The 57671-nt window shown below is 67.5% G+C and carries 49 protein-coding genes and 6 pseudogenes (2 of these 55 only partly in view); 25 read left to right on the top strand and 30 right to left on the bottom strand.

Features of this window, described 5'->3' with window-relative positions; translation table 11 throughout:
• The 6 genes from QF035_RS52390 to QF035_RS52365 form a co-directional block, all read left to right on the top strand.
• Nucleotides 1-858, top strand: partial view of an AraC family transcriptional regulator gene (locus QF035_RS52390; RefSeq protein WP_307530010.1) — the 3' portion only. Its footprint begins 87 nt before the window's first position; only the last 858 of its 945 coding nucleotides appear in the window; its start codon lies beyond the left edge, outside the window; it ends in the stop codon at nt 856-858.
• A gap of 615 nt (nt 859-1473) precedes the next feature.
• Complete coding sequence (locus QF035_RS52385) at nt 1474-2562, top strand: LLM class flavin-dependent oxidoreductase (protein ID WP_307530008.1); 1089 nt, start codon at nt 1474-1476, stop codon at nt 2560-2562.
• Entirely contained in the window at nt 2559-3227 is a 669-nt protein-coding gene (locus QF035_RS52380; RefSeq protein ID WP_307530006.1) for an NADPH-dependent F420 reductase, read from the top strand. Before QF035_RS52385 ends, QF035_RS52380 begins: the two co-directional genes overlap by 4 nt.
• 76 nt (nt 3228-3303) lie before the next feature.
• Nucleotides 3304-3696 carry a GNAT family N-acetyltransferase gene (locus tag QF035_RS52375; RefSeq protein WP_307530004.1) on the top strand — a complete coding sequence of 131 codons (393 nt, stop codon included), beginning with the start codon at nt 3304-3306 and terminating at the stop codon, nt 3694-3696.
• A 124-nt stretch (nt 3697-3820) separates the two neighbouring features.
• Nucleotides 3821-5128 (top strand): glutaminase, encoded by a 1308-nt coding sequence (locus QF035_RS52370; RefSeq protein ID WP_307530002.1) that lies wholly within the window; start codon nt 3821-3823, stop codon nt 5126-5128.
• 136 nt (nt 5129-5264) lie between these two features.
• Nucleotides 5265-6107 carry an alpha/beta fold hydrolase gene (locus tag QF035_RS52365; RefSeq protein ID WP_307530000.1) on the top strand — a complete coding sequence of 281 codons (843 nt, stop codon included), beginning with the start codon at nt 5265-5267 and terminating at the stop codon, nt 6105-6107.
• A gap of 462 nt (nt 6108-6569) precedes the next feature.
• Here the strand turns inward: QF035_RS52365 and QF035_RS52355 are convergent, their stop codons facing one another.
• The 3 genes and pseudogenes from QF035_RS52355 to QF035_RS52350 form a co-directional block, all read right to left on the bottom strand.
• A complete protein-coding gene (locus tag QF035_RS52355) occupies nt 6570-6779 on the bottom strand; it encodes a hypothetical protein (RefSeq protein WP_307529998.1) in 210 nt (69 codons plus the stop codon).
• 175 nt (nt 6780-6954) lie between these two features.
• Nucleotides 6955-7161: pseudogene (locus QF035_RS56080) on the bottom strand (ABC transporter substrate-binding protein); the annotation flags it as partial.
• A gap of 120 nt (nt 7162-7281) precedes the next feature.
• A complete protein-coding gene (locus tag QF035_RS52350; RefSeq protein WP_307529996.1) occupies nt 7282-7938 on the bottom strand; it encodes a hydrolase in 657 nt (218 codons plus the stop codon).
• Between the two features lie 820 nt (nt 7939-8758).
• On the opposite strand from QF035_RS52350, the gene QF035_RS52345 reads away from it, so the two are divergent.
• Entirely contained in the window at nt 8759-9022 is a 264-nt protein-coding gene (locus tag QF035_RS52345; protein ID WP_307529994.1) for a hypothetical protein, read from the top strand.
• 53 nt (nt 9023-9075) lie between these two features.
• Here the strand turns inward: QF035_RS52345 and QF035_RS52340 are convergent, their stop codons facing one another.
• Entirely contained in the window at nt 9076-9828 is a 753-nt protein-coding gene (locus QF035_RS52340; RefSeq protein WP_307529992.1) for an SDR family NAD(P)-dependent oxidoreductase, read from the bottom strand.
• A 113-nt stretch (nt 9829-9941) separates the two neighbouring features.
• Between QF035_RS52340 and QF035_RS52335 the strand changes: the two genes are divergently transcribed.
• Nucleotides 9942-10901, top strand: coding sequence for an AraC family transcriptional regulator (locus tag QF035_RS52335; protein ID WP_307529990.1), 960 nt, complete (start codon nt 9942-9944; stop codon nt 10899-10901).
• Nucleotides 10902-11356: 455 nt separating this feature from the next.
• On the opposite strand, the gene QF035_RS52330 is transcribed toward QF035_RS52335, so the two are convergent.
• The 5 genes from QF035_RS52330 to QF035_RS52310 form a co-directional block, all read right to left on the bottom strand.
• A complete protein-coding gene (locus QF035_RS52330; protein WP_307529988.1) occupies nt 11357-13501 on the bottom strand; it encodes a hypothetical protein in 2145 nt (714 codons plus the stop codon).
• Nucleotides 13479-13847, bottom strand: coding sequence for a hypothetical protein (locus QF035_RS52325; RefSeq protein WP_307529986.1), 369 nt, complete (start codon nt 13845-13847; stop codon nt 13479-13481). The genes QF035_RS52330 and QF035_RS52325 overlap by 23 nt, the downstream gene beginning before the upstream one ends.
• Nucleotides 13844-15334, bottom strand: coding sequence for a PrsW family glutamic-type intramembrane protease (locus QF035_RS52320; RefSeq protein WP_307529984.1), 1491 nt, complete (start codon nt 15332-15334; stop codon nt 13844-13846). The genes QF035_RS52325 and QF035_RS52320 overlap by 4 nt, the downstream gene beginning before the upstream one ends.
• Nucleotides 15331-15585 carry a hypothetical protein gene (locus tag QF035_RS52315; RefSeq protein ID WP_307529982.1) on the bottom strand — a complete coding sequence of 85 codons (255 nt, stop codon included), beginning with the start codon at nt 15583-15585 and terminating at the stop codon, nt 15331-15333. The genes QF035_RS52320 and QF035_RS52315 overlap by 4 nt, the downstream gene beginning before the upstream one ends.
• A 98-nt stretch (nt 15586-15683) precedes the next feature.
• Nucleotides 15684-17996 (bottom strand): serine/threonine-protein kinase, encoded by a 2313-nt coding sequence (locus tag QF035_RS52310; RefSeq protein ID WP_307529980.1) that lies wholly within the window; start codon nt 17994-17996, stop codon nt 15684-15686.
• Nucleotides 17997-18310: 314 nt separating this feature from the next.
• On the opposite strand from QF035_RS52310, the pseudogene QF035_RS56330 reads away from it, so the two are divergent.
• Nucleotides 18311-18726, top strand: a pseudogene (locus QF035_RS56330) (winged helix-turn-helix domain-containing protein); the annotation flags it as partial.
• A 225-nt stretch (nt 18727-18951) separates the two neighbouring features.
• Here the strand turns inward: QF035_RS56330 and QF035_RS52300 are convergent.
• Nucleotides 18952-19272 carry a hypothetical protein gene (locus tag QF035_RS52300; RefSeq protein ID WP_307529976.1) on the bottom strand — a complete coding sequence of 107 codons (321 nt, stop codon included), beginning with the start codon at nt 19270-19272 and terminating at the stop codon, nt 18952-18954.
• An 868-nt stretch (nt 19273-20140) separates the two neighbouring features.
• A pseudogene (locus tag QF035_RS56075) lies at nt 20141-20362 on the bottom strand (hypothetical protein); the annotation flags it as partial.
• 583 nt (nt 20363-20945) lie between these two features.
• Here QF035_RS56075 and QF035_RS52295 point away from each other — a divergent pair.
• Together QF035_RS52295 and QF035_RS56325 are read left to right on the top strand one after the other, a co-directional pair.
• Nucleotides 20946-21356, top strand: a complete 411-nt coding sequence (locus QF035_RS52295) for a hypothetical protein (RefSeq protein ID WP_307529973.1) — start codon at nt 20946-20948, stop codon at nt 21354-21356.
• A 228-nt stretch (nt 21357-21584) separates the two neighbouring features.
• On the top strand, nt 21585-21842 hold the full coding sequence (locus QF035_RS56325) for a winged helix-turn-helix domain-containing protein (protein WP_444968443.1): 258 nt from the start codon (nt 21585-21587) through the stop codon (nt 21840-21842).
• Between the two features lie 379 nt (nt 21843-22221).
• On the opposite strand, the pseudogene QF035_RS52285 reads toward QF035_RS56325, so the two are convergent.
• Together QF035_RS52285 and QF035_RS52275 are read right to left on the bottom strand one after the other, a co-directional pair.
• Nucleotides 22222-23373: pseudogene (locus QF035_RS52285) on the bottom strand (IS701 family transposase); the annotation flags it as partial.
• Nucleotides 23374-23732: 359 nt separating this feature from the next.
• Entirely contained in the window at nt 23733-24941 is a 1209-nt protein-coding gene (locus tag QF035_RS52275) for an ISAs1 family transposase (RefSeq protein WP_307519909.1), read from the bottom strand.
• 7 nt (nt 24942-24948) lie between these two features.
• Here QF035_RS52275 and QF035_RS52270 point away from each other — a divergent pair, with 7 nt between their 5' ends.
• The 3 genes and pseudogenes from QF035_RS52270 (at nt 24949) to QF035_RS52260 (ending at nt 26834) form a co-directional block, all read left to right on the top strand.
• Nucleotides 24949-25497, top strand: coding sequence for a transposase (locus tag QF035_RS52270; RefSeq protein ID WP_307529971.1), 549 nt, complete (start codon nt 24949-24951; stop codon nt 25495-25497).
• A gap of 177 nt (nt 25498-25674) precedes the next feature.
• Nucleotides 25675-25857: pseudogene (locus QF035_RS52265) on the top strand (ISAs1 family transposase); the annotation flags it as partial.
• Between the two features lie 104 nt (nt 25858-25961).
• Nucleotides 25962-26834 (top strand): ISAs1 family transposase, encoded by an 873-nt coding sequence (locus tag QF035_RS52260; RefSeq protein WP_307529970.1) that lies wholly within the window; start codon nt 25962-25964, stop codon nt 26832-26834.
• Between the two features lie 209 nt (nt 26835-27043).
• Here QF035_RS52260 and QF035_RS52255 read toward each other — a convergent pair whose 3' ends face one another.
• On the bottom strand, nt 27044-30361 hold the full coding sequence (locus QF035_RS52255; RefSeq protein ID WP_307529969.1) for a S8 family peptidase: 3318 nt from the start codon (nt 30359-30361) through the stop codon (nt 27044-27046).
• Nucleotides 30362-30865: 504 nt separating this feature from the next.
• On the opposite strand from QF035_RS52255, the gene QF035_RS52250 reads away from it, so the two are divergent.
• The 7 genes from QF035_RS52250 (at nt 30866) to QF035_RS52220 (ending at nt 35995) form a co-directional block, all read left to right on the top strand.
• A complete protein-coding gene (locus QF035_RS52250; protein WP_307529968.1) occupies nt 30866-31546 on the top strand; it encodes a response regulator transcription factor in 681 nt (226 codons plus the stop codon).
• The gene (locus tag QF035_RS52245) at nt 31533-33044 is read left to right on the top strand and encodes a sensor histidine kinase (protein WP_307529967.1); all 1512 of its coding nucleotides are present in this window, start codon (nt 31533-31535) and stop codon (nt 33042-33044) included. Before QF035_RS52250 ends, QF035_RS52245 begins: the two co-directional genes overlap by 14 nt.
• Nucleotides 33045-33345: 301 nt before the next feature.
• Nucleotides 33346-33483, top strand: a complete 138-nt coding sequence (locus tag QF035_RS52240; RefSeq protein ID WP_307529965.1) for a hypothetical protein — start codon at nt 33346-33348, stop codon at nt 33481-33483.
• 170 nt (nt 33484-33653) lie between these two features.
• The gene (locus tag QF035_RS52235) at nt 33654-34052 is read left to right on the top strand and encodes a hypothetical protein (RefSeq protein WP_189845164.1); all 399 of its coding nucleotides are present in this window, start codon (nt 33654-33656) and stop codon (nt 34050-34052) included.
• Nucleotides 34049-34240, top strand: a complete 192-nt coding sequence (locus tag QF035_RS52230; RefSeq protein ID WP_307529962.1) for a helix-turn-helix transcriptional regulator — start codon at nt 34049-34051, stop codon at nt 34238-34240. The genes QF035_RS52235 and QF035_RS52230 overlap by 4 nt, the downstream gene beginning before the upstream one ends.
• Nucleotides 34241-34368: 128 nt before the next feature.
• Nucleotides 34369-34953, top strand: coding sequence for a DinB family protein (locus tag QF035_RS52225; protein ID WP_307529961.1), 585 nt, complete (start codon nt 34369-34371; stop codon nt 34951-34953).
• Between the two features lie 118 nt (nt 34954-35071).
• Nucleotides 35072-35995, top strand: a complete 924-nt coding sequence (locus tag QF035_RS52220; protein ID WP_307517465.1) for an IS5 family transposase — start codon at nt 35072-35074, stop codon at nt 35993-35995.
• Nucleotides 35996-36241: 246 nt separating this feature from the next.
• Here QF035_RS52220 and QF035_RS52215 read toward each other — a convergent pair whose 3' ends face one another.
• Nucleotides 36242-36928: a transposase gene (locus QF035_RS52215; RefSeq protein WP_307529959.1), complete on the bottom strand. Its 687-nt coding sequence runs from the start codon at nt 36926-36928 to the stop codon at nt 36242-36244.
• A gap of 117 nt (nt 36929-37045) precedes the next feature.
• A complete protein-coding gene (locus QF035_RS52210) occupies nt 37046-37732 on the bottom strand; it encodes a TetR/AcrR family transcriptional regulator (protein WP_307529957.1) in 687 nt (228 codons plus the stop codon).
• 109 nt (nt 37733-37841) lie between these two features.
• Between QF035_RS52210 and QF035_RS52205 the strand changes: the two genes are divergently transcribed.
• Together QF035_RS52205 and QF035_RS52200 are read left to right on the top strand one after the other, a co-directional pair.
• A complete protein-coding gene (locus QF035_RS52205; RefSeq protein ID WP_307529955.1) occupies nt 37842-38975 on the top strand; it encodes an FAD-dependent oxidoreductase in 1134 nt (377 codons plus the stop codon).
• A 428-nt stretch (nt 38976-39403) separates the two neighbouring features.
• Entirely contained in the window at nt 39404-40426 is a 1023-nt protein-coding gene (locus QF035_RS52200; protein ID WP_307529953.1) for an Lrp/AsnC family transcriptional regulator, read from the top strand.
• Between the two features lie 57 nt (nt 40427-40483).
• Here the strand turns inward: QF035_RS52200 and QF035_RS52195 are convergent, their stop codons facing one another.
• The 10 genes from QF035_RS52195 to QF035_RS52150 all read right to left on the bottom strand — a co-directional run bounded on the left by QF035_RS52195 (nt 40484) and on the right by QF035_RS52150 (nt 49168).
• A complete protein-coding gene (locus tag QF035_RS52195) occupies nt 40484-41491 on the bottom strand; it encodes a homoserine dehydrogenase (protein WP_307529951.1) in 1008 nt (335 codons plus the stop codon).
• Between the two features lie 32 nt (nt 41492-41523).
• Nucleotides 41524-42903 (bottom strand): aldehyde dehydrogenase family protein, encoded by a 1380-nt coding sequence (locus QF035_RS52190; RefSeq protein ID WP_307529949.1) that lies wholly within the window; start codon nt 42901-42903, stop codon nt 41524-41526.
• Nucleotides 42900-43334, bottom strand: coding sequence for a thiamine pyrophosphate-dependent enzyme (locus tag QF035_RS52185; protein WP_307529946.1), 435 nt, complete (start codon nt 43332-43334; stop codon nt 42900-42902). The genes QF035_RS52190 and QF035_RS52185 overlap by 4 nt, the downstream gene beginning before the upstream one ends.
• Before the next feature lie 151 nt (nt 43335-43485).
• The gene (locus QF035_RS52180; RefSeq protein ID WP_307529945.1) at nt 43486-44019 is read right to left on the bottom strand and encodes a thiamine pyrophosphate-binding protein; all 534 of its coding nucleotides are present in this window, start codon (nt 44017-44019) and stop codon (nt 43486-43488) included.
• Between the two features lie 13 nt (nt 44020-44032).
• Nucleotides 44033-44989 (bottom strand): threonine ammonia-lyase, encoded by a 957-nt coding sequence (locus tag QF035_RS52175; RefSeq protein ID WP_307529943.1) that lies wholly within the window; start codon nt 44987-44989, stop codon nt 44033-44035.
• Nucleotides 44990-45023: 34 nt separating this feature from the next.
• A complete protein-coding gene (locus QF035_RS52170) occupies nt 45024-45404 on the bottom strand; it encodes a RidA family protein (RefSeq protein ID WP_307529941.1) in 381 nt (126 codons plus the stop codon).
• Nucleotides 45401-46879 (bottom strand): MFS transporter, encoded by a 1479-nt coding sequence (locus tag QF035_RS52165; RefSeq protein ID WP_307529939.1) that lies wholly within the window; start codon nt 46877-46879, stop codon nt 45401-45403. The genes QF035_RS52170 and QF035_RS52165 overlap by 4 nt, the downstream gene beginning before the upstream one ends.
• A gap of 76 nt (nt 46880-46955) precedes the next feature.
• Nucleotides 46956-47960 carry a metal-dependent hydrolase family protein gene (locus tag QF035_RS52160; protein ID WP_307531988.1) on the bottom strand — a complete coding sequence of 335 codons (1005 nt, stop codon included), beginning with the start codon at nt 47958-47960 and terminating at the stop codon, nt 46956-46958.
• A gap of 12 nt (nt 47961-47972) precedes the next feature.
• Nucleotides 47973-48236: a hypothetical protein gene (locus QF035_RS52155; protein ID WP_307529937.1), complete on the bottom strand. Its 264-nt coding sequence runs from the start codon at nt 48234-48236 to the stop codon at nt 47973-47975.
• 296 nt (nt 48237-48532) lie between these two features.
• On the bottom strand, nt 48533-49168 hold the full coding sequence (locus QF035_RS52150) for a TetR/AcrR family transcriptional regulator (protein WP_307529935.1): 636 nt from the start codon (nt 49166-49168) through the stop codon (nt 48533-48535).
• Nucleotides 49169-49314: 146 nt separating this feature from the next.
• Between QF035_RS52150 and QF035_RS52145 the strand changes: the two genes are divergently transcribed.
• Entirely contained in the window at nt 49315-50169 is an 855-nt protein-coding gene (locus tag QF035_RS52145) for an enoyl-CoA hydratase/isomerase family protein (RefSeq protein ID WP_307529933.1), read from the top strand.
• A gap of 961 nt (nt 50170-51130) precedes the next feature.
• Here QF035_RS52145 and QF035_RS52140 read toward each other — a convergent pair.
• The 4 genes and pseudogenes from QF035_RS52140 to QF035_RS52125 form a co-directional block, all read right to left on the bottom strand.
• Nucleotides 51131-52251 (bottom strand): annotated as a pseudogene (locus QF035_RS52140) (PP2C family protein-serine/threonine phosphatase).
• Between the two features lie 112 nt (nt 52252-52363).
• The gene (locus QF035_RS52135) at nt 52364-53032 is read right to left on the bottom strand and encodes a response regulator transcription factor (RefSeq protein WP_307529932.1); all 669 of its coding nucleotides are present in this window, start codon (nt 53030-53032) and stop codon (nt 52364-52366) included.
• 16 nt (nt 53033-53048) lie between these two features.
• Complete coding sequence (locus tag QF035_RS52130) at nt 53049-54206, bottom strand: sensor histidine kinase (protein ID WP_307529930.1); 1158 nt, start codon at nt 54204-54206, stop codon at nt 53049-53051.
• Nucleotides 54207-54338: 132 nt separating this feature from the next.
• On the bottom strand, nt 54339-56678 hold the full coding sequence (locus tag QF035_RS52125) for an MMPL family transporter (RefSeq protein ID WP_307529928.1): 2340 nt from the start codon (nt 56676-56678) through the stop codon (nt 54339-54341).
• Between the two features lie 486 nt (nt 56679-57164).
• Here QF035_RS52125 and QF035_RS52120 point away from each other — a divergent pair, with 486 nt between their 5' ends.
• Nucleotides 57165-57671: the 5' portion of a carboxymuconolactone decarboxylase family protein gene (locus QF035_RS52120; protein ID WP_307529926.1), read on the top strand. 63 nt of this gene lie beyond the right edge of the window; the window shows 507 of its 570 coding nt (coding positions 1-507); it begins with the start codon at nt 57165-57167; its stop codon lies off the right edge, out of view.

Below are 57671 nucleotides of genomic sequence, written 5' to 3'. Positions count from 1 at the left end.
ACCCATGTTGGAGACGGGTTCCCCCTCCCCCGGTTCAGCGCGGCGACAACGACCGACTTCCGGCTGCGCTTCCGTGCCGCCAAGGTGCGCGACGTGGCGATCACCAGCGTGGACGGGGTGTCGGCAGCACAGACGGCGGACGGACCAAGTCATGACGCCGATCAGGTACGCCTGTGGCTGGTGCGCAGCGGAGCCTGGGCGCTGGGCAGCAGACGAAACACTGTGGAGCACACCGTGGTGGCGGGGCGTTTCCTGCTCCGGCATGCCGGGCGTATGCATCACTTCGCTCTCCCGCCCCACACGAGAGCGCAGTGCATCGTGTTGCCCGCTGCGCCCTTCTCCCTCTTACTCGGCGGCCGGGAAGTCGCCGGTCGCGCCGACGCCGCCGAGGTACGTCTCCTGGTAGCGCACGCCAACATGGTTGAGGAGACGCTGCCCGATCTGAGCCCGGCCGGTGTCCAGGCCGCACGGGACACACTGATCGAGCTGGCCACCGCGGTGACGCATCACGGCTTCGACGACGTGAACACCCGCCTTGCCCCGGCCCTCGCCCAGGCGGCGAAGAACCTCGCGGAGGAGCGGCTCGCCGACGTCGATCTCTCGTCGGCGATGCTGGCCCGGGAGCTGAACGTTTCTGTGCGTACTCTGCAGCGCGCGTTCGCAGCGGGTGGAGAATCGGTGACCGCATACATCCGGGAACGGCGCTTGGAGTCGGCCAGGAAGGCGCTGGTGGTGTCTCGGCTGACCGTCTCGGAAGTCGCCGCGCACTGGCAGTTCGCCGACGGCAGCCACTTCAGCCGCGCCTTCAAGCAGCGCTACGGACTGGCACCCAGCGAGTACGTCCGGAAGAACACCTGATCAGAGGCTGACCGCCGCTGGGTTCGCCGGGTTGTGACGACCGTCGGAGACCAGCTCGTGACCGTTGAGGTCATCTCATTCGATCTGTTCGAAAGCGGGTTACCGCTCCGCGACGAAGCCCACGGGCGCGCCCTGTGCCCGCTCCCGGCGCAGAGCATGGGTCACGTCTCGCCCGAGGTGGTGACCAGCGCACAACCGGCAGTTGGAGCCAACGCACAGAGGCTTCGCCGATTGTGGAGCGACTCATTGTCCAGTCAGGATGTCGACGATCACCGTTGGTCTGGAACACCGGCCGGCGAACGGCCCGAACAAGCACCGGTCGGCCCGGTTGTGGACCAGGCACCAGTTCGCTGACGTGCAGCTGCACCAGCCATGCCACGATCTGGTTGACACGACAACCAGGAGGGTGCCATGTTTACGTGTCAACTAGATCGGCGGAGGTGGTGCGGGTGAAAAAGGGGACTGCGACACGAGTCCTGCTGTTCGGGTTGAAAAGCGGAGGTCATACCTGCACCTCATGAGCGGGCGGGAGATCGAAGTCCCGGTCGGCCGGCACCGACGTCCCGCCCGGTCGTCACGAACCGTGCACTGCCACGCCCCGACACAACGAAAGCGTTGAACGAAGTGAACACGAGGGATGTCTCGCAAATCGAGTTCGGCATCGACAGCTTCGGAGACCGGCCCCGAAACGACCAGGGCATGATCGTCTCGCACGCGCAGGCGATCCGCGCCGCAGTGACCGAAGCGGTCCTTGCCGACCAGGTCGGCATCGACGTGGTCGCCTTGGGTGAGCACCACCGACCCGAGTACGCGATCTCCAGCCCTGAGACAGTACTGGCGGGCATCGCGACCGCCACCGAGCGCATCCGGCTCGCCTCGGGCGTGACAGTGCTGTCCTCGGACGACCCGGTGCGCGTGTTCCAGCGGTTCGCCACGGTCGACGCGCTCTCCAACGGCCGGGCCGAGGTGATCCTCGGACGTGGTTCCTTCACCGAGTCGTTCCCCCTGTTCGGGTACGACCTGAAGGACTACGAGGTGCTGTTCGAGGAGAAGATCGACCTTTTCCACCGTCTGCTGGACGAGGGGCCGGTCACCTGGGAAGGCACCACGCGCGCCGCCCTGCACAATGCGGACGTGTACCCGAAGACCGATTCAGGACGCCTCAACACCTGGGTAGGGGTTGGCGGGACACCGCAGTCCGTGCTCCGCACCGCTCAACACGGCTTCGGGCTCATGCTCGCCATCATCGGCGGCGCCCCCGATCGGTTCGCGCCCTACGTGGATCTGTACCGGCGTGCCAGCGAGGAGTTCGGCACGACCGCACAGCCGATCGGAATGCATTCGCCCGGCTTCGTCGCCTCCACCGACGAAGAAGCCAAGGAGCTCTTCTACCCTGGGTACAAGGAGATCCGCGACCGGATCGGGGGGCAGCGCGGCTGGCCGCCGCTCCGCCGGGAAGAATTCGACGCCGAGGTGGACCGCGGGTCGCTGTATGTCGGCTCGGTTGAGACGGTCGCGACCAAAATCGCCCATGCCGTCCGAGTACTGAACGCGGGCCGGTTCGACATGATTTACTCCGCCGCCGGCACCGTTTCAGCCTCCGCACGTCTACGTTCGGTCGAGTTGTACGGCACCCAAGTCATCCCTCGGGTCCGCGAGCTTCTGACCGAGCAGCCCGCGGCCACGGCGGGAGCGACACGATGACCCGCCCCGTCACCACTGTCGGGATTCTGGGAGCCGGGAAACTGGGCACCGTCGTGGCGCGCCTGGCGGTCGCCTCCGGCTGTCGAGTCCTGATCTCCGGGTCCGGTGACCCCTCCAAGATCGCGCTTACCGCCAAGATCCTCACCCCCGGAGCGACCGCCGTGTGGCCGGCCCAGGCCGCGGAGGCCGCCGACGTGGTGGTCCTCGCTCTCCCGCTCGGCAAACACCGCGACCTCCCGGTCCCGAAGCTGGGGGGAAAGCTGGTCATCGATGCGATGAACCACTGGTGGGAGGTCGATGGTCCCCGCGAAGCGATCCTCCCGCCCGACACCTCTTCGAGCGAAGTCGTTCAACGGTTCCTGACGGCCGCACGTGTCGTGAAAGCCCTCAACCACATGGGCTACCACGACCTCGAAGACGGAGCTCGTCCGTCCGGCAGCCTCGGACGCAAGGCCATCGCGATCGCCGGTGACTCGCCCGAGGATCTCGCCGTCGTGTCTGCGCTGGTCGACACTCTCGGATTCGACCCACTCACCATCGGCGATCTCGCGGCGGGCGTCCGGCTCGAGCCCGGAACCCCCGCCTTCGGAGCCAATGTCGACGCCGACCGGCTTCGCGTGCTTACCGCCGCCCCTGCTCCGACAAGACTCTTCGAGCACTCATAACAGAAAGACAGAAGCACCTCGGCCGGACCGGAGAACTGTGGCCACGCCGTGACGCTCTCTGAAGAAGGGCAGTCAGATGACTCAAGGGTTCACCCACAACACCAGTGCATCCGTGACGGTCGATCTCGATCTCGCCAGCCCGATCAGCGCCTACACAATTGTTCGCGCCGACGGAACACCCGTCGGCACAGCCGACTTCGTCGTCATACCTGGCGCAAGCGAAGAACGAATATTCTTCCATACCGAGGTGTGCCAGGATTTCGGTGGACGTGATCTGGTTGCGCTGCTCATAAGCAAGGCACTCACAGACAGCATTCGTGAAAACATCACCGTCGTGCCGCTGTGCCCGATGTTCGCTCGCCATCTGCAGGTGCAAGGCGACGAATTCATCGCGAACGGTGGTGCGTTTCGCCAGCCGACACCTGACGACATAGGAGTAATCACGCGCGCCGCGCTCGGCGAAACGTGAGGTAATCCCCCGGGGTTGCATCGGCAATGTGCCGCCGTGAAGCGCCGCCAGATGCAGCCTGGTACTAGGTCGGACGCAACGCGGTTCTCACAGCGTGAAGATTGCAGCTATGCATGGAGGACGAATGCGGCCAATCATTCCCGACTACCTGGCCGAGGCACTGAGAGATGTGGAGTCGGACACGTCCGGAGATCCGGCGGGATACATCCCTGAGCTCGCGACAGCGGACACCGAGCGCCTCGGTGCGGCCTTTGCCATGATTGACGGAGAGGTCTATGGTGCCGGTGACATCGATATCGAATTCACAATCCAATCGATCTCCAAGCCGTTCATATATGCGTTGGCCCTGTCTGATCGCGGATTCGACCCTGTGCTCGCCAAAGTCGGGGTCGAGCCGTCCGGAGAGGCGTTCAACGAGATCTCTCTCGAGAGCGATACGGGGCGCCCCCTCAATCCCATGATCAACGCCGGCGCGATCACCGTGCACTCACTGGCCGGCGCGGAGGACCTCAATCCGACAGAGCGTGTGGAGCGTGTGCTCCACGGCCTGTCGGCGTTCGCCGGTCGTCGGCTGAAGATGGATGAGGCGGTATGTGCGTCAGAGATGGAGCACGCGCACCGCAACCTCGCCATTGCACACATGCTCCGCAGTCACAACGTCCTCACCAAGGACCCAAGGGCCGTCGTGGACGGCTACACCCGCCAGTGTTCCGTACTCGTCACCACCCGAGATCTGGCCATGATGGCTGCGACGTTGGCCAACCGTGGGATAAACCCTCTCTCGGGTGAGCAGGTGGTGCCGGAACCGGTGGCGCGTCAGGTGCTGAGCGTCATGTTCAGCTGTGGAATGTATGACGCCGCTGGTGACTGGGCAACCCAGGTCGGTATTCCGGCAAAGAGCGGGGTGGCCGGGGGCCTGATCGGCGCGCTCCCCGGACAGATCGGCATTGGCACGTTCTCACCACGACTGGATAGTCACGGGAACAGCGTTCGCGGGGTGTCACTGTTCGAACGATTCTCTTCAGACATGGGTCTGCATGTGATGGAGGTCCCGGCCGCCGCGCGTGCCGTCGTGCGGTCCAACCATGTCGTTGGCAGCGGACCGAACGCGCTCCGGGTCCTGCAACTGCAAGGTGGCATCGGCTTTGCCGGAGCCGAGAGAGTAGTTCGGAAAGCCATGGACATCTCACCTTCGGAAGTCAGGGTGGCTGTGGACCTGACAAGGGTCTATTCGATCGACGACGTGGCACGGCGCGTGCTTCTGGAGGTCGCGCGCCGGCTGACGCTGAATGGTCACGAGGTCTACCTCGTCGACCCGGAATCGATCATGCCCGATCCCGATCCCGGCGTTGGCGGCCGAGTCACACTCGTGGACAATATGGATCACGCTGACCTACACGCCGCGATCACGGGAGGAGGTCAGGGCGGTTGAGCGCGCATGATGGAATTCGCACCCCACCGCAGACCGATGCGGAACGGCGAGACCTCTGACCGCCTCCGACAACACACAGTTTCCACATACAGATATGGGCCTGCGTTCGTTTCGTCGGCCAGAAGGGAAAGAGATCATGGGTTACATCACCGTCGGCACGGAGAACAGTACGCCGGTCGAGCTCTACTACGAGGATCAGGGTTCTGGGCAGCCGGTCGTCCTGATCCACGGCTACCCACTGAACGGGCACAGTTGGGAACGTCAGACGCGCGAGCTGTTGGCCCAGGGCTATCGGGTCATCACCTATGACCGTCGTGGCTTCGGCCAGTCGTCGAAGGTGAACTCCGGTTACGACTACGACACCTTCGCCGCTGACCTGAACACAGTCCTTGAGACCCTCGACCTGCAGGACGTCGTCCTCGTCGGTTTCTCGATGGGCACCGGGGAACTCGCCCGCTACGTGAGTCGCTACGGTCATGAGCGTGTCGCGAAGCTCGCCTTCCTCGCCTCGCTCGAGCCGTTTCTCGTCGCCCGCGACGACAATCCCGACGGGGTGCCGCAAGAGGTCTTCGACGGCATCGCCGCGACCGCAAAGGCGGATCGGTACGCCTGGTACAAGCAGTTCTACGCGGACTTCTACAACCTCGACGAAAACCTCGGCACCCGTATCAGCGAGGAGGTCGTGACCGGTAGCTGGAACGTCGCGATCCGCAGTGCTCCGGTGGCTGCGTACGCTGTGGTACCGGCATGGATCGAGGACTTCCGCGCCGACGTCGAGGCGGTCCGCGCGAGCGGCAAGCCCGCACTGATCCTGCACGGCACAAAGGACAACATCCTCCCGATCGACGCCACTGGGCGCCGATTCCACAAGGCACTCCCCGAGGCCGACTACGTCGAGGTCGAAGGAGCGCCGCACGGCCTGCTCTGGACCCACGCCGACGAGGTCAACATCGCGCTGCGCGACTTCCTCTCGAAGTGACGATGGATGACCGGCTGTTCCCCTGACGGCTTCTCATGACGCGGAACCGCCACATACGCCCCTCGAACGCGGGAGGGGTACGACATGCCGTGGAGCACTCGCCAGCTTGCTGAGCCGGCGGACACGACGGTGAACACCGTCCGCCACTGTCACCGTCTCGGTCTGCTCGATGAACCGGAGCGCCGGTACAACGGATACATACAGTACGAGGTGCAGCACCTGGTGAGGCCGGCGGTCCTATGCACTCGGTGCAACGTCGGTCGTCACGAAGGGTGGTGTGCCGCTGTCACCGGCCAGCGACGCCGAGGGCGCCACGGCGGTCGACGATGAGACCACACCCTGGCCTCCGGAGGCTTGGAGGGCCGCGTCGACTCCCCGCGGAAGATGGCCGACCCTCGGGCCGACGAACGGGCCGCCGGAATCCCCGGCGGCCCGTTCTCGAAAGGCTGCGATCGGCCTCCGTCACTCGGCGGTGAGAGCTTCCGTGTAAGGGAAGTTGAGGTTGCCGGAAGAAGATTCCGGTGGGGATACGATGATCTGCCTCGCCCCGTTCCGGAATTGACCGACCTCATGGCCGGAAACTTCCTGGAACTGGACCTGCAGGACACCCGGTTCCGGCGACTCGCCCTTGGCGCCGAACCTGACATCGCCCATGACGGTCGGGAAGGTCACCTGCCGCGCGTACGCCGAGAGGCTCGCGTCGTCGAGACCGTCCTTGGGCGACCACCTGCATCTGCGCATAGGCGAGTGGAGCCATGTAGTGCCCGTAGTTCACGAAACCGTTGATCAGCGGGCCGAGCCTCGTCCTCACCGCCGTGTTCTGGGGTCCGATCATGGCACCGTCGGCCGGCTTCGGCCGAACGTGATGAAAACGGATGGTGCGCGCCAGGCCTACCGAGTCGACCAACCAGGAACACAGGAACAACAGGTCACTGCCGCTTTGGGCGACCGCGTCACATACGGGAGCAAGATCCTCCGTCGACAGCGGATACGTGGCTTCGTGAACCACCTGTATGCCGTACTTCTCGGCATTCGACTTGGCGCCGAGAATCGGCTGTTGACGTCCTGGCGCCCGATTTCATGAGCGAGACGGGCCGACCGGCTGTTGTCCGCGAGGGGACCGGTTGACGACAGGCAGTACCCGATACGGATCGGTGCCGACGTAGCGGCGCTGTCATGCCTCGCTTCCGGTGGGCGTGGCCAGGAGTTGCATCTCCCAGGCGAAGGCCACACCGCTGGCACCGCCATGCTGCGCCTGGACCTCGGCCACGCCCTCCACGGTCTTCTCGCGGGCCCAGTCGCGCTGCCACTCGCCCAGCACGGCCATCCAGGTGATCGGGGCCACGCCCGCCTGGATCATGCGCTGCACCGCCATGTCGTGGGCCTCCTTCGAGACGCCGCCCGACGCGTCGGTGACGACGAAGACCTCGAAGCCCTCGCCCGCCGCCTGGATCGCCGGCATGGCCACACAGATCTCCGTCCAGAGGCCGGCAATGATCAGCTTCTTGCGTCCTGTCGCCTTGACGGCATCCACGACGCGCTCGTCCTGCCAGGTGTTGATGAAGGTCCTGTTGATCGGCTTCTGCTCCGGGAACACATCCTGCAGACCCTGGACAAGAAAGCCACCGCGCTCCTCCAGGACGGTTGTCAGAATGGTCGGAACGTCGAACACCTTGGCAGCCTTGGCGAGCCCGACAGCGTTGTTGATGACCATCGTCGGTTCGTGGCTGTGCAGGTTGGCGACCTGGAACGGCTGGTGGTCGATGAGGGCGAGGACGCTCTCCTCGGGCGTCAGCAGCGCGCCGAGTCCGGCCTTGTTCTCAGTACTCACGAGATTCCCCTTCTGGAACTTTGCGTCCGCGGGTCTCCGGCAGTGCACCGACATCTCGATGCCCCGCAGTGGCAGATACGGGCTGGCCGGACTGGCGACCCCAAACCATTTGGTTGACGCGTCACCTACGCTAAATGCTGATGATTGACACGTCAACTAACGTCGCCGTCGGGCGTTTGGGCGAGCCGGTCAGGCATGGCCATCGGCGTCCGTGAAGCGCAACTGGGCTGCCAGGCGGGGACACTGCGGACCATCAGCCGTATCCCAGTCGGTCGTCCTTGTGATCCTGACCGCGCACGACAACCACCAGCCGCGCTGGTATGCCACCCGGACTGCATGAGGCGCCGACCGCATCGCCAGCGTCCGCGCCCAGGCACCGGCAGTACGCGCGCCTGCGACGGATTCCATGCCCACCGAGGTCTGCGCAACGTGAAGTTCGCAGGTCACGGGTCTGGCGTGAGGGACGGGGGGATACTCATGCCGGCCGTCGGCGGGTGTCCACGGTGAGGATCGTCTGACATGCCGGCCGGAGTCGTTGTCGGGTTCCGCCGCGCCGAGGACCGTGCCGCTCTTACTGTCCGTCACCGGGTCGGTACAGGGAGATGCCGCGGTGAGGGCGTGGGCATCCAGGAGCTGGAGCGGATCACGGCTCGCCGGAGTGAACTGGACACGCTGGCCGAGGAGTTGGCCAGGCAGCTGCAGGAGGTCCAGGCCGGGCGAGAGGAGCTGCTGATCGCCGAGCGGGTCCTGAACCGGCTGGCCGAGCAGGACCGGGCCGCGGCGGAGGCCGCCGCGCACACCCGCCCCGACTCCCGCCCGGTTGGCGGGGCGGGCGGTCCTGCTGATCCCGCACCGCAGCGAGAATCCCGACGAGGCCGCTCCGCCCGCCGGCTGCCGCAAGATCCTGGCGATCGCGCGGGCCGCCGACGGCCCCGTCCAGGTAAGGGCGGTGGGCGAGGAACTGGGCCTTCAGGTGAAGGTGCGCGGCAAGCTGGAACGGCTGCGCGCGAAGATGACCAAGCTCGCCGACCGCTGCTGGCCGCGCAAGCGAGGCGACGGGCGGTTCACCGCACGCTCCTGGTAGTAGCGGCATAGAACCTGGAACGCTTCAGATGCCACCCACCGTATGGTGCCTGCTCAGATCTGGTTCGTGCCACCGTCGACGTAGATGTTCGCGCCGACGACGTAGCTGCTCTGTTCCGAGGCCAGGAAGGCCACGACTGCGGCGGCCTCCTCAGGCTGACCCATGCGGCCCTTGGCCACGGTCGCGGCGACATTCTCCTTGACGGCCCGGGCGGTCTCCTCGTCGCCGAAAGCGGCGGTGCCCCCGGGAGTCTCGATCCATGCCGGCGAGACCGCGTTGACCCGGATGCCACGGTCCTTGAGCTCGTTGGACCACGTCCGCGCGAAGGACCGGACGGCCGCCTTCGACGCCGCGTACGCGCCGAACGCCTCTACTCCACGGTCGCCGGCCGTCGAACCGACCAGGACGATCGAGGCTCCGTCGTTGAGCAGCGGCAACGCCTTCTGCACGGTGAACAGCGTGCCTCGGACGTTGACCGCGAAGGTCTGGTCGAAGTGCTCCTCGGTGGTCTGTTCCAGCGTCACGAACGCACCGACCGCCGCGTTTGCCACGAGCACGTCCAAACCCTCGCCTCGCGCCCGGACCGCCTCGTAGAGCCGGTCCAGGTCCTCCGGCTTCGAGATGTCGCCGACGACCGCGGTGGCCCGGTCTGCTCCGATGGTCTTGACGGCGGCCTCCAGTTCGGACTCGCGTCGGCCGGTGACGAACACGTACGCGCCCTCGTCCGCCAGCCGGACGGCGGTGGCCAGACCGATACCGGTGCTGCCTCCGGTGACCACCGACGTCTTGCCTTCCAGCTGTCCCATGTGAGTGTCTCCGTCACTGTCTCGATGCCGATCCGTTCGACATCGATACTGCGGGAGATCGGGGATACTATCCATAATGCAGAGTCCGGCGTTCTTTACGTATCGTCCAGGAGGTGTCGTCGGTGCTCGGGTTTCGGGATCCAGTGGCTGACGCGATCGGCCTGCTCCGGCCTCGCACGGTGATCGGGCCCAACCTCCGGGCCGTGGGTGAGTGGGCGTTGCGCTTCGACACGTTCTTGCACGTGCGGATCGGGGGTCTCGTGCGCGGCACGTGCTGGTTGATCCTCGAAGGGCACGAGCCGGTGCTCCTGCATGAGGGTGACACCTTTATGCTGGGCAACCCCCCGCCTTACGTGCTGGCCAGCACGCTCGACGCAAGCCCGCGCCCTGCGGAGCAGGTGTGGGCGGGTGCCCAAGACGGGTTCGTGCGGATCGGCCCGGAGTCCGAGGAGGACCTCTACCTCTGCGTCGGGCACATCGCGTTCGACGACAGTAACGCGGCCCTCCTGACCGATCTTCTGCCGCCGCTCGTGATCGTCCGCGTGGACGATCCTCATGGCGGGCGGCTCGCGCAGCTGATCGATCTCCTGGCCACCGAGGTCGGTGTCGCCGCCGTCGGCGGCCCGCTGGTGCAGAACCACCTCGCACAGATCCTGCTCGTGCACATGCTGCGTGCTCACGCCGGTCAGACAGACCGGCCCACCGGTTGGCTGGGCGCCCTGAACGAGGACGGCATCGGTGCCGCCCTGCGTGCCGTGCACGCGGACGTGGCCCACTCCTGGAGCCTCAAGGAGCTCGCCGAGATCAGCCACATGTCGCGTTCCACGTTCGCCCAGGCCTTCAAGAGCCACGTCGGGGTCCCGCCGTTGGAGTACCTGATCCAATGGCGCATGAGCCTCGCGCGCGACGCCCTCGCCCGCGACACTCTGACGATCTCCGAGCTCGCACGGGCCACGGGCTACCTGTCCGAGAGCGCGTTCAGCACCGCGTTCCGCCGCGTGGTCGGCTCATCGCCCGCACAGTTCCGGAACCAGGCACGGCAGCCACCGCGCTCGGCCGCGAACGGAAGCTGAAGGAGGCGTCCTGTGCTCAACTGCGCCGCTCACGCTGGCGACGAAGACACCAGCACACCGCCCGCCGACACCACTACCAGCGACGCGGTCACGCGTCATAAACGCGACTGTGGTACCAGCGGTGCCGCGGTGGGTGTCGACGGGGCGTAACCGGCGGGCTCCCGACGGCAGTTGAGTTTGGTGTGAAGAAATATCTTGCCGGCGGGAGATCGACGGCCCACCGGATCATGACGCCGACGGTCAAGGCCAGGAAAACGAAGGGGAGCTGACGTTCACCGGTGAAGACTTGGACACACGATGCCGGTACGCGGAGCGGACCCACGTCGTTGACGACGCCAGAAGGCATCGCGCCACAGCTGCGGCCGCCGCACTGCACACCTGGGGTGAAGTCCCCGAACGCCTGAGCCGGATGCCGGGCGGCTGGCACGGGTGCGGGCGGCTCCTCCGAGCTGAGCTCAGGAAGCGGGCCCACGCGGGCGTTTGCGGTTGCGGAAGCCGAAGACGAGCCCTCCCAGGGCGACCAGGATCACCACTGCGATGACGCCGGACCCTTCCTTCAGCCCGTCCACCTTGTCCGCGAATCCGTCCCAGAAACCCCGCGCCGGAGGGTCGGTCGAGCTGCCGATCCAGATGGAGCCGTCGGCCGCGGTCACCTGGCGGTCGACGGAGTCCCTGGCGGATGCGGCGAGTTGCGGGTAGCGCCTGGCCATCTCCGCCGCGCCGACTCTGGTCAGCGTGACGTGGGTGAGGTCAGCACCACCCACCGTGTACCGCTCGACGCGGGTGACCGTGCCGTCGCGGGTCTTGCGCGTGATGTCGAACTCCTTGTCGCGGTAGGAGTCGACGTAGGCGTCGAAGAGCTCCTTCGGGCGCCAGCCGTCGTCCAACTCGGCCGGACCCAGATCCGCGGACTCGATCACGTCGTCGAACGAGGTCCGGTGTCCCTGCTGGTGCCGCTCGCGCACCCACTCGGCGACGATCCGAGCCATGAACGCCCGGCGCAGGGGGGCGTACTCCCCTGCAGTGTTGACCGCCTTCACGATCTCGGGCAGGACGAGGGTGCGTTCGAGGTTCTCGTTGTGGGCGTCGGTGGCCGGATCAGCGTCGCACCCCTCCGCGTAAGGGTCCTCGATGTTCTCCGACTCCGTCTTCACGTCGAGCAGAGCCTTGAGGATGTACAGCGAGTCCCCGTCCGCGCGCACCTCGACCTGGCCCGGGACGATCCACGCGCGCGAGTCGAAGCAGCGGGAGCCGTCGGCCGCGGGCTTGAGCTCCCGCCAGTACCGGGCGCCCGTGGCCGTGTCCGGGTGCAGGATCTTCGCCTCCGTGCGCTTCATCTCCAGGTCGGCTTCGAGCAGGGCCCGGCCCGCGTTGGTCCGCCCCAGGGCGGGGTCGATGACGCGGTCCGGCTCCGTGGGGTTGAGGTTGACCCAGAACGCCTGCGGGTCGAGGGCGAGCCAGGTGCGCAGATCGGCGCCGAGGTTCTGCACGACACGCATGCCGAGTGCGGCGTCCTGCTGGTACTCGCCGGGGAGCGACTTGGCGGAGTACGCGTACCGCACCCCGCCCGAGCCGTCGGAGACGTACCGCATCTCCAGCGTGGAAAAGTCCACCCCGCCATAGGCGTCGGCGTCGGCCGGGGCTTCCAGCGCCTGCGCGAGACCGCCGGCTCCCTTGCCCGCCTCGCCGCAGCCGCCGGCGAGGCGGACGGTGAGGGCCAGTACGGGACCTCTGCCTCCGTTGCCCTGGGATTGAGCGCAGGTGGCCCCCGAACTGCCAGCGGCGGGCAGGGACCGGTTGGCCTTGGCCTTCTGCTCCTTCTCCTCCGCGTTGAGGATGGTGATCCCCTTGCTCGTGATGCCGTTCACCCGGTTCGCCGACGCCGATTGATCCTGTTTGGTCTCGTAGGGCGTTCCGGAGACAAACTTCTCCTCGGGGATTCCGCTGGTGCGCCGCAGGCAGGCCGGGCAGCGTCCACGGTCCGAGAATCCGGCGACGGCCTTCTTCAGGAGTCTTTTGATCGCCCCGTCCCTCATGCCGAGCTTGGAGAGGATGTGGGTCAGGCTGCGGTCGTAGATGACAATCTCGGAATGGTCGAACCCCGGGTCGTTGACCGCGACGAACTCCAGCACCGGACCGTTTCCCGAGATCCCGATCCGGTCGAAGAGGCTCTCGTTTCCCTCCGGTTTCAGCAGCCTGCCGTACCCGATGTAGCCATCCAGATACTTGGTGCCCTGCCCGAACTCACCGATGATCGCGTTCAGATGGGTGAGCTGAAACCCTGTCAGGTCGAACCAGATGACAGCGAGATTGCGGTTGCCGTCCGTCATGTTGAGGAGCTTGTGGGCCCGGAGTCCTGCCCGCCCGATCGGGTCGGCCAGGAGCTTGCGGGCGATGTCCGCGAACTCGCCTCCGACCTCGGGCTCCGGGGTGTTGGCGCCGGCCGGCGGGCAGTCGCACGCGTCCGCTCCCGGGGACGCCTGCGCCGACGGCACCAGCAGGCCGGTGCCGAGAACGGCGAGCGCCAGTAGGACGACAGCGGTCCTGTACGCCCGTACGAGAGGAGCCCGGAGAAGGCTACAGCGAGGTGTCCGCATCATGACCACCTGTTCGCCCGAGGTATCCGGAGAGGGGATCACCGTCGAGGGTTTCGGCCCTCACGCGTCCCCTGCGGAAGGCGATGACGCCACCCGCGGCGAGGGCCGATGCCGCCAGCAGGGCAAGGATTGCCGTGCCCGCCAGCGAGGTCCCCTTGGAGCATTGCTTCACGAGACCCAGGCCACGCCCGGAGTCGGCGACGTCGATCGTGGGTTTGTACTGGTAACTGACGTCGCAGGCGGACGCGGTCGGCGCGGACAACAGGAGCGCCAGGAGAGCCGCGAGAACGACGCAAGTACCCAGCGGCGCACCGGCGAACGTCTTCCCGGCGCGGGTACGGAACCTCATGACGCCACCAGCCTGTCGACGTCCGTACGGAGTCGGAGGACTTTCTCGCGCAGTTCGGCGCCCTCCCGTTCTTCCTCCGCCGGCACCTCGTCCGCCCGCGCCCGCTGCCACAGCCACCCCGCCACCTCCAACTGCGCCCGCTGGAAGCGGCGCAGGGCCAGCGCCGCGTCGCGCCCGTGCCGGCGCCAGGTGCTCACCAGCGTCCAGAACCGCAGCGCCGGATCGACCAGGAACGGCACCTCACGGACGGCGATGACACCGCCCGCCGCAGCCTCCGCCGTCACAGCGTGTCGCGCGGCGGCGGCGCGCTTCCGCAGGCCGGACCGCAACAGCAGCACGCACACGACGATGAACGGAACCTGCGGAGCCAGCCAGAGGGCAGGCGAGATCACCAACGTGTCGAGCGTGCCGCCGATGTCGACGTGACCATGGGTCAGTTTCGAGAACCAGGCCGCCAGCGTCTCGTTGGCCACCGCCGCGCCGCCCGCCGCCACCAGGCCCGCCGCGACAATCCCTCCGCGCCGCCCGCGCCCCCGAGCCCCGGCCGCGAGACCGATCCCGGCCCCGAGCAGCGCGCCGCAGACGACCTGCCCGCCGAACAATCCCGCCCCCTGGCGGATCCAGTACTCGAAGCCGCCCGTCGCGCCGTTGAACTGGCCCGTCAGTTCGCCCCACAACCGAATGAACAGGACGCTCTCGCTGAAGTTGTAGCCGAGCCCGGTGGCAGCGCCGAGCACGAGGCCCGTCACGACGTCGGTGACGCGATGCCGGAACATCATGAGCAGCAGCACGATTCCTGCGGCCCCCGCCAGCTGGTTGACGACACTCAGGTGAAGCAGCGTCAGATCGGTCGCGCGGTAGATGTCCGAGAGCTGGAAGCCCAGTTCACTGTCCATGTCCTTGCCCAGATGGCCGTAAATGGTGCCGCTCGCCAGGCTGGTGCAGGCGCGGCCGAGACCGAACTGGACCAGCGCGCCCCAGCCGAACGCCGTGAGCAGCATCGGCACCGGCAGCCGGGCGAACCCCTGGGACCGGTGCATCAGCCACAGGGCGAACGCGCTGGTGGGCACGCACGCGAGCGCGATCAGCGGGGACTTCAGGATGAAGAACAGAGAGAACAGGGAGAACGATCCGAGGAGGGCCGCGAGCGTCGCCCACGCGAGAACCGTGGCCCGGCGGCCTTCCGAAGGACCCCGGGCGGCGATCACCTGGAGGACGACACCCACCGCGATACCCGCCAGCACGCCCCCGAACGCGGCCCGGGGCACGTCGTACATCGAGCCGAGCCCCCCGAGCGCACTGCGCAGTGCGTCCTCCCCCGGAAACTCGAAGATGGTCAGCGCCGGCTCGTCCGGAAAGACCTTCGGCCGGGTGAGGTTGAGCAACAGCTCCACCAGATACAGCCCGATCGCCAGCCGGGCGATCAGCAGCGCCCAGCCACGGGCCACCGCGTCGTCGAGTTCGAGTACGGGCCTGTTGTCGGTCACGAGCCATCACCCGGCACCTCGGGCAGGCTCGGCAACACCAGGCTGGGCAGATCGGTGGGCAGTTCCAGGTCAGGGAGGGTCGGCTCCCCCGGAGCGCCGGAGGGCAGACCGGAGACGGTGGGAAACTCCGGCACCCGCGGTTCCCCGGGGTCGACGTACCCGCCGAACTGGACCACCAGGGACGTCACCAGCCCGACCGTGCCAACCCCCGCACCGATCACCAGTAATCGCAGCTGCGTATCAGGCCTCATGGATTCCCCCGTCACCATGCTGACGCCTCGTTAGACGATAGCCGAGTTCGAACACTCGAACCAACGGTTGTGCCGGGGAATTTCCCGACGCGTGGACACTAGGTCGACAGGTCGAGCGAGGCGATACCGCCGACGGTGGGCACGTACACGCGATCGCCGTGCGTGCGTTGAGTTCTGACCACAGGACGGTGGAGGACCGAGTACGGATCCGACGTGTCCGCGTACCTCAACACCCGCTTCGGCCTGCCGTTGCGGCCGACGATGTACAGCTTCTGGCCGAAGCACACGTAGGCGTGATCCCCGAAAACCGTCGGGTCGTTGTAATACCTCACGTCGCCGGCCCCCTCCAGAGCGGCGGCGTCCTGGAACGTCCACACCGTGGACCCGTCGGCCGGATCGACAGCCACGAGCGGTCCCCGGTTTGTGGTGACGGCCAGGTCGCCGAGGGCGGAGAACGTCACGTACGTCGCCATCAACGCGTTCAGGTACGTGCCCACCTCGGGGTTCATGACATGCCACAGCGGCTCGCCCGTCAGGCTGATGCCATTCACGTTCGGCTCCCCTGCGGCCGTATCCCCCCGCGACCCCACCACGAGGGTCCTGCCGACGAGTGCGGGCCGTCCGGGCGCTCTGGGGGCCTCGGCGGTCCACAGCAGGGACCCGTCCGTAGCGTCCAGAGCGGCCACCACGTCCGCCTGAGTGCCCACATAGACCACGCCGTCCGCCACCATGGGCTCGCTGGTCGGCCCGCCCGGCAGCCGTTCGTTCTCCCAGGCCACGCTGCCGTCGGGCCGGTACGCGCGAACCGTGCCGTCCTGCATGCCGGTCGTCACGAGCACCAGGTCGCCCACCGCCACGGGGAACCTGCACCAGCCGTATTCGTTCAGGTAGTCAGTGGAGGCCAATTCGCGTGTCCAGCGCACGACGCCCTGCGGATCGACCGCGCACAATGCGGTGGCGATGGGGTCGGCCAGCAGACAATAGGCGCCGTCGGCCGTGGCGAGGGGCGGCATGACCGGCTCTCCCAGGTCGGTTTTCCAGAGCACCCCGCCAGCCGGGTTCAGGGCGTGCAGGGTGCCGTCGTCACCCCCGACGTACACGATGGCGCCATCGGGCGAGAACGCCGCACAATGGCCGCCGTTCTGCCCGCCGAGCCCACCCGGTTCGTATGTCCAGGCCACCGCCGCGGGCTCCACCGACGGGGAGGCGCCGCCACTGGCGCCGCCCCGCGCCCCGGGGCCCCCGCCGTCGCGGTCTCGTAGCCACAGCCATCCGCCGGTCCCGGCGGCGACCAGCGTCCCAGCCGCGAGTCCCTGGAGCAGCCGTCGCCGTGATGGCGGTCCGGGCGGTGCCGGTGACACGGCTGGTGTGGGAGGCACAATGGTCGGAGGTGACAGCGGTGCAGGTGGTGCCGGCGGTGCGGGAAATGCGGGCGGATGGGCCGGTGGCTCCGGGATCGCGATCGTGGCGGCCGGCTCGGATTCGGGTGCGGTCTTGGCCTTGGCCGGGGTGGCGGTCTTGGCTGGAGCGGTGGTGGCCGTATACCAGCCCGGACGCCCGTTCTCGGCCAGGGACTCCGCCGTGTGCCCCGCGGCCGCGATCACCTGTGCCGGGGTCGGCCGCTCCTCCGGTTCCTCCCGCAGGCAGGGTTCGACCAGCGCCCGGATGCCTTCGGGCACCGTGGACAAGTCGAAGTCCCGGGACAGGACGCGCATCAGGACCACCGCATCCTGGCCCTCGCCGAACAGCTCGTGTCCTGCGGCGGCGTAGACGAGGACCGCGCCCAGGGAGAAAACGTCGCTGGGCGGCCCCACGTGGCTGCTGGTGCGGATCTGTTCGGGGGAGACATAGCCGGCTGAGCCGACGACACCGCCGGTGCGGGTGGACGAGGTCGTCTCCAGGGCCCGTACGATCCCGCAGTCGACGACGCGTGGGCCGTCCGCGGTCAAGAGGATGTTGGAGGGGTTGAGGTCCCGATGGACCAGGCCCTTGGTGTGGATGGCGGTGAGGGCTTCGCCGAGGGCGGCGGCCAGGACGCGTACCGCGTGTTCGGGGAGCGGGCCGTGGTCAAGGACGGCGTCACGCAGGCTGGGTCCGTCGACGAATTCCGTGGCCACCCAGGGCCGTTCGCTCTCCGTGTCGGCATCCACGACCCGCGCGATGTACGTACCGGGTCCGCCGACGGTCCGCGCCGCCCGCACCTCTTGGCGGAACCGGGCGCGGAAGATGTGGTCCTTGGCCTGTTCCGCCCGCACCAACCTCACGGCCACCTGCAGACCGGTCGGCGACTCGGCAAGATACATCTCGCCCATGCCCCCGGCGCCGAGTCTGCCCAGAACCGCGTACGGACCGATCCGCCGAGGATCCGTCTCACCTAACGCCTGCATTCCGTACCCCCCGGTATCGCTCATGCGATGCGTACGGTCGCTGAGAGGCAGCGTAACGCCGGGTTCGCGTCAGGGCGACTCATGCCGGGCGGCCGGTCCGGTTCAGTACCAAGGTGACGAGTCCGAGCAGCCCGCACCGCGAGGCGACCCCTCCCGACAGCTCGTACGACCACATTCCACGACGTCGACGGCTACTTGGGCCGTAAACGAAATACCCCTATCCGGCTTCCCCTCTCACCTCCTGGCTGTCCTCCGATCTCACTTCCTGCTGGAGATCTTCAACGGCATTGGTTACGTCGGGGTGTGACGGTTGGTGTGGGCCGCGCCATGCCGGAAGGATGAGGTATCCCGATGGCGGTGGGCTGACGGCCGAGGAGCGGGCTCGACGCCAGCAAGTCCGGCTCGCAGCCGCTGACTTGAATGAGGCATGGGCCGGCGACACAGAGGAGCCCGGCGGTTCAGAGTGACTCGGATGTCGGCGAACCGCTGGCGTCGAGCCCTGGCTTCGGGCGGTCGGCAGGCCCTGGTTCCAAGGGCCTCAGCGGCGCCCGCGGCGAGCTCGATGCGGGTCAACTGCGTGCCCTGGAGGCAGTGTTGGACGCCTGGCCCGGCTGTGTGTGGCTGGAGCGACCAGTGCTGGACGCTGGCGAGGATCGCGGAGATCGTGCGCCACCGGTTCGGCGTCGAGTGCGCCCTGGCCGGGCTCGACCTGCTGCTGCACCGGATCGGCTGGAGCGTGCAGATCCCGTCCCGCTAAGCCACCGAGCGGGAGTACGCGCTCGCCGGCCGCGAGGTTGAACCCGGCAAGCTCATTCACCATGCCGATCACGGCTGTCAGCTCAGGTTCAAGGGGTCGTTGCAACACCGCTTCACCATCTGGAATCAGGTCACCGGCGTGGCCATCGCGGCCTGAACAAGGCACCGCCAGTGCCCACACGCTGACCCGCCCAGCCCACGGACAACTTGACGATGCCATGCTCTACATACCGCTGAGGGCCATCACCAGGGCACCGACGGACAGCAGCGTCCCGACGACATAACCGGCGACACCGGCCACCATCGCCTGCGTACCCGTCAACCGTCGGCGTGTCACCAGATAGACCACGAGCCCGACCGCGAAACCGAGCAGCGCATGGAAAAGCGTCAACAGCCAGCCGGCGCCCACGGCCACGGCAACGCACCCGACAGCCAGCAGGGCTCCCGCCGGGCTGAGATCACGCCGGACGAGCGGGTACGTCATAGCACCGGCGACTACTGCTATGGCCCCGGTAAGAATGGCAATGATGTAGAAATCGCTCACGTCGGACCTCTCGCTCAGCACTGACATTTGCCTGATTGGCAACCAACATGAAGGCGTGTGCACCAGGTGGCACGTCGGCCGCACTGCGGTGGGCCACCCGGGGCCGACTCAGCCGGAAACAAGCGCTCTGTCCGAGTCAACTCGCTGGCCGGCACGTGAGTCGACTTCGTCGTCCAGCGCAGTGGCGACTCCGGGTCCTCGCGCATGCCCGGCCCGACCAGCTCCAGCGGCGGGACCCGTCCCGGATCGAGATCGGTGAGCCGTCTACGGTCTCCACCCTCCCGCCAGGCCCTCTTCAGCGGCGCCTGCCCGGAGCCCAGTTCAGCGACGTCGCGCGACAAGGCTCCTTCGTGTACACCCGCGGCCGCGACCACCGGCCTGATACCGCCCTGACCCAGCATCCGCGTTTCGCCCCCCCCTCGGCAACCGATGCTGACGCTCATCCAGATTCGGAAACTACACCTGGAACTTCGCCGCCATCGCCGCCTTGCTCTCCCCCACCGCATCCATGCCGTGTCTCTATCACATCGGTAAGAATTCGCGCAGGAATCATCACTTTATTCTTCTGCAACCGTTAGGGCGCGACCCAAGGTGACCACGCGGATCCTCCTTGTCATCCCAGCGATGCGCCAGGTACGCCCCTATCGCCGGATATCAAGAGGACGATCGCGGCGCGCACTTGAACCACAGCGACATCCCGACAGAATATTGCGCCATGATTTGAAGTGTCAGAAAGATGCAGTTGATGGGGATGTTACGGTCCGTGCGAACGTAGTAAGGAATCCCGACAAGAGTCGAGGCATGCCCCGGCCTCCGTGGGCGGCGGCGGTGAGTGATGACGTTGAACGGGTGCGGCGTCAGTCGCGGTTCAGGTGGCGCCTTCCGTGACCGATCGGCAGCGTTGAGTTCGGCGAGCGGGAAAGGGCGCAACTGGTCGAAGACAGCGGCCTGGTGCCAGCGGTCCAGGCCGCCGCCGACAGGTCTGCCAGAAGCCGAACCGCAGCTCCAAGGGCAGGAGTTGCCAGGCGACGTCGTTGTGGAGGACGTACGGGATGGCCTGTAGACACAGCCGGTCCGGCACCGGCCACGGCGTTCCTCGAACTTGCCTGCTGCCTCATCGTCCACCGACAACTCGGCTCCCTGTGTTAGCCGTTGCTACCCGTGTCCGGGAATGAGCTGGTCCACTGCATCCAGCACCTCGCGCATCGTCGCCGGCAGCCTTTGACTGGCGGCGTTGGCCCCGCTCGTGGTCAACCGTGCCTGTTAAGACCCGCATCACGCACGGCAATAACTTGTCGCAACAAAGAACACGAAATGCATGACGAAGAAGAACTTCCGGTTTACTCGGCCTCCGAGATAGCCGCCATCGCACTGGACTTTTTTACCTTTCTGACGACCCTGCATTGCCACCCTGACGATCTTGTTATGCCGCCGCCGGGAGGGTGGCCCAGTTACACGCCCGAGAAGTGCGCCGGCTTCAAGTCTGATTTCGCCATCGAAGTTCTGAGAAACCTTCCGTATCTCGACAGTCGCGCTTCGGACCACATGGACAGCTTAGGGCAAATCCACTACAAATCGCACCTGCTCGACTACACCACGTTCGATAGCGAGCGATTCACGGATCAGGAGTACCTCTGGTCGGGGGGGGTGAAGAATCGGATGGTGAAGAGCCCGTGCCCGACCATGTCTTCATCTTCGCGGAGGGCTTCGAGAGTGGCGGCCGAACCCTTTTTCTCGACGTACGAGAAGGCAAGATCTTCGAAGAAGAGATTCGGTGTGACTCTTCCGAGGGAGATCTTAAAGAATACTTCGAGGGCTTGAAGGAAAAATACCGGAATCTGGAGCTTATCCCCTGCCCCGGCGAGGAAATGATAGAGGTCAGGGCGACGGGCGTTGGTCCGGAAAAGCTGGGCGAAACGTTAAGCGAGGAGGAAGTTCTGATGCAAACCGAACCACTCTGGGGAACCCATTTAGACATTCGATATACTCGACAACTCTATCAGAACTTCGGGTGGCCGAATGCTTTTCGGAGGGACGAGGCGCTTCGTGAAATCAAAGAGCTAATAGAGAAGCGAAAATCCTAAGAGGTTGTCTCACGTGGCAAGTTTCGCGAGCTTCTTGTATTGATTCAAAACGCTTTGAGTTCAGGCTCGTTGGCGGTGTGTGAGTGAGCTGGCGGGGGATGCGCGGACCTGGTCGCCGGACGCGCAGGGGGCTATTCGGTTGCTGGCGGTGTCCGCGCTGATGGAGGGCCGGGGCCGGGTAGAGGTCACTGCCCTGTTCAGGGTGTCGGTCAAGGGCTTGGACAACTCGTGGGCGAAGAGGCAGGTCGGCGGCCGAGACGCACTGCTGTCCCGCGCGCGAGGCCGCCGCGTGGGGGAATACCAGGTTCCGTCGGAGGCCAAGCAGACCCGCTGTGCGGCAGTCCGTCCTCGATCACACCCCCCTGCGGCCTGGGGCTCTACGGTCAGCTGTGGACGCGGGCGCCGACAGGCGAACTGATCTTCAGGCTGTATCGGGTCCGTTTCACAGAGCCCGGCGTCGGCAAACACCTCAAACGGTGGGGCTGACCTTCCAGCGTCCGGACAAGCGGGCCGTCGAGCAGGATGCGGAGGGGGTCGTGTCTGGCGCGAGGAGACCTGGCCGGCGACCCGGGCCACGGCGAAGACGGACAACGGTTAGTACTCCAGTTGCGGTTCTCCATATGCCCTGGTCAGGTGGCTCTTTTGGTGTGTAATTGGCTGACGCCTCGTCAGGGCGGCGGTGGTTCGTGACTCACCCGATCGGGGTGCGCGCGGTGCTGATAGTGGCAGTGGCGGGCGACGGCCTGGTGGCGGCGTCGCCATCGGGACCAGTGGAGACGGCGCCGAGGTGAGTGGTGCCGGGCTGCGGAGGAATGGGCAAGGTCCAACAGCCTTCGGATTTCTGCCACGGTGAGGGGAACGAGGCTGCTCGAACCGTTTCTCCGGCCCCCTTTTCGAGGGCATGGGCGGTCATCGCCGCCAGGAAGGCGTGCGCGAGCATGGCCAGGGTGATGTGGCGGTACCAGCCGACGTAGCGGCGGACTTCGTACTGATCCAGGCCGCATTCGTTCTTCGCGGCCTGGAAGCACTCCTCGATGGCCCACCGGGCGCCGGCGACCCGGACGAGTTCGGCTACCGTGACGTCTGCCTGGGCGAAGGCGAGGTAGTAGGCGATCTCCTCGGGACGCGCCAGGCTGCGGCGGGCCAGAACCCAGCGGTAGCGGGTGGGATCGCAACCGTCGATGGTGGGCAGCTTGGCCGCGGCCCAGTCGTAGACCCGCGGCCCCTTCGCCCCGTCCCCGCAGGAGATCCGCTCCCACGCCTCGGCCGGGGCGCCGGCCAGGACATGGTCGATGCGCCAACTGCCCGCAGGCGTCTTGACCTGCTGGGACTTGGGCACCGCCAGGACGTATCCGACGCGGGCCTCCTCCAGGATCTGCCGGAAGTGCCACTCCTGTCCGCAGGCCGCATCGGCGGTCACCCAGGCGATCGGCAGGGCAGAGTCCAGCGCCCGCCGGACCATGGCGCGTGCGAGTTCCGGCTTGGTCGCGAAGGACCTGCCCTCCGGGATTCGGGCGGCGCGGCACCGGTCCGGATCTCCGGTCCAGGACTTGGGCAGGTAGAGCTCGCGGTCCACCAGGGCCCTGCCCTTGGCGGAGGCGCAGGCGGCGAACACCCCGATCTGGCAGTTTTCCGTGCGGCCTGCGGTGCCGGAATATTGGTGTTGTACTCCGGCGGAGATGGTGCCCTTCTTGAGGAAGCCGGTGTCGTCGACGATCAGCACACCGTCCGGCTGCCCGAGCCGCTCAGCAACGTAGTTCTGCAGGTCATCGCGGATCTCGTCGGGTTCCCACTGGCACCACGACAGCAGCCGCTGCAACCCGTAGGGAGTGGCGTTGCCTGCGTGCTCGGCCAACTGCCAGCTGTTCTTCCGACCTACCGGTCCCAACAGGCCGCGGACGTAGTCCCGCATCCGCCGCCGCGGCTCGACGCGGCCGAACCGCTCTCCCACCCGGAGCAGCAGCGACTCCAACTCGGCATCCCACAGGCCTACTTCGACATCGATCTCCGGCTCCATAACCGGTTCAACGCACCCCGATCGGGTGAGTCACGAACCACCGCCGCCCTGACGAGGCGTCAGCCAATTACACACCAAAAGAGCCATCTGACCAGGGCATATGGAGAACCGCAACTGGAGTATTAGGTCCTCTTCGGCGACCAGGTCGGCATTCCCTCGGACCAGGTCACCGACCGCACCTGGGGTGGGCAGGGGCGGACTCCGGTCGTCCGCCGCACTGGAACCGATACTCCGTGAACGCGATGTCCACGATCAGCACCCGCGGCCGGATGCGCTTCATGGTCTTCACCGAGTGGTTCGACGCAAAGGTCATGTGCCGACTTCTCGCCCGGCCCGTCGGGCACTTCGGCAGGGCTTGATCAAGTTCCGTAGGTGTCCGGATCGTTGGTGATGCCCAGGATGGGGAGTGCTCGTTGGGGTTCGTCGCGGATCGCCCGGGTGGTCTTGGCGATGTTGTCGGCTCCGAGGGTTTTCAGCACGCCGATGGCGAGGTTGCGGAGGGTCGCCATGGCCCGTGGTGCGGTTCCGGCGTGGACGGTGGAGGCGTCCTCGGCGAAGGTGACATCCCTGATGTGGTGCGAGGAGTTCTCCACTCCCCAGTGCCCGCGAATCGCGGTGGCCAGTTCGGAGGGGCGGGCTTGGTGGGCGTCGAGGCTGGTGACGGCGTAGACACTCTCACGGGTCTCGCGCTTGCCGGTCTGCTTGCGGCGGCGGTGGACGCGGATGGCCAGGCGGGCGTGGGGAAAGGCGATCCCGCCGAGTTCGTCCGCGACGGCGCAGGTCTTGATCGAGCGGGACTCGCGCCTGCCGTGCCCGGAGGCGGAGGCGGTGTGCTGGACGGCGATGTCCCGCCACGGCAGGGCCGCGAGCTGGCTGTGGGCGGTCGGCTGGTTGGTCTTGATCACGGCGATGTAGTGGGCCTTCTTGGCCTCGACCAGCCAGGAGATGTTCGTCTTGACCGAGTGCAGGGCGTCGAAGGTGACGACGGTGCCGGCCAGGTCCAGCGGTGCCAGGAGCGGTTGGAAGTGTGTGGTTTCGTTCGTCTTCGCGCCGACCTCCACCTGGGCGAGGGTCACGACGGTGCCGTGAGTGACCGCGGAGAGCAGATGCCGGCGCGTCGCGGTGAGACGGGCTGATCCCTTGAGTGCTTTGCCGTCGACAGCGATCACGCGCGGCCGCCCGGACGCGGACGGCGACGGCGCCTGGTCGGGCTCGGTGGCAGCGCGATGCCGGTCGGCCAGGTAGGCGCCCACCGCCCGGTCCAGGGCGTCACCGTCAACAGCCCCCAGCACACGGCCGATCGTGGCCGGCGACGGAGTGCGCCGCCATCTGAGCAGGTGGCGCCGGATCCCGATGACTGTCAGCAGTGCGTTCGAAGCACGCTGGCCCCACTCGGCGAGTTCGTCGATGCTCCTCGCTCCCGAGACGACCGCGCAGGCACACACCAGCAGGATCGATGTCAGCGAGTACCACCGGCCCCGCCGGGAGCGCGGGTCGGGCACCGAGTCGAAGTAGAGGCGCAGGTCAGCGACCCGACCGGCATCCAACGGACCCAGCTTCACCAACACGGCGGGAATGGGAGAAGATACAGCGGCAGGCACGGGCCACCTCATGATCATCGGGCTTAGACACCACAATGATCACGAAGCCCGTGCCTGCCCTGTTATGCACCCCAACCGGTCACAGCCCGACCAGCCGCACGCCCCCGGAACTTGCAACCGCCCTGGCACTTCGACCGGACCGGTCCACTTGATCGTCGACCGGCACTCGGCCCACCGCTCGAAGACCGTCCGGGCCTGGCTCGCCGACCACAAGGACGAGATCGAGCTGCGCTTCCTGCCTTCGCACTCACCCGAACCGAACCCGGACGAGCTGGTCAACTCCGACCTCAAACGCAGCCTGCCCCACACCCAACGGGCCAGGACCCAGTCCGAACTCGCCGTCGAAACCCGCAGGTTCTTCCACTGCCGACAACGCCAACCCCACGTCATCACCGGCTACTTCAAAGCCCCACACGTCCGCTACATCCTCGACGAACGAACCCAGTGCGCTTCCGATCAGTATGACCAACCAGACGGCTCTCGATGTCAAGCACACTTGACTTCACAGCGGGGCGCCTCCTAGCCAAGGGCTGTTGCATGATCGCCATCTGTCCGGAAGACCGGACTGGTCCGGAATCGGGGTGGACGTCCCAGTTCGGGCAGGGGTGGAACGCAGTGCAGGCACGGTCTCGGTGATCATGTGAGTGTCGAAGTCCCATGAACACTTGGCCAGTCCGTGCCTGCTCCCGCATCCTCCCCCATGCTCACCGCGCTGGGCCAACTGGCCCAGACTTCCGCGCCGGCCCCTCTGACGGACGCGGTCTGCCTGTCCGGCTTCCTGAACCCGGTCCCCGACCCACGCGTCCGGGGCCGTCGCTATCGGCTGACCGCGCTGGTGGCCGCCGCTGCGGCGAGCGTCCTGGCCGACGCCCGCTCACTCACTGCGATCACGGAATGGATCACGGACGCCCCAGCCTGGGCCTGCCGGGCCCTCGGCTTCCCCGTCGACCCGCTGACCGGCACGGTGTCCGTTCCGCACCCCACACCGTGCGCCGTCTTCTCGTCCAGCTCGACGGCGACGCCCTGGACCAAGCGATTGGAGCCTTCCTCACCGCCCGCGCCACTCCCTCGCCCGCCGGACTGCGGGCGATCGCCGTCGACGGCAAGGCCCTGCGCGGCTCGCGCACCGCCACGACCCCGCACGTCACACTGCTCGCCGCGATGGACCACACCGGCCACGTCCTCGCCCAGCGGCAGGTCGCCGACAAGAGCAACGAGATCCCCGCCTTCAAGCCCCTGCTGGACACCATCGACCTGACCGACACGGTCATCACCGCCGACGCCCTGCACACCCAGCACGCCCACGGCGCCTACCTCCGTGAACGCGGCGCCCACTACATCGCCCAGGTCAAGGCCAACCACCCCGGCATGTTCGACCGCGTCCGCCACCTGCCCTGGCGGGAGATCACGCTCGACCACCACGAGCGCACCCGTGCCCACCACCGCACGGAGATCCGGCGTCTGAAGACCACCGCCTTCGCCCACCTCGACTACCCCGACGCCCGCCAGGCCCTCCAAGTCGTCCGCTGGAGACAGGACTTCACCACCGGCAAGCTCACCATCGAACGGGTCTACCTGATCACCAGCCTGCCGCCCGGCGTGGCGACCGGCGCCCAGCTCGCCGCCTGGATCAGAGGACATTGGAAGATCGAAAATCTTCTGCACCACGTCCGCGACCGAACGTTCCGCGAGGACGACTCCAAGATCCATATCGGTCGTCTCCCGCGTATCATGGCCAGCCTGTGCAACCTCGCCATCGGCGTCCACCGCCAGGGCGACCACACCAACATCGCCGCCGCCCTACGCCACACCGCCCGCGACTGCCGCAGACCCCTGACCGCCCTCGGCCTCACCGGATGAACCCGGACAGAAAGCGATCATGCAAGGGACCCTGGCCCCTACCCCGTCGCGATCACGCCCCGCACACGAAGAGGCCCCTGCTCATCGAACAGGGACTCCCTTTGCCGCAACGCACTCATACCCGGATGGCCCGCCGGAAGCTCTGCTTCCGGCGGGCCATCCGTGCGTTTCAGCGTTCAGCGAACCTGTCGGTGATCCACCGGATCAGGTCACTTCCCGTAGTACGCGTTGTAGATCGAGATCGTCGACTTGTTGCCCTTCTTGTCGGCGATCTTGGCGTGGAACGAGATCCCCTTGCCCTTGGCGGGGTTCGTGATCGCGATCTTGCCGTTCTTGACGGTGACCTTCTTCCAGGTCTGCCCGTAGTCGTACGACACGTACACCGCCAGGGACTTCAGGTTGCTGCCCGCTGCCGAGCCCTGGACGGTCACCGGGACGGAGACCTTCTTGTCGGCCGGAGCCCTGCTGTCCAGGCCGACGGCCGCGTCGAAGCGGATCGAGGACGCGGGCAGCTTGGCCAGGTCGGCCTTCTTGGAGCGGAAGGTCCAGCTGGCGTCGACGCGGGTGGAGGCCGCGGCGACCTTGACGGTGCGCTTGACCGAGGTGGTCAGCTTGTACGCGGCGTCACCGGCCGGGACCTTGAAGGTGCCCGCCCCTTCCAGTGGGTCGCTGTTCGATCCGACCTTGGCGCCGTTGCGGTAGAGGGTCGTGGTGGCCGACGAGTAGAGCGAGGAGCCGACGTGGGTCTGTCCGTCGGCGAACAGCGGCAGGGAGCCGTAGATGCCGTTGCCCTCGCGGTAGATGCCCAGGCCGGAACCGATGCGCGGGCCGAAGACCCCCGCGTTGAAGGTCTTTTCGTAGCTCTTGCCGGCCTTGAAGGTCTGCGGAGTGCCGAGCATGTATTCGGCCTCGACGATCGGGAAGCCGTCTTCGTCGAGCCCGCCGTGCTGCTCGAAGTCGAGCTTCCACTTCGCCCCGCCCGCGGTGGACAGGTGCAGCGTACGCGTGCCGGGCAGCGTCTGCTGGATCCCGGTCGGAAAGTAGCCTGGACTGCCGGGCAGCTTGCCCTCGGCGAAGATCGCGCCCTTCTTGCCGCTCGACGAGGCGCCCAGACCGGTCTTCACCGTGGCCAGTTCACTCGCCTTGTAGTGCTTGGTGTAACCGGTGGCGAGCTGCTTGACCTTGCCGCCGACGATGATGTCGTACTCCTCGGCGGGCTTGGCCCAGAGACCGACCCAGTCCTGGTACAGGGTGCCGTCGGTGACCTGCGGGCCGGCGTGCGCGGTACGGAAGTTGGCGTACGAGTCCAGCTCCCAGCCGAACCCCTCCCAGCCGTCCGCCGTGCCGACGGTGTAGGTCGGCGAGACGGCCCCCGCCTTCGCCGCAGCGTCGGGCACGGTGATGTCCACCGGCTTGGCGGTCCGCGCGTCCACCGTGATCGTGGCCTTCTTGGTGATGCTCAGCTTCGGCTGCGCCACCCAGTCGATACCCTTGGCGGCGTCCTCCGGGTCGCCCAGGATCCCCGTGTTGAAGATGTAACCGCCCTTGGGAACACGGACCTTGACGGTGCCGGACTCGTCGTAGGGCGAGTAGTACTTGTCCTGGGCGAGTCCGGATACACCGACCAGGTTGGCGCTGTAGTACTTCGCCGGGTTGCCGTCACGGCCGAGGAACTCCAGCGTGACGTCGTACGCCTCCGTCTCGCGCTGCACCGCCGCCGCCGTGCGTACGCTCTGGCCGCCGCCGGTCGCGGTCACGTACGCCGAGTAGGTGCCGTCGAGCGTGCCGCCCACCCGGGTGTCGGCCGTGAGGTCGGCGGAGGCCGAGCCGCCCGCCGGGACGGTCAGCGTCCTGGCGCCGAGGGTGAAGAAGCCGGCCGGCGCGGCCTGCCCCTTCGGGTCGGTCGCCGTCACGGCGAGGCTCAGCGTGACGTCGGCCGTGCCGAGGTTCTTGTACGTGACCTTCTTGGTCGCCGGGGTGTCGTCGGTGTGTGGCCACTGCTGGAGGCCGAAGCTCACCGACGACGGGTCGGCGATCACGGTCTGCTTGATGGCCTTGTCGACCTGGATGCGGCCCGAACCCTGCTGGAACGGCGTGTACGTGCCGCCCTTGGCGGAGCCGGTCAGCGCGCCCTTGAGCTGGGTGTACGTCCAGGCGGGGTGCTGCTGCTTCAGGATGGCCGCGGCGCCCGCGACATGCGGGGTGGCCATCGACGTACCCGAGATGCTCACGTAGCCGGCAGGCTTCTCGCCGACCTCCTGGGCGATGACGCTGCCGGCCGCCGAGGCGGCCGTGATGTCCACGCCGGGCGCGGTCACGTCGGGCTTGATCTGCCCGTCGAGGCCGGGGCCCGTGCTGGAGAACTCGGCCAGCTTGTCCATGTCGTCGACGGCGCCCACGGTGAGCGCGGCTTCCGCGCTGCCCGGGGAGCCGATCGTCTGCTCGCCCCCGTCGTTGCCCGCGGCGATGGCGAAGAGGACGCCCTTCTCCTTGGACAACTTGTTGACCTGGGCCTCAAGCGGGTCGATGTCGGGGGTGTCCTCGCCGCCCAGGCTGAGGTTGACGACGTCGGCGCCCTGCTCAGCCGCCCAGTCCATGCCGGCGAGGATGCCGGAGTCCTCACCGAAGCCGCTGTCGTCGAGCACCTTGCCGTTGAGCAGCTTGGCGCCCGGCGCGACGCCCTTGTACTTGCCGGCCGACTTGGCGCCCGTACCGGCCGCGATGGACGCGACGTGCGTGCCGTGGCCGTACTTGTCGCTCGCGTCGGGGGACGGGGAGAAGTTCTTCTCCCCGACCACCTGCTCCTTGAGGTCCGGGTGGGTCGCGTCGACACCGGTGTCGAGGACGGCGATCTTGACGCCCTTGCCGTTGTACCCGGCGGCCCACGCCTTGTCGGCGCCGATCTGCGGAACGGACTTGTCGAGGCTGGCCTTGCGGACCCCGTCGAGCCACACGTGGGCAATGCCGGCGGCGGTCCTGGCGCCACCGGACCGCGTGTCGGTGACCGCGGCCCACAGGTCGGGCGCGTCCCCCCTGGGCGTCAATACCGCGTCCGCGTTCAGCGACGTGAGGGTCCTGCGGACCTTGGTGTCGCCGGCGTCGCGGACGTCCGCCTTCGCGGCCGAGGCCGCGCCGCGGTAGCCGACGATCAGCTTGAGGCCCTGCTTCTGGGCCTTGCGGTTGGTCGACTTGTTGAGCTCGGTGACGTCGAAGAGCCGCTGGTCGAGCTTGCCGCCGGCTATCAGCAGCGCGGCGTCGGCCGGTACGACGAGGGTGTGTCCATCGGTCTTGCGGATCTCGACGGGTATCCTCTCGCGGCCCTTGGCCCGCTCCAGGCCGATGACACGGCCCTTGGCGTCGACGACGACGCGGTCGCCGGTGATCAGGGTGATGCGATGCTTGGGCGTGAGCTGTACGGCCTGGTCAACGGCCGTGTGCTCGGTCTCCGCCGACGCCGGGCCGGTCATGCCCGCCGCCAGGGCCACAGCTGCCGCCGCGGCGATGGTGGCCGCGCACGCTCTTTTCACTTGTCTGTGCAAGTCTCCCCCTGGAGGCTATCTGAGAACTTGTTGTCTTCCGGGTGTAATCACTGGGTTTCTGCTGGTGAGGCGTAAATCTGCCGCCGACCGCTTCGCCATCGACGCGGTGTTCCTCATGTCGGCTCGTAAGGGCAAGGGTTCGCTTTCGCTCGCCCGCTCGGACCTCCCCATCGCTTGTGGCGTGATGATGGCCCGTCGTGCCCTTGAGCTTGACCAACTCGGCTCAGCACCCCCGGCGTCACCGCAGACGCGCCCGAGGCTGGGGACCGCCATCGGTCACAGGCCGGAGCGGTGACTGACGACGGGCGCGTGCGGGAGGGGAAACCGTCCTGGCCGCGGCGGGGGCACCTTCAGCAACGGACATCGGTGGCAGGGCCTTTCCATAGTGGCGAAGAGACTCGGCCAGCATGCCGGGACCTCGTTGACCGGTTGCTGATCCAACCTGACCGGTCGATCAGGAAGGCGGGCCGGCGCTGTGCGAGGCTGCACCGCATGCGCATCCTGGTGGTCGAAGACGAGGTGGACCTTGCCCACACCCTGCACACCGGTCTGACCGCCGAGGGCTACAGCGTCGACCTCGCCCATGACGGCCGGCAGGGACTGTGGATGGCCCGGACCGGCGAATACGCCCTGGTCGTACTGGACTTGATGCTGCCCGGACTCAACGGCTACAAGGTCTGCGCCCAGTTGCGCCGCGAGGGCAACGCGACCCCCATCCTGGTACTCACCGCCAAGGACGGGGACTGGGACCAGGCAGAGGCCCTGGACACGGGGGCCGATGACTACCTGGCCAAACCCTTCTCCTATGTGGTGCTCGTCGCACGGCTGCGGGCCCTGGTCAGACGAGCCGCCGCGGTCGCCCCGCCCGTCCTTGCCGTGGGCGACCTCTCGCTGGATGTCGCAGGCCGGGTCTGCCGCCGGGCCGGGGCCCGGGTGGAACTCACGCCCCGGGAGTTCGCCGTGCTGGAGCTGCTGGCCCGCCGGGCGGGTCAGGCGGTCTCCAAATCGGATCTGCTCTATCACGCGTGGCCCGACGAAGCCCTGGATCCCAACCTGGTGGAGGCGCGCGTCAGCGCACTGCGCAAGAAGGTGGACGCCGCGTTCCACCGGCAGTCCCTGCAGACCGTACGGGGTACCGGCTACCGACTGGTGGACGACCGTGAACGCGACTGAGCCGCGACGCCGCTGGTGGCCGCGTTCGGTACGAGCCCGCACGGCCCTGGCCGCCGCCTCGGCCGCCGCCGTCATCCTGGCCGGCATCGGCTGGTGGGTACACCACGACGTCTACCGCGAGAGCACAGGGATCGCCCAAGGGCAGACGCAGAAACAGTTCTTGGCTCTCGTCGATCAGCTGGAGAAGGGTGCGGTTCCCGCTCGCCGAAGCACCGTGCCGTATGAGATCGTCGCGACCGGCCGACGCGCCGCCGTCGCCTACGGCGGAGGCATGGAGGAGTTCGATCCCGGCACCCGCCATGTGCTGCCCGCCCCACCGAAGGCCGAGTTGCCCGCCCCACCGGACGAGGGGCCGAACTGGGGCTATACGACCCGTCCCGTGCGCCTGCCGGCGCGCCCCGACTCCGCACCCGGGGACCGGTTCGGCAAGGACGGCGGAACCTACCAGGTCATGTACGACGATGTCAGGGCCGATGAACTGAGCAGCGACACAGTCGCCGCTCTGGGTGTCGCCGCCGACGCCCAGCTGCGGGTCTATGTGGTGGTGCTCCCGCACGCAGCCGAGGACATCGCCGGGACCATCACCGAGGCCACCGACCTCCTGCTGCTGCGGGCCGGGCTCGTCGGCCTCGTACTGATCGCCGCCGTCGCCTACTTCGCCGTCCGCATCGCGCTGCGGCCGGTCGAAGCCATCCGCGTCCTCACCGCCTCGGTCACCGCGAGCGACCCCCGCGAACGCGTCACCGTCCCCGCCGCGGGACACGAGATCACCGCCCTGGCCACCACCATCAACACCACCCTCCAGCGCCTCGACAACGCCGCCGCCCAGCAACGCCGCTTCGTCGCGGACGCCGCCCACGAACTACGCAGCCCCCTCACCACACTCCTGGCCAGCCTGGAAGTCGCGCTCGCCTACCCGGAACGCACCGACTGGCCCGCCGCGGCCACCACCGCCGCACGACAGACCCGCCGCCTCCAGGCCCTCGCCGAAGACCTGCTGCTCCTCGCCCGCCTCGACACCCGCACCCCCACAGCCGGCCCCGACACCGTCGACCTCACAGCCCTCGCCTCCCGGCTGACCGAGCAATACCCCCTCACCGAACGGCCCTTGACCCTCACCTGCGACAGCACCACCCCCGCACACGCACACGGAAACCCCGACGAATACGAACGACTGCTGCGCAACCTCATCGACAACGCCGCCCGCCACGCCGCACACCGCATCCAGATCACCGTCCGGAACCAGGACGCCTGGGTCGTCCTCACCGTGCACGACGACGGACCGGGCGTGCCCACCGAGGACGCCGAGCGCATCTTCGAACGCTTCGTCCGGCTCGACGACGCCCGCTCCCGCGACCACGGCGGCACCGGCCTGGGCCTCGCCATCGCCCGCGACCTGGCCCACCGCCACCAAGGCACCCTCACCCTCACCCCCCGGACCCTCGGCGCATGCTTCCAGCTACGCCTCCCCCAAGCCCCAACCCCAGCCGAGGAATAGCGCGCTTCACCCAGGCAGCACTGGCCGCCTGATGAGACACCGGTGGTCGGCCCAGCGCAAACGGCACGGGCGCCGCCAATTGCATCGGATGCGAACTGGCGACAGTTGCTGTGTCGGCACCGGCGAGGGCGGACAACACCTCGCTGAACAGGGATGTCCGGAACGTTGCGTCGCGCGACGGTAGCGGCTGGCGAGACCCGATAGTCAGCCGCTGTCACTCGTCCGGATGGACGACTGCGGTTTCGCTGCCGCGTCGCATTCGATGCGATTTTCTCGCATCGGATGCGAGCTACGGAGAGGGGTGGACAGCGAGGTTCAACGGAACGGCCCGGGGGCGGCGAGACTGTACCTCACGGACGGCGCCGAGGAGCTGTACAGCGACAGCGCAAGCAAGCTGTCCGACGGCATCGGCCGGATCTTCGACGCCATGACGGGATAGGGCGACCACACCAACATCGCCGCCGCCCTAGGCCACACCGCCCGCGACTGCCGCAGACCCTTGACCGCCCTCGGCCTCACCGGATGAACCCGGACAGAAAGCGATCATGCAAGGGACCCTGGCCTCCTAGCGTGTCAAGTACACTTGACATCGCTCCGAAGGGGGCTTCCGTGCAAGCGCACAACGAGATCAAGGCGAGCGCTCGGCTCGTGCTCTGGACACTCGCCTGGGCGGCGACGGTTGCCCTGGCCAAGTTCGGCCCGCGACTCCTTTGGGATCCGCCACAGCAGGTGGCGAGCTGGGCCGCCGTTGCCGTCAATCTCGCCGTCGGCATCGGCTGGATCGTCGCCTTCACGGGCTTTCTCCGCGCGCTCGATGAGCTGCAACGGAAGATCATGCAGGACGCGCTGGCGGTCACCCTCGGCGTGGGGTGGGTCGTCGGATTCTCCTATGTCGTTGCGGACGCTGCCAGCCTCGTCGCCCGCGATGTCGATATCGCCGTCCTCCCCGCGCTCATGGGAGTCGTCTTTATGATCGCCTTCGTCGTCGGCAAGATCCGATACCGATGAAGAACCGCATCACGGACCTTCGCGCCGAACGGGGTTGGACGCAGGCCGACCTGGCTCAGCGAGCCGGCGTGTCCAGGCAGACGATCAACGCCATCGAAACAGGGAGGTTCGACCCAAGCCTTCCCCTCGCCTTCCGTCTCGCCAAGCTCTTCGACCTGAGGATCGAAGAACTCTTCCTTGACGAATGAACCCCAATGCGTTTCTGATCAATAGCAGGTCAGGGCCGCGGCCATGTCCAGGCCTCGGCTCTGCCAGTCGTTGCGGACCACGTACGGGATCTTGAGACCACGAGCAGCCCATGGCAGGCTCATGCCGCATGATCGATGGATTCGCGAAGGACAACCTGCACGGGAGACTGCGGCGGGACCGCCAGGCGCTGCTCTGGAAACTCAACGGCTTGTCCGAATACGACGCCCGCCGGCCTTTGACGGCGACCGGGACCAACCTCCTCGGCCTGGTCAAACACGTGGCCACTGTCGAGGCCAGGTACTTCGGTGAGGTCTTCGACCGCCCTTCCCCGGAACCGCTGCCCCGGTGGCAGGACTACAACGGCAGCGATCTGTGGGCGGCCGAGGACGAGACCCGCGATCAGATCATCGGGTTCTACCGGCGCACGTGGGAACACTCGGACGCGACGATCAACGAGCTTCCCCTTGACGCCCCCGGCCACGTGCCGTGGTGGCCGGAGCCTTGTCCCAACACGAATCTGTTCGCCATCATGGTCCATGTCCTCGGCGAGTCCAACCGGCATACCGGGCACGCCGATATCCTGCGCGAGGGCCTCGACGGCCGGACCGGGGTGCGCGCCGAGCACGAGAAGCAGATCGACGAGGAAGCTCGTGCAGCTTACTGCGCGAAGATCGAACAGGCCGCCAGGTCGGCCGCACCAGTCAAGGCTTAGAGCCCGTGAACAAACTGATCGTTGCGGGTGGGTGGGAATCGGTGAAGTGACGTGAACGGCCAGGACCTCTTGGTAGCAACTGCGGTGTCGAAGCCCAGTCGCGCCAAGAGGTCCTGTCATGCCGTTGTACGCCCCTGCCATCACCGCCGTCACCCCGGATGCTCAAGCTGACTGCTCCTGCCTGGCCTGCCGGTTCGGTCACGGCCGCCGTCATCCGGCCCGGTCCCGCCGCTACACCTCGGACACCACGGATGCGGAGTGGCAGGTCATCGCGGCGGTGCTGCCGTGGCCGGCCTGGCTGGACGGCAAGGGCGGGCGGCCGGAGGAGTACTGCCGCCGTCTGATCGTGGACGCGATCTTCTACGTCGCGGACAACGGCAACAAGTGGCGCAACCTGCCGGGCGACTTCCCGCACTGGCGCACGGTGCACACCATCTTCACCCGGTGGTGGCAGGACGGAAGCGTCGACGCCATCCACAACGACCTGCGTGACGAGGTCCGCCGGTCCGAGGGCCGGGACACCGACCCGACCGCCGCGGTCATCGACTCGCAGTCGGTACGCGCTGCGGAGACGGTCGGCTCCGACAGCCGCGGGTACGACGCGGGCAAGAAGGTGGCAGGCCGCAAGCGCCACGTGATCGTGGACACGATCGGCCTGCTCCTGGTCGTCATGGTCACCAGCGCGAGCGTGCAGGACCGCGACGGCGCCCGCCCTGCGCTGACGCACCTGCGTGACCTCTTCGAATCGGTCAGCCTGGTCTGGGCCGACGGCGGCTACGCCGGGAAACTCGTCACCTGGGCCAAGAAGAAGCTCCAGTTCACGATCGAGATCGTCAAGCGCAACGACGACGTCAAGGGCTTCGTGGTACTGCCACGCAGGTGGGTGGTGGAGCGCACGCTGTCGTGGATCTTCCAGCGCCGCCGCTGCGTACGCGACTACGAACGGTTACCCGAGCACCACGAAGCCATGGTCAAGTGGTCCATGATCATGCTGATGTCACGGCGCCTGGCGGGCACGAAGGACGCCAAACACCGGAAATGATCAGTTTGTTCACGGGGTCTTAGAGGCAATGCCGTTGCGTCATGGGTCTGTGGGCTGGGGTCGTTGACGAGGATGGCCTGCGTGCCGGTGCGGGTGGGCTGGGGCCAGCGACGGTGTTCAGCCCGTTCGAGCCAGTAGTTGGACATCTTGCGTTTGACCACACGGGGCTGTCTGCGCAGGCGTCTGGCGGGAAGGGGCCTTTCCCGCAGGTCTTCGTGGAGTAATCGCAGTGTCTGGACCACGAGATCAGGGGGAAAAGCTGCCGGGCGTGACGGTCACACTGCGGCGAGCGGAGTGCAGGGACTCGGTGAAGGACACGCGGCCAGGATCGAATTGGCGGGTGGCAGCGGTTCTCAGCATCGGCTCCCGCAGTGCATGGTGGACCAGGAGATGGGCCCAGATCTGCTGCAGGACACCGTCGGGTGTCTTGCTGCTGAGGACCCCCTTCGCGGCGCGCTGGTGGGTTTTGATGTCGGCGAAGACGGATTCGATCGCCCGGCGTTCGCGGTAGAGCGCGGTCAGTTGCCGGGCCGGATGGCGTCGGACGTCCAGGAGGCTGGTGACCAGGCGATACTCGCCCGCAGCGGCCGTCCTGACCATGTCTTTGCGCTGGTGGGCCAGGACACGGACGTCGACTGGGTCATGCCTGGCAGGGTCAGTGTTGGCATGGATGGAGGAGAGCCACGATCGGTCACGCAGTTTCTTGCGGACCGGCAGAACGCGGTTGGCGGGCACCTCCACAACAGGTCGGCCCCGGTGGCGGTGAAAGCCCGCCACGGCGGGACGCCGAGGAACTCGCGGTCGGCCAGGACGAGTTGGCCTGGCCCGCCGGAGCGGGGTAGATGACCCACCAGGGTCATCTACCCCGCTCCGGCAGCCGGCGAGTTCCGCATCCAGAACCGCATGGCCGCCCACCTCCACCAGAGCGGCCATCCGCACCTGCACAAAAGCGCTCTCGCCCCTGAAGGTCAGCCGAAGCCGGCATCGCGCCGCGGCGTACGGATGCGCACCAGCAGGCGGAGCCGCGGGGACAACGAGTGTCGGGGCCGTCTAGCACAGGGCTGAGATGCCGGCGAGAAAGATGTCTACCCCGACGAGGAACTGCTTGCGATCGTCGTGCTCGCCCAGCTGAGTCGCCGCCGCGTGCACAAACGGGTACCGGCCCGAGTCGATCTGCGCCCATTGCGTGGCGGCGTTCTCCAGAAAGGTCTCTCGGTCCGTGTCGCTGCCCGTGCGCAGCCGTGCGTTCGCGGCGTTCTGCGCGGCGACGCCGAGGACGTAGTTCACGAGCGTGCCTGCCGCGTCGAAGCGCGCTTTTTCCGGAACACCGAGGGCGTCCAGCAGGCGGCCGACACTCTCGTAGAAGTCCAGCAGCGCCGGCCGCCACGGTTGGCGGGAGAATTCCGCACCGACCCATGGGTGAGCGTCGATTGCGTCGAACAGACCGAGGGTGAGGACGCGCAGAGCAGTGCGCGGATCCGTGTCGGCGACCGCGCCGGACACTACGCCGGTGATGACCTCGTCAGCGGCCGTCGCGAGCAGATCACTCTTGTCCGCGACGTGGTGGTAGATCGCCCCGTAGCCGGTGCTCAGGCGCACGGTGAGTGCGCGCAGCGTCAGCGCCTTCTCGCCGCCGCTGTCCAGCATCTCGATCGCGGTCTGGATGATCAGCTCCCTCGACAGGCTGTCCGTCCGCCGCGGAGCCCGCTCGGATCCCTTCGCTGTTCTCTTCACCATGACCCCAGCATCGCACGAATGGAGCGTCGATCCAACTTAGTGCTAGCGTGATTGGAGTGGCGATCCAAAGAGGGCGTCACGGCACCCCACGAGGAGCTAGGAAGACACCATGACGACACCTGTCACGATCATCGGAGCAGGTCTGGGCGGCCTGACGCTGGCCCGTGTACTGCACGTGCACGGCATCCCGGCCACGGTCTACGAGGCGGAGCCCGCACCGGACGCCCGCCGTCAGGGCGGCCTGCTAGACCTGCACCCCCACAGCGGGCAGGCCGCTCTGGAAGCAGCCGGACTGCTCGAGGAGTTCCACAAGCTGACCCTCCCGGGCCGCGAGGCGTACCGGGTCATGGATCAGGCGGGGAACGTGCTGCTCGACCTGCCTGACGACGGAACCGGCGAACGCCCGGAGGCACCGCGCGGCGAACTGCGGCAGATACTCCTCGACTCCCTGCCCGCCGGCACCGTCCGCTGGGGCCGCAAGGTCACCGCCGTGCGGGCCCTCGGCGATGGCCGCCACCAGGTCGACTTCGCCGACAGCACCACCACCGTCGCGGACCTGCTCATCGGCGCCGACGGAGCCTGGTCGCGCGTACGACCGCTGCTCTCGAAGGCCACTCCGGAGTACTTCGGCATCTGCAGCGTGGAGACGTTCCTCTTCGACGCAGAAGCCCTCCACCGCGGTTCCGCGGAGGCGGTCGGAGCCGGCTCGCTGTTCGCGCTCGCACCGGGCAGGGGACTGCTGGCCCACCGTGAAGACGGCGGAACCCTGCACACCTACGCACAGCTGAAGAAGCCCCAGGACTGGTTCACCGACTTCGACACCACTGATGCCGCAGCCCTCACCGCACGCGTTGCGAGGGAGTTCGACGGGTGGGCTCCCGCACTCACCGCACTGATCACCGACAGCAACACCCCGCCGGCCCTGCGCCCCGTCTTCACACTGCCGGCCGGGCACCGCTGGGACCGCGCGCCTGGAGTGACCCTGCTCGGAGATGCCGCCCACCTCCGGGCGCCGAACGGCGAAGGCGCCAACCTGGCCATGCAGGACGGCGCCGAACTCGGCCGGGCCCTCGCCTCGCACCCCGGCGATGCGGAGACCGCGCTCACCGCGTACGAACAAGCCATGTTCGCCCGCGCCGCCGCTGTGGAAGCGGACGACGACGGCTTCTACACGATCATGATCGACGACCACGCGCCCCACAGCTTGCTCGCCCTCATGACCGGAGCCGAACCAAACGTGTGATCCGCAGCTGCGCGTACAGCGGCAGGCCGGCCCGACGCAGTGCCCCGCCTCGTGCTGCGAAGTGCGGTCCGTCAGCATCGGCTCAGCCCTGGTGGCCGTCTTCGTCCTCGTCCAGCTCCGGCGCATCCGGGTCGCACAGCGGACGCAGGGCGCCGACCGCCGGGGGCGAGGCGGTGAAGCTGTAGCGGCCCCGATGCCCGCGACCTGATCGTCAACTGCGTTGAGCCAGCCCAGGTCAGAAGGTTCGGTCCGGCACGGGGCCCCTCCCCCACAGCAGGGCTCACGAAGAACTCACAGAGACGGCGGGGTCCCGAGAGCATCGGTCGTGTCGGCTCAGGGCAGCGCCACAATCCAAAGAATCAGATAAAATACTGCACGAACTCAACGAGAATGATGTCTCTAGTGCACGAAAGGGACGACGGCGCGGCATGCGGGACTCCCCCTTCGATGAACTCGACATCGCCATCGTGGACGCCGTGCGCTCGGCCCCGCGCGTGAGCTGGCGCAATCTGGCGCCAGTGCTGGGCGTGGATCCGGCAACCATCAGCCGTCGTTGGTCTCGCATGCAGTCCGAGGGAGTCGCATGGGTCACGGCCCACCCGGCAGGGAGCGCGACACCCGACTGTGCCCTGGTGGAGGTCACCTGTGTCCCGGGGCGATCGGGCACGGTGGCGGACATCCTCGCCGCGGACACCGAGGCTGCCACCGTCAAGTTGACCTCCGGTGCACGGAATGTCGTGGTGCTGGCGCAGGCCCCGGACTTCGAGGCTCTCTCGAGCTACCTACTCGACCGGGTGGAGCACGTCCCCGGGGTCACATCCATACAGAGCCACATCGTCACGCGGTCGGCCCTGGAGGCCAGTCGGTGGCGCGAGGGTGCACTCAACGAGGAGCAGCGCCGGCAACTGCGTACCGACGCCGGGACCCGACCGGATCACGCCGCCGCCCTCCAGGCCCCCGACCATCGCATCATCCGGGCGCTGAACATCGACGGACGCATGTCGTTCGAGCGGATCGCCGCACAGGTCGATCTCAGTCCCGTCGCCGTGCGGCGCCGGTTGACACGGCTGGAGGAGGCGGGACTCATCATCTTCCGCTGTGACACCTCGCGTCTCATCTCGGGACATGCCATCGCCGCCGTCTACTTCGGGTCGCTCGACGCCCACGAACTCGAGGAGGCCGAGGGGCGGATCCGTACACTGCCGGGAGTCCGGGCGTGCAGCATCGTGGCCGGTCCTCACAACGTCATCATTGACGCCTGGCTGCGGTCGACGGCGGAGACGCACGACCTGGAGCGGAAGATGAGACAGGTCCTGCCCGCTCTACGGATTCAGGACCGGTCGCTGGTTCTTCGTACGGTCAAACTGCTCGGCCGCGTCCTGGACTCAGAGGGAAGGTCGGTGCGCTCCGTGCCGCTGCTGGCTGAGGACTTCGAAGCCGAGCATCGGTGACGTCGGCTCCCTGGTTGGACCGCCCGGCAGTGCACGTGGGTGTGGAGTCTCGTCGTATCAGAAGAATCCGGTGCGGGGAGCTGTGACCTCGATCGTGTCCTTCACCAGGGCGAGAGCGGCCCCCAGCGGACTTGAGCGTCCCCCGCTCACGGTCACGTCGCCCGCGTCCGGGCAGCCGAACACCACTGCCTTTTCCGGCCCGTCGAGCGCGTGCAGGGGGTCGCCCGGCTGCGTCTCCTCCAATCGGACCCGGACGAAGTAGGGCTGGTCCACGGATGCGCCGGCGACGGCCCGCAGTCGGCGACCCCGGGACACCGCGCTCAGGGCCTCACTGGCGGTGTCCTCGATCACCGGCTGCGTCTCCACGCGTACCAGCGCCGGATCCCATCCCCAGGCCAGCGCGGCCAGCAGCCGCACCTTCGCGGCGGCATCCTCGCCGGACAGGTCGGCCGAGGGATCCGCTTCCGCGATTCCCCGGCGCTGCGCCTCGCGGATCGCGTCACTCAACGAGTCGCCCTGGGCAAGCCGGTCGAGGACGAACGTGACGGTGCCGTTCGGGCAGGCCCGGATCGTCTCGCAGCCCATCCCCCGCAACGCCGTTCTCGACAGGTCTCCCGCCGGCAGGGCCGCCCCCGTCGCCCCGGAGATCCTGATCATGACCCCGAGCCCGCGGGCCGCCTCGTCGAGTTCGCGCCAGTGGCCGAGCAGATGGCTCTTGGTTGCCGTGACCACATGGACTCCTTGGCGCAGCGCCTCGACAGCCTCCTTCGCGGCCTGCTGCCGGAGTTCGGGCGAGGACGGAATCGCCTGGACGAAGACGCGGGCAGCGGTCTGTTCGAGTGTCTCCGCCAGCGAGACGAGCGGGCCCCATGCCGAGCGTGGCGGTACCGGCTCATCCCCGCGCAGCCAGCACTGCGCCGAGCTCGCACGGATGGCACGGACCCTCGGCCGTACTCCGTGTTGGCGTGCGAGCTTGTCCCCCTGTCGAGCCAGGTGGTCCACGAAGGCCTGGCCGACCGGGCCGTAGCCGGAAAGCGCCACATCGGCCTGACTCACTTCACCCATGAACCTCTGCTCCGTTTCGTCCGTGCGAGCCTTCACGTCTTCCGTATCCGCAGCGCCTGGATGTTGGCCAGCTCGTGGACCCCCCACTTGCCCAGCTCGCGTCCGTAGCCGCTGGCCTTGATGCCGCCGGCGGGCAGGCGGGGGTCGGTCGCGGAGATCGTGTTGATGAACACCGCTCCGGCGTGGACCCTGTCGCTCACGGACGAGGCGTGATCGCGGTCCGTGCTCCATACACTGCTGCTCAGCCCGTACCGCGAGGAGTTCGCGAGGGCGATGAGCTCTTCGTCGTCCGCACCGGTCGTGAGCGCGCCGAGCGGACCGAACGTCTCGTCGGTGAGGAGGACCGAGTCGTTCCCGTCCACTTCGACGATGGACGGCGAGAACCACGCTCCCTGAGCGGACTCGGGCGCCTCGGCCTGCGCGATCACGCGGCCGCCGGCCGCCAGGGCCCGGGCACGCTGCTCACTCAGGGAGTCACGCAGGTCCTGGCGCGCGAGCGGGCCGACCTCGGTCGTCTCCTCCGCCGGATCACCGACCCTCAACTCGCTTACATGCGGCACCAGTTCGTGCACGAACTGGTCGTGCACGTCGCGATGGACAAGGATCCGCTTCGCCGCGATACAGCTCTGACCGTTGTTGAGGAATCGGGACTTCACAGCGGCGGCGGCCGCGGCAGGGACATCGGCGTCGGCGAGAACGACGAACGGGTCGGATCCCCCGAGCTCCAGCACACACTTCTTCAGCGCGGCGCCGGCGCGCGAGGCCACAAGGGCGCCCACGCGATCGCTGCCGGTGAAGGTGACGGCGGCGACCCGGCTGTCCTCGATGATGTCCGACGCCGTCGGCCCGTCGACGACGATGGTCTGCAGGACGCCCGCGCCGAAGGCTTCCTGGAACACCTCCTCGACCGCCATGGCACTTCCGGTGACGGACTCCGCGTGCTTGAGGACGACGGTGTTGCCCGCCGCGATCGCGGGCAGCATCGCCCGGATCACCTGCCACCACGGGTAGTTCCACGGAAGGATCGCGAACACGACCCCGATCGGCACGACTCGGACCATCGCTGTGTCACCGTCGATGTCGAAGCTGTCCGGCCGCAGGATCTCGGGCAGTTCCTCGGCGTAGTGGCGGCAGGCGCTGACACACTTGTCGATCTCGGCCCGCGCCTGCCTGATCGGCTTCCCCATCTCCAGGGTGATGAGCGCCGCCAGCGGCTCCCGCCGCTCCACCAGGACGTCGCCGAGCCGGCCGATCGCCGCGACGCGGTCCTCCACACGGGACCGGGGCCACCGCGAGGCCGACGCGTCGTCCAGCACCCGGTCGATGGCTTCGGAAGTCGTGTACGGGTAGAAGCCCAGCTCGTAGCCTGTCGTGGGGTTGACCACGACGATGCTGCCGTCCCTCCCCGTCATGCCGCGACCGCCGATGCGTGGTCCTCGCGAAGCCAGCGGGTGAAGCGATCCGTGATCGAGACGGGGTCGATCAGCAGCTTCTCGATGCCTTCCGCGTTGCCTGCCTCGATCCGGGCATGCAGAAACGCCGGGCCCCGCACGATGAGCAGTTCCCCGAAGGCGGCCTTCAGTCCGTCGACGGTGGCCGTCGAACGCGTGGTCCATCCCACGGCGGCCGCGAACTGCCCGAGGTCGATCTTGGACGAGTAGGTCGGCAGGTCGCCGGTCGACCCGTACACCCCGTTGTCGAGCAGGACGAGGAGCAGGTTGTCCGGCGCCAGATATCCGCCCGTCGGGAGGACGTTCGGGTTCATCAGCAGCGATCCGTCCCCCTCGATGCCGACGACCTTCGGCGCGGAGGCGTCCACGCTGAGTGCCAGTCCGGTCGCCACCGATCCGACGAGGCCATCGCGTCGAGGAGGTACAGGTGGTTGTCGCTGTCCTTGACCGAGGCCAGCTCGCGGCTCGTCGCCGCGCACGTCACGACCACGGGATGCCGGACCGTCAGGTCCGCAAGGGCCCTGAGTGCTTCGATGCGCTTCATCAGGCGGCCTTTCCGTCGGTGTTCCAGAACGACCCGAGGACCACTACCGGGCGATACGTCATGACGGCGTGCACACCGGCTTCCTTCACGGTGTCGCGCCAGTCGTCGGCGCTGCTCCTGCGGTCCAGTTCGACGACGGGCAGCCCGACCGCGCGCAGCAGGGCAGGCACGGGCTGGCTGATGGAGTGGATCATCGAGTTGTACTCGCCGAGGCTCCCGCGGGTGTTCGCGAAGACGAGCAACGGCAGGTGGTAGGACGATGTGAACGTCGCGAGTGCCGTGAGGGCATTGCCGAATCCGTTGTCCTGCATGACGACGGCGCCGAGCTCGCCGGTGAACGCGACCGCCCCCATCACGCCGATCGCCTCCTCCTCCCGCGAGAGCGGTGTGACACGCGGTGAGACGCCGTCCGCACCGCCGTCGGTCGCGACCAACGAGTCGACAACCGGTGCCACGCTCACGGAGGGGATGTACCCGACCCGCGCGGTACCGGCCGCCCAGATGCCGTCGGCGACGGCTTCCGCATACGTCATGTACGTGCTCCTTTCACGTTGAGAGGCCGAGCGCGCGGGCGAGGACCGGCGGGTCGATGTTGCCGCCCGAGAGGACGGCGACCGCCCGCCCGTACTTCCCCGGCTCGGCGAGGTAGGCGGCGACGCTCAGTGCGCCGCTGGGTTCGACGACGAGGTGAGCACGGCGCGCCAGCGTGCCCACGGCAGCGAGGATGTCGTCCTCGTCCACCGTGACGATCTCGTCGACCGTCGCCTGGATGATGGGGAAGGTGATCTTGCCCACGACAGGTGTCCGCGTTCCGTCGGCGATCGTGCGATACGTCGCGTGCGCGTCCCACTCGATCCGGCGCCCGTTGGCGAGCGAGTCGCGCGTGTCCGCGGCCAGTGAGGGCTCGACGCCGACCACTCGGGTCCGGTGGGACAGGGTCTTCACGGCGACCCCCACTCCCGAGATGAGTCCGCCGCCTCCGATCGGCACGAGCACCGTGTCGATGTCGGACAGGTCTTCGAGTACCTCGACGGCGAGCGTCCCCTGACCGGAGATCACATCGGCATGATCGAAGGGAGGGACCAGCGTCATCCCCCGCTCCGCGCTCACGGCGTCTGCGACGAGCTCTCGTCGGGCGCCGGGGGCCATGATGACCTCGGCTCCCAGGGCTCTGGTGGCCTCCACCTTGACGGGCATGGCCTCCTCCGGCATGACGATCACGGCCCGGACGCCTGCCGCTCGGGCCGCCCACGCGACTGCCTGGCCGTGGTTGCCGCTCGAATGTGTGACTACGCCACGTGCCCTGGCGTCCGGATCGAGGCGTCTGATCGCGTTGACGGCGCCCCGCAGTTTGAAGGCGCCGATCGGCTGGAGGTTCTCGGCCTTCAGCCAGAGGTCGCCCGGCGCCCACGCGGCGGGCAGCAGCGGAGTCCGCACCACGTCCTCGGCGATCCGTACATGTGCTGCGCGGATGTCGCCGACGGACACTTCGAGATCAGACACTGTTCCTACCGCGTCTCATGAGGGTGTTGGGCATTCAGGCCCCGTCTCGCACCGCGATGGCGTCGAACTCGACCCGGGCCTTGTAGGGCAGTTCGGCGACGGCGATGCACGTGCGGGCCGGCAGGGGCTCGACAAGGGCCTCCTGATAGATCGCGTCCATGGCGTTGCGGTCGTCCATCGAGGCCAGATAGACCGTGATCTTCACGAGATGCCGCAGCTCCAGCCCCACCGAGGCCAGCTTGTTCTGGAGATTGGCCAGGGCCTGTCGTGTCTCGTGGGCGATGCCGCCCTCCACGATGTCGCCGTCGGCGATTCCCAGCTGCCCCGAGATGTAGACGAGTCCGGCCTCGGTCGCCCGCACGGGACTGTACGGATGCCGCGCCCGTGAGGGACTTGCCGGTGCGAGGTTCGTCATGCTCCTGCTCCTGGGTGAGGTTCTGCGGGGACGTCCGCGTGGCCTCGCAACTTCCGTACCAGGAAGGCCATCGGGATGGCGGCGAGAATGAATGTGCAGCCCGCGACGGCGATGTACGTGTGCACGCCGGTCGACGAGTTGACCGTGTCTCCGTCGACGACGATTTCGTTCGCCGCGAGAATCGCCGATCCGATGAAGCTCATCGTCACCGAACCGACGGCGACCATCACCATGACCATGCTGGAGACGGTGCCCTGGCGCTCCGGCGGCGCGAGGACGGACGCGAGGTTGAATCCGGAGGTGACCAGCGAGCCTGCAGTCAGGCTCAGCATGAACGAGCAGATCACGGCGATCTGAAGGCTGTCGGCGCCGGCCGAGAACATCACGAAGGAGGCGATCGTTCCGAGAGCCACGCCCACGGCGAGGGGCCGGGCTGGGCCCACGCGGGTGGCGATCGCGCCCGCCACGATGCCGCCGAGCATGATCCCGATCGATGGGATGCCGAACATCAGGCCGAGCGCTCCGGGGCCGTTGATGCCGTATCCGAGGCCCTCGTCGGGAGAGACGTCGATCAGCAGGCTGAAGAGCTGGAGCATGCTCCGATAGGCGCCCGTGCCCATCACGACGATGAGGAGACCGAGTCCGAGGACCGCTGAGATGCCACGGATGTCGATCACGGGCTCCGGGACGCGGCTCAGGACGAGGTACCAGACCGTCAGCGCGGCCAGCCCACCGATGAGGATGGCGAGCGGGGCGATCCCCAGCCAGCCGAATTCCTGCCCCAGGCTTATGTAGACGAGAACGCCCGCGAGGCCGCCGCCGAGTGTGAGCGCCCCGGCGACGTCGACCTTGCCCGGCGTGCGGTTGCGGGAGTTCGGGATCACGAGGCGGACGCAGAGTGCGGCCACTCCCGCGAACACCGCGGAGACCACGAAGACGAACTGCCAGCCGAACACCTCGGTGGCGATCTCCAGGATGAAGGGGGAGACGATCCCGAAGACGGCCGAGCCCGAGGTGACGATGCCTGTCACCACCATGGCGAACTTGGGCGCGCAGATGTCTCGGATGATGGCGACGGTGAGGAACAGGGCTGCGACCGCGGCGCCCTGCAGGGCGCGTCCGAGGACGAAGACACTGATGTGGGGCGCGAGGAGACACACGACACCGCCGAAGCCGGCGACGATCAGCGTGATCACGAGCACTTTGCGTTTGCCGTAGATGTCGGCGCTCTTGCCGAGCAGTGGTGCCCAAGTGGCTCCCGCCAGCATCGCGCTGGAATCGATCCACGCGAACTGATTGGTGTCGAAGGCGTCGCTCAGCTCCGGAAGCACGAAGGTGGGCGAGGCGATCACAGTGTCGACCATGACGTTCACCAGGATGAGGATGGCGACATAGCCGATGACCGGCTTGGTCCAGCCGGTGTTCAGTTCGGTCGCCCGCTCGTCTCTGGTGAGGCTGGGGCTCATGTCTTGCATGAGCGGCTCCTTTCCACTGCGGATCGCCCCAGGCGGCTGTGCCGGGGTAGGGCGGAGAGGGACATGCAGACGTGATTCACGGGCGTGCCACGGCGTGGAGGCTTCTCTGTCCAGGTGCTGAGGACAGGTCCTGTGACGAACCGGAGTCGGCGGGCGTGCATTTGCGGACGACGCCCTGTTGAGTGACCAGGGCGATGTTCTCGGGCGCCGACAGCACACCGATGTCTCGCAGCGGATCTTCGGCGCAGAGGACGAGGTCCGCCGCGTATCCGGGGCGCAGTGTCCCGAGTGTGTCCGCCACTCCGAGGAGCCGGGCGCTGTTGGATGTCGCCGCGCGGATGGCGTCGATCGGCGACATCCCCAGTTCCACGAGGCACGACAGCTCGAACGGGTTCTGCCCGTGCGGGGTGATGCCGGCATCCGTGCCCACCGCGATGTTCACCTTCCGCGCGATGGCCGCGGCGATGTTCTCCTTGGTCCGCTCGTTCCAGCGAAGTTTCTTCTCGTAGCGCCACGGCGCGGTCTTCTGCGGGTCCAGCGGCTGGAAGACGGTCGACAGAGTCGGTACGAGGAAGGCCCCCCTCTCTCCGACGAGGTCGCAGCCTTCGTCATCGATGCCGAAACCGTGCTCGATCGACGTGACACCGCAGCGGATCGCGGCAAGGATGCCCTCCCGCCCCTGCGCGTGCGCGGCGACCGGGCGTCCTCGGTGGCGATGCCCCTCGTCCACGACCGCCGCGATCTCCTCGTCGAGCAGGTCCTGGTCGTCGGGATCGTCGTGGGCGCTGCTGATCCCGCCACTCGTGCAGATCTTGATGACGTCGGCACCGGCGCGCAACATCCGCCGCACCGCCCTGCGCGCGTCCACCACGTCGTCGGCGATCTCGCAGTAGTCGAGGCCGAGGCGCCTCCCGCCGGGGAAGGTGTCGTCGGCGTGTCCGCCGGTGTGGCTGATCACGCCGACCGATGTCTGCAGGCGCGGGCCGGTGATGAGTCCCGATGCGACGGCGTCGCGGAATCCGGCGGGAAGTCCACCGAGGTCTCGAACTGACGTGATCCCGGCGTCGAGCGTCCGACGCAGACGTTCCGTCGTCTAGAGAACACCCACGACGGGGTCCGTCAGGAGGGCGGCTTCCAGGATCGACCGGTCGGAGGCCACACCGAGGTGGGTGTGGCAGTCGAACAGTCCGGGGAGGATTGTTCCGCCCCGGCCGTCGATCGCCCTGACGCCGGGGATCGGCTCGGGGGCCTGTGCCGCCGGTCCGGCGTAGGTGATCCAGCCGTCGTCGTCGGCCTCCAGCACGGCATCGTCCACTGCCTCTGTGCTGACACCGTCAATGAGCCGCACGTTGCTCATCCGCAACGCAGCTCCGTCGTTGAGTCCCACGCGCCGACCTGCCCTCATTGACCTTCTCTGACAGCCGTCACGCTAAAGCGACCCTGCGATTCAGCCTGAAGAATGCATGGAATCTTCCTTAGGGGCCGGCCTGCTGCATGAAAGCAACTGCGGAGGGCTTACTCGACCTCGCGATGGCTGACGCGCTGCCGGGCGCGCCCGGCATCGGTGGCGCTCGTGGGCCAGTGGCCACCGACGCCGGGAGCGCGCCGGCCGAGGAAATGACTCGGCGCCGATTGTCGTGCCGGAGGAACTGGCTACCGGTACGCCCTCAGGAACACATCGACACCGTCGGCGATGATCGCCAGAATCTCCGGTTCTCCCGCCTCCGTGTCCCCGCGAACGTTGAGTGTCTCCAGCGCGAGACTGATGGTGAGGGCCGTGAAGTGGCGCGCCGCGAGGCCAGGATCCTCGGCCCGGATCTCGCCGTCGGCGACCAGCACGGCGAAGCGCTCCTCCAGCATCCGTTCGGGGCGGTCGCGCGTGGCCTCGGCCAGCTGCGGGATCGCCCATCGCTGCGAGGTCAGTCGCCGGAAGGTCACGTAGTCGGACGACGGAAAGGTCTGCGTGACCACTCGTTGCCCGAACGCCGTCAAGGCTTCGCGCAGGTCACGACCCCGAGCCAGCTCCTCGTCGATCGCGGAGCGAACGGTGTCGACCACTGCGTTGTGGGCGCGCTCGATCACCCGCAGAAAGACCGTTCCCTTGTCGCCGAAGTGGTCGTAGACGGTCCTCTTCGAGACCTGTGCCCTACCTGCGATGGCATCGACGCTCGCCCGCTCATAGCCCTCCGCGAGAAACAGCGCTTCCGCGGCTTCCAGGATCGCCGCCCGCTTACCTTCGGAACGCCGCCTGCGCCCGGGAGTCTGAACCGCCGCGATAGCCCTCGACATGGGCTCAGCGTACAGTCGACCCCTAAAACCACACTCATGAGTGTAGTTATTACTCGGGCCGACGCGTGTGGTCGGCCGGTCCACCCCGGCGTCGCCCGAACCTCGAAACATCAAGGGGCGGCCGCCCACTACGTGGAGGTACTGACATGACTTTCCATCCGGCCGATCACTGGACGGGCTACCTTGCTCCGCCCGACTTCGAGGAGTACTCGGCCAGGTACGCGGACTTCTTCCGGATGCGGCGCGAGGACGGCATCATCGAGGTCCGCCTGCACACGGACGACGGCCCGTACGCGCACACCCACGCCGCACACAATGTCTGGACGCGCGTGTGGCAGGAGATCGGCAACGACCCCGAGAACCAGGTTCTGATCATCACCGGCACCGGTGACAGGTGGATGACCGGAAATCCCAAGGGGCTCAACCCCAAACCCGCCTCCGAACTGGAGCCCGACCACATCTACCAGCGGATGACGGACGGCTGGAAACTCATCGAGAGTTTCGCCAACAACATCGACATTCCGACCATCGCGGCCGTCAACGGCCCCGGCGTGCACACCGAGTTCGCCATGATGAGCGACGTGACACTCGCGGCGCCGGACGCCGACTTCATGGACCCGCACTTCTGGCTCGGTTCCCCTCCCGGAGACGGTCAGTACATGGCGCTTCAAGCCCTGATGGGACCCAAGCGCGCCGCGTACTACATCTATGCGGCCAAGTCGATCCCGGCGGACAAGGCCCTCGAGTGGGGGATCGTCAGCGACGTACTCCCCCGCGAGGAACTCCTCGACCGGTCCTGGGAACTCGCGCGGTTCATCATGAAGCGGCCGCGCTACACGCGGTGGGCCACGCACAACATCGTGTCACGGCACTGGAAGAAGACGGTGACCGAAGACTTCGGCTTCCACATGGCGCACCAGATGCTCGCCAACGTCGCCAGCAAGTCCCGGGTGCCCGACCCGGAACTGCTCGCCGACTCCGAGGCCCGCAAGCTGTTCTGACGACGTCTCAACAGGGTCGGTCCGGCTTCCGCATGGTCGAAGCCCGACCGGCCTGTTGCCTCCAACGCAGTCCCGGCACGCGCACATCCCTTGAACGGGGAGTACGAGCTTGACCGAACGACATGAGCATCTCGGCCAACTTGTCACCGACGCGACCGCACAGCTCAGTGCCGCCTCGCCTTGGCTCGTGGTGAGCACGTCGCCGGCCCACCCGGCGTCGGCCGAGTTCAACGCAGCGAGCGGCACAGACATCCAGCGATGGGTCGGCCGGCAGGTAGCCGACTGGCCCGCACCGATCCCTCTCGGAGGCGAGCACCCAGACGTCCGCACGGACAGGCTGACCTTCGCGCCACCGCGGCAACCGGGCCGTACAGCGAACTCGTACTACTACGAGTTCCATTCGGACGGGTCAGCACTCGGTGGGCTGCAGGTGGGGACACTTCAGAACAGTCCCCCGGCCGGCGAACCCGTCTGGGCAGTGGGCGAGGGAGCTGTCGCCTGGATCACCATCGCAATGTTGCGTCTCAACGCGGCTTTCGCCCGTCACGTCTCGGCCCTGGGCGAAGCCGCCGTGGAGGTCACTGTCGTCTGCCCTGTCGGACCCAGCCCCACAGCGCCGATACAGGTGTAGAACAACGCCGGTGGAACGTACGGTCCAGCAGGAGAGCGCCAGTACACCAGTGTCGGCTCCGCTCGTTCCACCGTAGACCTGACCACGTGCCTGTCGCCCCGGCTCACCACTACCGCACGGCAGTTCCTCGTCGACCTGCTGCAACAGTTCGGAGTCTCCGAGCCACGCCATGTCGACCCCGCCGGAGTCGTCCGGCGCCGGCACTTCACCGGCCACGACGAGTTCATTCACGCGTGGGCCGATGCAATCGGCATTCCGTCCGAGCCGTGACGGTCACCGTGCCACCTGGCTCCTGTCACACCTTTCAGTGCCGTCGGTGAAGGTGGAGGCTCAGCGGGCCGGTGACCAACGGACGGTCAGGACCGCGACATCGTCGTGCCGTCCGCCTTGGCCGGCGAAGGCGAGGCTGTCCTCGAACAGGGCCTGAGGCAGGTCGGTGGGCGAGGGGTCGAGCTTCTTCAGACGCTCGTCGACCGGGTAGAAGGTGCCGTCGGGTGCGCGGGTTTCGGTGAGGCCGTCCGTGCTCAGCAAGAGCGTCGCGCCGTGGGGGAAACGGAACCACCCGACCGTCGTGGGTTCGGAGGCGAGTTCGGCGAGACCGAGCGGGACACCGGAGTCCAGCGAGGGTTTTGTGATGGTGCCCTCGTGCATGACGTAGGGCGAGATGTGCCCACAGTTGATGGCCTGCGCATCCTCGATGCCCGTCTCGATGCCGATGATCAAGGCGGTGACGAAGCGTTCGTCGTCACCGGTGTGTTCGGCGTAGGAATTGTGGCGTACGACAGCGGCGTCCAGCGCGTCGACGAGCGCCGTGAGAGTCGGCTCACGGTGGGCGGCCTCACGGAAGCTCCGATGGTGGCGAACGCGGTGCCCACCGCGGCCAGGCCCTTGCCCTGCACGTCCCCGATTAGAACGCGCGTCCCCCACGGTGATGCGACCACGTCGTAGATGTCGCCGCCGACGAGTCTGTCCTCATGGAGGGGCTCGTAGACACCGTTGACCAGAACGTCACCGGTGACCAGGGGAAGCGGATGCAGGATGTGGCGCTGCATGGCGGCGGCGGTGGAGCGCAGCCGCACCATCTCGTGTTCCCGCCTGATCCTCCTGCTGCAGGCGTAGACCGAGGTCGTGGCCAGGACGAGGGTGAACAGGACCAGCAGAAGGCGGTCGAGCCAGCGGCTCTCGTCGACGTCCCGCAGCACCGCGGTCGTGGTGACGACGAGCGTGGTCCACGCGGCGACGAACCCTGTCTGCCGGACGGTACACAGCGCCGATGCCGTCCCGGGCAGGAACACCAGAAGTCCGAGGAGCCACACCTCGGAGCGGGACAGGATGCCGAGGACCTCCACCAGGGCCGTCAGCGCCACCACGGCGGCGATCAGTTCGGCGTTGCCCGGAGGCTCAATGGCCTCGAAGGCTTCGGCGGGTCTCTTCCGGAGGCTACCGGACATGAACGCTCCCAGGCAGATGATGATCTCCTGGAACTGTATTCGGGCCCCGGCGCGCTGCGGGCTTCTCGCCGAGCAGACACTCGGTTCAACCGGCCCGGTCCGTCGAAACGCCTCACGGAAGAGGTCGCGCCAGGCCCACCTGGTAGGCGATGGCAACCAACTGGGCGCGGCTGCGTGCCTCCATCTTGGTCTTGGCCCGCTGAACGTGCGTCCGGACAGTCAGGGGGCTGAGGCAGGCCTCCTCGGCGATCTCGTCGTCAGATTTCCCGTCCGCCACGAGAACCACCATCTCGCGCTCGCGAGGGGTGAGGTTCTCCAGAACCCGCGGGGTCGGTCCGTCGCTGCGGTCGGGCGTGGCGAGGAAGCGTGCGATGAGGGAGCGTGTGGCCGCGGGGGACAGAAGTGCGTCTCCGGAGGCCACTGTGCGAATTCCGCCGAGGAGTTCATCGGCGGTGACGTTCTTGCCGAGGAAGCCGCCGGCGCCGACGCGCAGGGCCCGGGCCACATGCTCATCGCTCTGGAACGTGGTGAGGATGAGGACGCGAGTGTTCTGCAGGTCTGGGTCGGCGCAGATGGCAGAGGTCGCGGCGAGGCCGTCGGTGCCGGGCATGCGGATGTCCATGAGGACGACGTCGGGGTGATGGACGCGTGTGAGGTCGACGGCTTCGGCACCGTCGGCTGCCTCCGCCACCACTTCCAGGTCGTCGCAGGAGTCGATCAGGATTCGGAATGTCGCCCGCAGGAGGGCCTGGTCGTCGGCGAGCAGTACACGGATGGTCATCAGTGTCTTCCAGGAGTCAGACATGAATGGGCAGTTGAGCGGTGACGGCGAAGCCGCCTTCAGGTCGGTGTCCTGCCTGGAGACGGCCGCCGGCGGACTGGGCGCGTTCCTGCATCCCGATGAGGCCGAAGCCGCCGCTGGGGGCAGGTGCGCGCGGGACAGCGCCGCCGTCGTCGCTGACGGTGAGAGTCAGACGGTCGACGGTGTAGGCGAGTTCGACTCGGGCCGTGCTCGCACCGGCGTGCTTGGCAACGTTGGTCAGCGCTTCCTGCGCGATCCGGAACGCGGTCAGGTCCACTCCCGGTGACAAGGGCCGTGTCTCGCCGTCCACCGTGACGAGGACGGTGAGCCCGGCGGCACCGAAAGCGGATGCCAACTCGGGTAGACGCCCAAGTCCGGGACTCGGCTCCAGAGGGTCCTCGGGGTCGTCGGACTGGCGCAGAAGGCCGACGGTGGCCTGGAGTTCGCGCAGTGCCGAGGAGGTCGTGGTGCCCAGCTCGGCAAGAATCGTCTGTGCCTGTTCCGGTCGGGTTCGGGCGAGGTGCGCCGCGGTGGCGGCCTGCGCATTGGCCAGGGCCATGTGATGGGCGACGACGTCGTGCAGTTCGCGGGCGATGCGGATCCGTTCCTCGGCGACACGGTGGCGTGCCTCCTCCTCCCGCGTACGTTCGGCGTGCTCGGCTCGTGTGTGAACGGCTTCCAAGTAGGCCCGTCGGGCCCGGACCGCCGAGCCCTGAACGACGGGGAGCATGATCCAGAAGGCGGGACTGACCGTCTTGAGTCCCCAGGGCTGGTTGTTGGCGTCGGAGAGAAGGGCCGTCAGGACGATCAGCGCGATCACGGCGATGCCGTAGGCGTGCGCGGTCTTCTGCGGGGTGCGCAGGGTGAGTTCGTAGAGCGCCACGATCACGGGGAGCAGCAGGAGAGGGCTGATCAGATGGCCGATGCTGCCGGAGATCGCGGCGCAGACCGCGGTGATCGCGACGACCGCACCTGGATGGCCGCGCCGCCCCAGCAGCGAAGTGCACGCGGCAGTGGCGAGGAGAAGCCCGGGCCACCGCCCTGGTCCCCCTTCGTTGTACTGGTTGCTGGTGGCCGCGTACACCAGCAGCAGGAATCCCGCCTCGACGAGGCGGGGGTGTTGGCCGGCGTACCGCCGCCAAGTCGCGAGCATGAGGTTCTCCGCTGGGGTGGATCCGGTCCCGACACGCCGACGGTTGTTCTTTCGGCCGGCCTGGCCCGGAGTGGTCGTGGAGCGGGGAGGGGCCCCATGGCGTGCATGGGGCCCCTCCCCCTGGTGTGTCGGTCAGACGCGCGCCATGTCGTGGTGTGATTCGCCGGTCGGGGCGGGGGGTTCAACGGCCCGGCGGTTGAGGGCTTCGCCCTCGATGTCCACCCGCGGCAGCAGTCGGTCCAGCCAGCCGGGCAGCCACCAGGCCCGCTTGCCCAGCAGCGCGAGCACAGCGGGAACCAGGACCATCCGGACGACGATGGCGTCGAACAGGACGGCGGTGGCGAGGCCGAAGCCGACCATCTTGACCATGGAATCGCCGGCCGTCATGAAGCCCGAGAACACGGCCATCATGATCAGCGCGGCCGCCACCACGATCCGGCCGCTGTGGCGGAAGCCGGAGACGACCGCCTGGCCGGCCCCTTCCCCGTGGACGTATGCCTCGCGCATCCGGGACACCAGGAACACCTGGTAGTCCATGGCGAGTCCGAAGACGATGCCGACCAGGAAGATCGGCATCAGGCTCATGATGGGCCCGGTCTGATCGACTCCGAGGAGACTGGCCCCGTGGCCGTTCTGGAAGACCGTGACCACGGCGCCGAAGGACGCGAGAACCGACAGGAGGAAGCCGAGAGCCGCCTTGAGAGGCACCAGTACGGAGCGGAAGACCACCAGCAGCAGGAGGAAGGCCAGGCCTACAACGACCACGAGGTAGGGGATCAGCGCGTCCTGCATCTTCTTGGCGATGTCGATGTTCAACGCTGTGGTGCCGGTGACCTCGAAGGTGGCACCGGTCTCGGTCTCCGTCGCCGATCGCTCGTCGCGGATGGTGTGGACGAGGTTCTTGGTCCGCTCGCTGGTGGGAGCGGTGGAGGGTGTGGCAGACAGCACCGCGGTGTCCTCGGCCTCGTTGAACTGAGCCGGGGAGACCGATACGACGCCCTTGGTAGCGCCGATCCGCTCGGCGACCGTCTCCACCGCGGCCTTCGGGTCGTCAGCGTCCCGCGCGTCCACGACGATCGTCAGCGGACCGTTGAAGCCGGGGCCGAACCCCTCCGCGAGGGCGTCGTAGGCACGGCGTTCCGTCGTTGAGGTGGGCTTGGCCTCGTCACCCGGCATACCCAGCCGCAGATCCAGGGCAGGCACGGCGAGGGCGCCCAGGCCTGCAACGGTGACGAGCAGCACAGCTACGGGCCGTCGCAGGACGAAACTCGCCCAGCGGACGCTCCAGCTTCCGGCTTCCTCACGCTTGCGGGGCTCCCGGTTCTTGCGGAGCGCCTGGCTCTCGCCGGGTTCCTCACTCCTGCGGAGTTGCCGGCCGCGACGGCGGATCCTGATCCTGGGGATTCGCGGGCCGCGCTCGGACTTGCCGGCCCGGCCGCCACGGGTCTGGCCGCCACGGCTCTGGCGGGCGAGGACGGCGTTCGGCCAGAAGCCGAGCAGTGCGGGAACCAGGGTGAGCGCGATCAGTACGCCGACAACGACCGTTCCCGCGGCGGACAGGCCCATCTTCGTCAGCATCGGTACACCGACCACCGATAGGCCGGCGAGCGCGATGACGACCGTGAGGCCGGCGAAGACGACCGCGGAACCGGCCGTGCCCAAGGCCAGACCGACGGCCTCCTCCGGAGCACGGCCCTTCGCCCGTTCCTCCCGGTAGCGGGAGACCACGAACAGCGAATAGTCGATACCGACCGCGAGACCGAGCATCATGGCCAACTCGCCGCTGGTCGAGGGCAGTCCGAAGGCGTTGGCGAGGGCGGTGATCCCGGCCAGGCTGATGCTGACACCGATGACGGCGGTGATCAACGGAAGCCCTGCCGCGGCAAAGGAGCCGAAGGTGATCAGCAGTACGACCGCCGCTACAAGGACGCCGACGATCTCGCCCATTCCGGCGGGCGCCTCGGTGGCCAGCGCGCTTCCGCCGACCTCGACGGTCAGGCCCGTGTCGCGGACGTCCTCGATGGCCCCCTCCAGCTCCTTCTTGCTGACATCGGTGACCTCGTCGTCCTTGGTCTTGTAGGTGACCGTGGCGTAGGCCGTGGTCTTGTCCTTGCTCAGCCCCGGCCCCTCGAACGGGCTCGACACGTCGGCGACCTGTGGTCCGTCGGCCGCCTCGGTGAGAAACCGGTCGACGGCCGATCGGTGGCCTGCCGCAGTGATCTTCTGGCCGCCCGGCGCGACGAAGACGATCCGGGCGCTCGCGCCGTTCGCCTCACTGCCGGGGAACTGCTCGTTGATGAGGTCGAACGCCTTCTGGGACTCGATCCCCGGCATCGATGACGAATCGTCAGGGGCTTCCGCAGCGCTGAGGGCACCAATGCCGACGACGGCCAGCACGGCCACCCACAGCAGGGCCACCCACCGACGCCGTCGGAAGGCCCGTTGGCCCAGTTGGTACAGGAAGGTCGCCATCGAAGGAGTCTCCGTATCTCGTGTCGGGAACCCCATCAGCCTCTCGACAAGCACCATGCCGAGTCGTCATCGGTGCTGCGACAATCCGCCTACTGAGTTTCAAGTACGGCTCACCTCGGCCCTCCGCCGTGAGAACTACGCTGCCGCCCACCTCGGCGCAGGCACATCAAGTCCCACCGGCAGCGGCGGTTCCGGCCGAGTTCGGCGCACAGCGCGCCGCAGGACGGTGAGTGCGCGTGCACGCCGTGAGGCGCGACGCACTCACCATTCCTAAAATCACACTAGCCGGTGTACTTTGGGAAATCACGTCGATGGATGGTGCTCGGCAGGCCCGCCTCGATACCGCCCGAGCTTCGAGGGACCGCGAGGCGGCCACTCACTCGGGAACCCCGACCGCAGCCAACTGTCCGACGTCCGCCCGCCTCTCAGCGTCCTCAAGCTCCCGGCTGACCGTCGCAGCAGCCCCGTCACACGCAGGAGGAAACCATGAGGATGCCCGCCATCGAGCCAAGTGCCCTGTCGGACGAGCAGCGCGTGCTCGACGAGCATGTTCGGCGGATGATGGATGGGCTGCGGACGCCCTTCACCTCGACGGACGAGAACGGCGCGCTGATCGGTCCGTTCCCCGTGATGCTGCGCTTTCCCGGCCTTGCCCGGCCCCTGCTGGAGTGGTTCACGACCGTCACGAGCGGCAGCGTGCTCACGACGCGCGTGCGGGAAGTAGCAATCCTCACCATCGGATCACGGTACGGCGCGGCCTACGAACTCTATTCTCACAGCAGGGTCGCGTTGGCGGTCGGCCTGTCCAAGAGCGTCGTCGCAGGTCTGGTCGCCGGACAGCGGCCCTCGGCACTGACGTCGGAGGAGCTGGTCGCTCACGATGTGGCGGCATGCCTCTACGCGGGCGCGCCGCTTCCGGGAGCGCTCTACCGCTGTGCGGTCGAGTCCTTCGGCGAGCAGGGTACGGCGGAACTCGTCTTCCTCATCGCGCAG

Source organism: Streptomyces umbrinus, assembly GCF_030817415.1.
Classification (GTDB): Bacteria; Actinomycetota; Actinomycetes; order Streptomycetales; family Streptomycetaceae; genus Streptomyces; species Streptomyces umbrinus_A.
The sequence above is the reverse complement of the archived record's forward strand: the minus strand, read 5'-3'. Positions and strand labels throughout refer to the sequence as shown.

Bases quoted from the DNA above. Each gene is read 5' to 3' on its own strand.
- QF035_RS52310 (WP_307529980.1), bottom strand. From the start codon at position 17,996: ATGAGCGATACCGGGGGGTACGGAATGCAGGCGTTAGGTGAGACGGAT.
- QF035_RS52200 (WP_307529953.1), top strand. From the start codon at position 39,404: ATGCGGGACTCCCCCTTCGATGAACTCGACATCGCCATCGTGGACGCC.
- QF035_RS52380 (WP_307530006.1), top strand. From the start codon at position 2,559: ATGACCCGCCCCGTCACCACTGTCGGGATTCTGGGAGCCGGGAAACTG.
- QF035_RS52325 (WP_307529986.1), bottom strand. From the start codon at position 13,847: ATGAGGTTCCGTACCCGCGCCGGGAAGACGTTCGCCGGTGCGCCGCTG.
- QF035_RS52215 (WP_307529959.1), bottom strand. From the start codon at position 36,928: ATGGCCGCTCTGGTGGAGGTGGGCGGCCATGCGGTTCTGGATGCGGAA.
- QF035_RS52165 (WP_307529939.1), bottom strand. From the start codon at position 46,879: ATGCAAGACATGAGCCCCAGCCTCACCAGAGACGAGCGGGCGACCGAA.
- QF035_RS52375 (WP_307530004.1), top strand. From the start codon at position 3,304: ATGACTCAAGGGTTCACCCACAACACCAGTGCATCCGTGACGGTCGAT.
- QF035_RS52190 (WP_307529949.1), bottom strand. From the start codon at position 42,903: ATGACGGGGAGGGACGGCAGCATCGTCGTGGTCAACCCCACGACAGGC.
- QF035_RS52195 (WP_307529951.1), bottom strand. From the start codon at position 41,491: ATGGGTGAAGTGAGTCAGGCCGATGTGGCGCTTTCCGGCTACGGCCCG.
- QF035_RS52130 (WP_307529930.1), bottom strand. From the start codon at position 54,206: ATGCTCGCGACTTGGCGGCGGTACGCCGGCCAACACCCCCGCCTCGTC.
- QF035_RS52180 (WP_307529945.1), bottom strand. From the start codon at position 44,019: ATGACGTATGCGGAAGCCGTCGCCGACGGCATCTGGGCGGCCGGTACC.
- QF035_RS52210 (WP_307529957.1), bottom strand. From the start codon at position 37,732: ATGGTGAAGAGAACAGCGAAGGGATCCGAGCGGGCTCCGCGGCGGACG.
- QF035_RS52150 (WP_307529935.1), bottom strand. From the start codon at position 49,168: ATGTCGAGGGCTATCGCGGCGGTTCAGACTCCCGGGCGCAGGCGGCGT.
- QF035_RS52225 (WP_307529961.1), top strand. From the start codon at position 34,369: ATGATCGATGGATTCGCGAAGGACAACCTGCACGGGAGACTGCGGCGG.
- QF035_RS52145 (WP_307529933.1), top strand. From the start codon at position 49,315: ATGACTTTCCATCCGGCCGATCACTGGACGGGCTACCTTGCTCCGCCC.
- QF035_RS52230 (WP_307529962.1), top strand. From the start codon at position 34,049: ATGAAGAACCGCATCACGGACCTTCGCGCCGAACGGGGTTGGACGCAG.
- QF035_RS52365 (WP_307530000.1), top strand. From the start codon at position 5,265: ATGGGTTACATCACCGTCGGCACGGAGAACAGTACGCCGGTCGAGCTC.
- QF035_RS52135 (WP_307529932.1), bottom strand. From the start codon at position 53,032: ATGACCATCCGTGTACTGCTCGCCGACGACCAGGCCCTCCTGCGGGCG.
- QF035_RS52155 (WP_307529937.1), bottom strand. From the start codon at position 48,236: ATGAGCAACGTGCGGCTCATTGACGGTGTCAGCACAGAGGCAGTGGAC.
- QF035_RS52220 (WP_307517465.1), top strand. From the start codon at position 35,072: ATGCCGTTGTACGCCCCTGCCATCACCGCCGTCACCCCGGATGCTCAA.
- QF035_RS52370 (WP_307530002.1), top strand. From the start codon at position 3,821: ATGCGGCCAATCATTCCCGACTACCTGGCCGAGGCACTGAGAGATGTG.
- QF035_RS52125 (WP_307529928.1), bottom strand. From the start codon at position 56,678: ATGGCGACCTTCCTGTACCAACTGGGCCAACGGGCCTTCCGACGGCGT.
- QF035_RS52340 (WP_307529992.1), bottom strand. From the start codon at position 9,828: ATGGGACAGCTGGAAGGCAAGACGTCGGTGGTCACCGGAGGCAGCACC.
- QF035_RS52330 (WP_307529988.1), bottom strand. From the start codon at position 13,501: ATGATGCGGACACCTCGCTGTAGCCTTCTCCGGGCTCCTCTCGTACGG.
- QF035_RS52315 (WP_307529982.1), bottom strand. From the start codon at position 15,585: ATGAGGCCTGATACGCAGCTGCGATTACTGGTGATCGGTGCGGGGGTT.
- QF035_RS52250 (WP_307529968.1), top strand. From the start codon at position 30,866: ATGCGCATCCTGGTGGTCGAAGACGAGGTGGACCTTGCCCACACCCTG.
- QF035_RS52270 (WP_307529971.1), top strand. From the start codon at position 24,949: ATGGGAGAAGATACAGCGGCAGGCACGGGCCACCTCATGATCATCGGG.
- QF035_RS52170 (WP_307529941.1), bottom strand. From the start codon at position 45,404: ATGACGAACCTCGCACCGGCAAGTCCCTCACGGGCGCGGCATCCGTAC.
- QF035_RS52205 (WP_307529955.1), top strand. From the start codon at position 37,842: ATGACGACACCTGTCACGATCATCGGAGCAGGTCTGGGCGGCCTGACG.